Source organism: Pleomorphovibrio marinus (assembly GCF_003347495.1).
GTDB lineage: Bacteria > Bacteroidota > Bacteroidia > Cytophagales > Cyclobacteriaceae > Pleomorphovibrio > Pleomorphovibrio marinus.
The window spans coordinates 807,401-865,071 of sequence record NZ_QCXY01000001.1; the positions used below are offsets into that span (position 1 = coordinate 807,401).

Sequence of the window (57,671 nt, forward strand, 5' to 3'; positions counted from 1 at the left end):
AATAATATTTACAGAAACTTGCGCTAGTCGGAATACATTAGCCTCCCTAGAGCGGTAATCACCACCTTTTATGGTGTCATAAAACAACCTGAAGACGGAGTCTCCATCATTTTGGTAGTTTTTTGCGGCGTTAATTCCGCCTTGGGCAGCAATAGAGTGAGCTCTTCTTGGGCTATCCTGGAAACAAAAGGCTTTCACCTTATACCCTAGCTCTGCCAGGGAGGCTGCCGCAGAAGCCCCTGCCAAACCAGTACCCACAACTATTATTTCGTATTTACGCTTATTGGCTGGGTTAACCAATTTAACGTTAAATTTATGGCTGGTCCATTTTTCGGCCAGTTGGCCTGAGGGTGATTTTGAATCCAGTATCATCGGTCTTCGAATTTTAATTCAAAATTATTTTACTTCCTATAAGCTCTGTATGTACATTACTATAGGAATCATTGCAAATAAGGTGGGTATAAGAATGGCAAATCCTAACCCCACTTTTTGAATGAGGGGTGTATATTTCTTATGGTTAATCCCCAAGGTTTGAAACGCACTTGCAAACCCATGGGAAAGGTGAAATGCCAGAAAAACCATACTTATCACATAAAACCCAACATAGATGGGATTTTTAAAGGCTTCCACTACAATGATAAAGGCGTTATCCACTTCAGTATCTCCCAACAACACCTTGTCTGGAGACCCAAACTTAAGCCTATACCAAAAACCCCTTAAATGAACTAGGAGAAAGATCAGTATCAAAGTACCAAGAATCCCCATGTTTCTGGAGGCCCAGGTACTGTTTGTGGATGCGTCTGTTTCAGCGTAGCCCACTGGCCTGGCTTTTTTATTATGCTTCGTGAGAATTACAGAATAAACAACATGAAGCAAAATTAAACCAAAATTGATGATGGATACAGATCGGATAAAATTATTTATCGCCATGTTATGGGCATATAGATTGAAAGATTCTCCATTATCAGGGATCAACAACTGTAAATTACCTGCTAAATGGACAACAAGGAACAAAATCAGGAAAAATCCTGTCAATGCCATCAATAATTTTTGGCCAAGTGTACTATTTAAGGTTTTGGTTACCCAACTCATATCTCAAACTTTATTCTTAGATTGTTCGTTTTTTTCCTAACCGCCAAATTTACATTTGGAATGATTAGCAAACAATCAATAGTCCCTTTGCTCTCCTTATTTTAATTGGTTCTAAATAAATTCTGATTAGTTTTGATTACCCACCATTTGTAAGTCCTTTAACCAGTTGTTTGTGCTTATTGTTTCCGTCTAGGGATAGGAGGGCAAGAATTGTAAACAACTATTTCTATCTCCCACACAATATTCTGTTATTCATATTGTTAAATAGTAGAAAATGAAATTGCTTCCCATTTAGCATAAATGATTGCAAGCTTGGAATATCTTAAGATATGATATTTAATGATCCGAAGGTTTTTTCGATAAATGACTTCCGGTAATTAAAATATCGGGTACAATGCTTTAATTTAGGGTAACATTATGAACGGAAAACCGTTTTTAACTGAAGTCGTTTCAAATAATTTGCTTAATTACCAAGGTAAGAATAGCTTTATGGTTTACCTGAATGAAACCTTCAAGAAAGTGGCCGATACTAACTATGTCCCATGAATAAAAAACTTTTACTTTTAGCATCCTTCTTTTACTTTGGTTTGTGTTTGCAGCATACATTTGCCACCCATATCAGGGCAGGAGAAATTATTGCTGAGCGGGTTTCTGTTCAAACCCTGACCTACAGAATTACTGTAGTAGGTTATACCGATACTCGTTCCACCGTAATATTTGGACCAGGAAGGATTGAATTCGGGGATGGTAGGGAGGAAGTACTTAATACGGAAGCCGATTTTAACGTTACCGAAATGATAGGGGAACATATACAAAAAAACACCTTTGTAATCACCCACACCTATCAAGGTCCCGGTCAATATACCATTCGCTTTATGGAATTCAACCGGAATGCCAACACCCTGAATATGGATCAGTCGGTGGATACCCCGTTTTACATTGAGACCATGATCCGAATTGACCCTTTTTTGGGGGTAAATAACTCGCCCGTCCTCACCATACCACCTGTGGATAATGGCGCGGTAAATCAGACCTATATCCATAATCCCGGCGCTTACGATCCCGATGGGGATAGCCTAGCTTACGTAATGGACGTTCCTAAACAGGCTTTTCAAAGAGAGGTTAACAATTACCGTAGCCCTGCTTCCGGCGAATTCAGTTTCTCACGGCAGGATGGATCCACGCCCCCCATATTGGAACTTGATCCTGTGACTGGGGACCTGATTTGGGATGCCCCGGGAATAGCAGGACAATACAATGTGGCGTTTAGGATAGAAGAATGGAGAAGAGTGGATGGAGAGTGGAGAAGGATTGGGTATGTGCTGCGAGACATGCAGATCATCATTGAGAACACCGACAACCGAAGGCCGGAACTGATTATGCCCGATGATATCTGTGTGGTAGCAGGAACAAGAATTGAAGAGATTTTCCAGGGTGTGGATCCGGATGGGGACCCTATCAAAATAGACGTATTTGGAGACCCCATAGAAATTACTAGTTCTCCCGCCTCCTATAGTCCAGAAGACACTTTCCAACCCTCACCTGGAGTAATAAATTTTGAATGGCAAACCGTTTGTGCGCACGTAAGGGCCAGGACCTACCAAGTCCGGGTTCGGATAGAGGATCAGCCGTCCTCGGGGCCGGCTCTAGTCGACATAAAGACCTGGAATATCACGGTCGTCGGCCCTCCTCCTGTAATCGACGACATCGAACAGGACGAGGGCCGGTCAGCCAACCTTTCGTGGGACCCTTATTCTTGCGGGTCTTCCGCCCAAACCATGCAGGTTTGGAGGAGGATAAACTCAGATCCTTACGAACCCGATAGTTGCGAAACTGGGGTAAGGCCGGGGTACGAAATGGTGGGCACCACCGATATGGATACTTTCAACTTCCTGGACGACAATGAAAGTATGGGCCTGAGCCCTGGCAATACCTATTGCTACAGGCTGGTAGCCATTTATCCTTCTCCCAGAAGTGGGGAAAGTATAGTTTCCGAAGAAATCTGTATTACCATGGAAGTGGATGTTCCATTAATCACCAATGTCAGCGTAGAAAATACAGACACAGATGAGGGTGAAATATTGGTCAGATGGACCCCGCCCTACGATATAGATCAGGAGCTTTATCCCGGCCCCTACGAATATGGACTGGTACGTAGTCAGGGTTTTATGAGCGATCAAAATCAAAGTTCAGTAACTATAACCTCCGACACTGTCTTTACTGACACTGGGCTAAATACCGAAAACCTGGTGTATAACTACGAGGTAGTGTTATATTCCCAAGGAGAAGAAATTGATGTGTCCAACAAAGCTTCTTCAGTAAGGCTGGAACCCACTATTATCAACGAGGCCATAGAGCTCAACTGGGAATTTTCGGTGCCTTGGAATAACAACACCTCCGAATTTCCCCATCAAGTCTATAGAAACAGGACTGACCCCGAGGCTCAGGATTCGGAAACCTTTACCCTGATTGCCGAAGTGGATGTCACAGAGGATGGGTTTTATTATTTCGATGATGGTAGCCATAATGGGGTTCCCTTGGACACGGAGATTGAGTACTGCTATTATGTGGTTACCAATGGCTCCTACAACGTGGACATTCTGGAATATCCATTAGTCAACAATTCACAAATCGTGTGTGCCAGGCCCGACGATGACAGATTGCCTTGTCCTCCGGTATTGGCATTCGAAGGACCGGACTGCACCGAATTCTTAGCAGAACAGCCCTGTAGCTTCAGTGATTTTTTCCACGATCTGAGTTGGGAACCTGATTTTTCAGGCAACTGTGATACAGAGCTTAATGGATACCGACTCTATTTCTCGGAGACAGGAGACGAGGGCACTTTCAATCAGATAAGCAGCCTATCCGTAATCAACACCAGCACTCGGATTACTGATTTGCTGGATTTCAAAGGATGTTACTATATCACAGCCGTTGACAGATCTGGCAATGAGAGTGACCCAAGCAATGTAGTTTGTGTGGATAACTGCCCCAATTACGAACTTCCCAATGTATTTACCCCAAATGGAGATGGTGTGAATGACACCTTCATGGCTTTTGACAATCCCTTTGCAAAATGTCCAAGGTTTGTGGATGCCGTGGAGATAAAAATCTATAACCGATGGGGAGCATTGGTGCATAGCTACAATAGCATGTCCTCCACCGAGAACAATATCTATATCCACTGGGACGGTAGGGACCTCAATGGCAGAGACCTGCCAGCAGGCACCTATTTCTATTCGGCAAATGTGCTTTTCAACATGCTCGATCCTTCCGAAAGGGAGCGCAAGATTAAAGGTACCATTCAAATTATTCGGTAAACCAGTCAATGATATCATCTAAAAACCGCAGGAAAGTTTTGCTATCCTGCGGTTTTTAGTTTTGGGGCCACAAATGGCTTTATATTTGTTCCCTCCTAGTTAACCTAAAATTTTCTAATTATTTTTACTCAAACAAACTGTCAACCATGATGCGAGCAATAAATAAGGAAGTTCAAGACAAAATCACCCCAAAAGAAGCACTAAAAATGCTTAAAGAAGGGAATATACGTTTTGTGAAAAACCAAAAGGCAGAGAGAGACCTATTACAAATGGTAAAGGAAACCGCTGAGGGGCAATGGCCTTTTGCAGTGGTGCTAAGTTGTATAGACAGCCGGACCTCCTCGGAGTTGATTTTTGACCAAGGGATAGGCGATATCTTCAACGCAAGGGTTGCGGGGAATATAGTAAACGAAGATATTTTGGGAAGTATCGAGTACGCTGTGAAATATGCCCGCTCCAAAATAGTGGTGGTGCTCGGCCATACTAAATGTGGGGCAGTTACCAGTGCTTGCCAAGGGGTAGAAGATGGAAACATCACCAAATTGCTTGAAAAAATAAAGCCCGCTATTTCCAAAGAGAAAACTGAAAAATCTGACAGATCAGGAGGGAATCCAGAATTTGTCGAGAAAGTATCCAAATTAAACGTACAACATGCCATAGACGAGATAAGGAACAAAAGCACCATCATTTCCGAAATCGAAAAAAACGGTGGCGTTTTGGTAATAGGCGGGATGTATAATGTGGGGACAGGTAAAGTGGAATTCTACGATGGTTTGGAAACGGAAAGCCAGGCATAAGCTTAGCGGATTTAGGAAGACTTGATAGTAAGCAAGCTATTTTTGTTGAATCATAAACCAAACCAATCTCGATGAAAGCGTATATTTTCCCCGGTCAAGGGGCTCAATTTCCAGGAATGGGCAAAGAACTTTATGAATCCAGGGCCAATGCCAAAGCACTTTTTGAGCAAGCCAACGATATTTTGGGATTTAGGATTACAGATATCATGTTTGAGGGTTCCGCAGATGAACTCAAACAAACCAACGTGACCCAACCTGCCATTTTCTTGCACTCAGTAATTTTGGCCCTTAGTTCAGATAAGCTTGTGCCCGACATGGTAGCCGGACATTCCCTGGGTGAATTTTCTGCATTGGTTGCCAATGGTGTACTTGCCTTTGAAGATGGACTGCGCTTGGTTCACCAAAGGGCTTTGGCCATGCAGGAAGCATGTGAAATCAATCCTTCCACCATGGCAGCCATCTTGGGTCTCCCCGACGAAAAGGTGGAAGAAATCTGCCAAAGTATTACCGATGAAATTGTGGTTCCGGCAAACTATAATTGTCCGGGACAACTTGTCATATCCGGTAGCAACCGAGGGATACAAATAGCCTGCGAGAAAATGAAAGAAGCAGGAGCAAAGCGGGCATTGCCCTTACCAGTAGGAGGTGCATTCCATTCGCCATTAATGGAGCCAGCGCGACTAAAATTACAGAAAGCCATAGACGAAACCACTTTCAAAAGTGGATCTTGCCCCGTTTACCAAAATGTAAGTACCACTGGAGTTTCCGAAGTGCAAAGCATCAAGGAAAACTTGGCTGCGCAACTTACCGCACCTGTAAAGTGGACACAATCCATACAGCAAATGCTAAGCGACGGAGCCCAAACCTTTATAGAATGTGGCCCCGGAAAAGTCCTTCAGGGATTGGTGAAAAAAATACACCAGGAAGCGGAAGTAGAAAGTCTCTAAAACAAGCTATTCTTTACCTGTGGGGTCTGGCAACTTCCAAACCTCACAGGTGTCTTTGCAAACCCTGTACATATCTTGAATGGTCAATCCAGATTTTGGGTCTTTCCACCCTGGCATTAGGTCCATTAATGGTTCCAAGACGAATTTTCTGTTTTGAAGCTCAGGATGGGGAATGACCAAACGGTCCGAGTTCACTATTAAATCCCCAAAATAAATAATGTCTATATCCATGGTTCTGTTTCCCCAACGACGACCCCTCAACCTTTCCAGCTTTTCTTCTATTTGCAGTGACCAATCCAGGACTTTCTCCGGATTTTGGTTTGTTTGCATCAGCAATGCTTTGTTGAGGAAATTCCCTTCCGAGTTTCCACCCCAAGCCTCAGTTTCATATAGTTTGGAGCTTTTTATCAATTTCATTTTTTCCGCAAGCAGGGATTCCGCTCTTTGGAGGTTTTCCAGTCTATCTCCCAAATTACCCCCAATTAAAAAAACCACATCATACACTTTATCGTTTGTAAAGAGTTCCATGTCGTAATGTGGAAAAAAAGAAGTAATTTTACACATCCTCAACCCCTTAAAATTTAACAAACTCATGAAATTTTTAAGTAATGTATTAGCCGTAATTGTGGGCCTACTGGTGTTTTGGGTTTTAGGTTTCTTTATTCTTGGAGGCATCATTGCCGTTATTTCGGCAGATGAGCAAGTGAAGGTAAAGGAAAACAGCGTACTTCTACTCGATTTAGATAGGAAGGCCTTGGTGGAAAGAACCGTTGAAGACGATTTTGACCTTGCCTTTTTAGGGCCATTTTCCGGAGTGGAAAGTGTAGGTTTGCTACAAGCCAAAAGGGCCATTGAAACTGCCAAAGAAAATGAAAATGTAAAAGGTATTTTTCTCAAAGCAGGGATTTTTACCGGTGGGGGGTCTGCCATGTACAAGGAGCTTCGGGAAGCATTAGAGGATTTTAAGGAAAGTGGGAAATTTGTCATTGCCTATTCTGAGATTTATTCCGAGAGTGGGTATTATCTGAGCTCAGTGGCCGACGAAGTCTACATGAATCCTATGGGGGGGCTTGAATTTAATGGTTTGGCTTATTCCATGGTATTTTTAAAACGGATGTTTGAAAAAATTGAAGTCGAGCCCGTGGTTTTTAGGGCAGGGGATTTTAAAGATGCTGTGGAACCCTTTATCAACGAAAGTATGAGTGAGGAAAGCAAACAACAGACGCAACAGTACCTCAATGACCTCAACATGGTCATGGTAAGTGCCGTGTCCGAAAGCCGTCAGATCCCTTTGGAAAGGGTGCAGGAAATCAATGACAATATGCTTGTAAGGACGAATCAGGATGCTGTTGACCTTGGCTTGGTAGATGGGTTGTGGTATGATGACCAGGTAGTAGACCTTATCCGAGAGAAATTGGGATTGGAAGAAGACGAAGATATCAACTCCATTAACATCACCCGTATAAACAAAACAGCTCCCAGTAAGAATCGATTGTCAAAAAACCGCATTGCAGTGGTCTTTGCGGATGGGGAAATCACAAGTGGAAGCAGTGGAGATGGAATTACTTCAGAGAAATTCATGAAGGAAATCCGCAAACTCAGAAAAAATAAGGACATCAAAGCCATCGTACTGAGGGTGAACTCCCCTGGAGGTTCAGCCCTTGCCTCCGAAGTAATCTGGAGAGAGCTGAACGAGGCAAAAAAAGAGAAGCCACTGATTGCCTCCATGGCCAACTATGCTGCTTCCGGCGGCTACTATTTGGCTGCTCCAGCCGACACCATTCTGGCCCAACCCAATACCATAACTGGTTCTATTGGTGTTTTTTCCCTTTGGTTCAATGCAGAAGGTCTGCTCAATAACAAGCTAGGGATCAACTCCGATGTAGTAAAAACAGGGGAATTTTCGGACTTTGTATCCTTCGACAGAGCCCCCACTCCAAGGGAAAAGGAAATTTTTCAAAAACAAACCGATGAGGTATATGAGATTTTTCTGAGAAGAGTGACAGAAGGCAGGAATATGGAGAAGGAGAGCTTGCTTCCCCTAGCCTCTGGCAGGGTATGGAGCGGAAAAGAGGCCAAAGCAAATGGACTGGTGGATGTTTTGGGAGGACTGGAAGATGCCGTTTCCATAGCCGCGGAAAAAGCTGGTGTCGCAGAGGATTATCGGGTGGTGTATTACCCGGAGCAAAAGGGATTTTTGGAGACCCTGATAAGTGAATTTTCGAAAGAAGTGAAAATCGCCCAGTTACGCTGGAGATATGGTATCAGTGGGGAACTGATGCTTCAAATGGAAAAGGTCAAAAACCTGAAAGGAATAATGGCCCGGCTGCCCTTTGAATTTGAGGTGAGGTAATACGCTGCCAAATGGCCGTTCTGATCAAAAATAAAGCCCTGCTCCGAGGAAAATCCGACGGGCAGGGCTTTATTTGTTAGTGACAGTTATACCTGTTTAATACAACATTCTAAACCTGATGGTGCCTTTGATGTTTTTGAGCTCATCTATCACCTTGCTGGAGTAGGCCTTGTCGATATCGGTAATCACATATCCAATTTTCTCATTGGTCTTCAAGTATTGTCCGACAATATTTATTTTATGTCCAGCCAATACCTGGTTGATTTCAGCCATAACCCCTGGTTCGTTGGAGTGTATATGAATTAACCTGTGGGCATCCTGTAAAAAGGGGAGCTGGATATTCGGGAAATTCACACTGTTATAGGTGTTTCCAGTATTGATGTATTCAATGATTTTCCCTGGCACAAAATGAGCGATGTTTTGTTGCGCCTCCAGGGTACTACCCCCGATATGAGGGGTAAGGATAGTATTTGGCATCCCAATAAGTTCGGACTCAAAGGGTTCCTCATTGTTCTTTGGTTCGGATGGAAACACATCTATGGCCGCTCCAGCCAGGTGCCCATCCATCAGCGCATCCCTTAAAGCAGGGATATCCACAATATGTCCCCTGCTAAGATTGATCAGCAAGGCACCTTTCTTCATCATACGAATATGGGTTTCATCCATGATGTTATGGTTTTCTTTCCTACCATCCACATGCATACTTATGACATCGCAAGTTTGAAGAAGAGTTTCCAGAGAATTGAGTTTGGTAGCATTACCCAGAGCCAATTTCTCAATGACATCATAATAATATACATCCATTCCCATATTTTCTGCCAACACCGAAAGCTGAGCACCTATATTACCGTATCCCAGGATTCCCAGTTTTTTCCCACGGATCTCAAAACTACCCTTTGCAGACTTGTCCCATTTGCCCTCATGCATGGCCCTACTCTTGTCGAAGAGGTTCCGCATCAGGAAGATGATCTCACTTATGGCCATTTCTACCACTGACCGGGTATTACTGTATGGAGCGTTAAATACTGCAATGCCTTTCTCCTGGCAGGTTTCCAAGTCAATCTGGTTGGTACCTATACAAAATGCCCCAATGGACAAAAGCCGATTGGCATTTTCCAAAACCTTTGCTGTAACCTGCGTTTTAGAACGAATGCCTAAGATAGAGACGTTCTTTATTTTTTCAGCCAGCTCTTCTTCTGAGAGTGCGGAGGGAACTACCTCTATGTTATAGCCTTCCTGCTTCATCAAATCCACACCGATAGGATGTACATTCTCCAAAAGCAGCACGTTGATTCTACTCTTTGGGTAGCTGAATTTCTTGTTCATTTTGTTTACGTAAAGTATTTCGTCCAAACTAGGGGCGACGTGGTCTGCTTTGGCCAGCACTTTGGGCCTGTTTACATTTTCAGTAAAAGCGTAAAATTTGTTCGCTACCCCTGAGGCCTTGATTTCATAGTCGGTATAGCCATCCCCAATCACATAGATGTCCCCTTCCAGGTTCAGCCGTTTGATCGTCTCCGGTTTGCCATTGTTTTTGGAAAGGAGATTATCCCGGTTAAAGCCGATAATGTTGCCCTCATCGTCATATAGGAACTCATTGGCATATACATTTTCTTCTTTTATACCATATTCTGCCACGATGGGAATAATAAAGTCCTTAAACCCATTAGATATAATATAGATGTCGTCCGCATTCTCCTGCAAAAACTCCCTGTTCCTTTGAAATGACTTAGAGACTTTAGACCTTAAGGCATTTACGAGGTCCGCTATTTGGGAGCGGTTGGCGTTCAACAACTCTACCCTTTGTTCCAAACTTTCCCTGAAAGTGAGGTTTCCCTCCATTCCCAAGTCAGTGATATCCTTGATGGCTTTTAACTTTTTATCCCTCTCAGGATCCAAATTGAGGCTGATTTCTCCCAGGATATCCAATGCCTCTACCTGGGTGAAGGTACTGTCAAAATCAATGATGAACTTTTTAGTTACGGTCATTTGCTGGTACGGATTTTTTAATGAACCGCAAAATTAACAGATTATAATATAATTCTAAGGGTATTACCTAAAATTACTTTCTTCCTCCATTTGCTGGAGAATACACTTTCCCTTCTTACCTTTGTAAAAGACATTCAACAACTTACCACAACCATGAAAAAGCTAGTTCCCTTTATGCTAGGTGTGCTTATGATGGCATCTTGCGGTAGCCCTTCCTCCGTTGGGGAGGATAAGGCCATTGCTGAAAATGAAGAAAGCCCACAGGTTCCTGGAAATTACGGAGATAAAATCACTGAAGAAAAGGCAGTTTCCGTTGCCGAAATGTATCAAAAGGTCAATAATGAGGGGGCTTTTAAGGGCAAAGTAAGGGGAGAAATCAAAGAGGTTTGCACCCATAAAGGTTGTTGGTTGGGCCTCAGCCTTCCAGATGGTTCGGTGATGCGAGTCACGTTTAAGGATTATGGCTTTTTTGTGCCCACAGAATCTACAGGGTTTCCGGTGGTTATTGAAGGAGAGGCCACCAAAACCGTGACGGACGTCGCTACTTTAAGGCATTATGCAGAGGATGCCGGAAAATCAAAGGAGGAAATTGAAGCTATTGATTCCCCGGAGGAAAACGTTACTTTTGTTGCCGATGGGGTAATTATTTTAAACAAAAGTTAGCCAAACCTTATTTTTATTATACCTCCAAAAAATTGATTGCATTTGTAATATGCCATTAGCCATTGATAACATAAGAGTAGGAAGGATATATAGGTTTGTCAATCTAGGGGAAACCCGGATGCTCCAAATAATGGAGAGGACCGGTAGGGAGAATTTTCAGGTAAAAGATTTGGATACCCTGGAATTTTACACTCTTGAGGAACTTTTAAGGTACGGTAGGGGTAAAGATTATGATATAGAAGAAATACGCTAATTTTCCAAAAAGGCTAAATTTATTTCACCATCTACTTTAAAAATGCAACACTCACTTATAAAGGCAATGCTAGAAGCCAAGTGTCCCAAATGCAGAAAGGGAGATTTGTTTTCGGTTCCCGTTTTTAGCTTTAAACGTTTAACCCATATCCATTCCACTTGTCCCCATTGTGGGGAGGACCTTATGCCGGAACCTGATTTTTATTATGGGGCGATGTATATCAGCTATGCATTGTCAGTGGCCCTTTTTCTGACCGTAATTGTTGCCATAAACATACTTTTCGGGGATCTGGCCATCTGGATATACATCGTGACAGTTATCGCCCTCAATCTTTTGTTGCTTCCATTGATGTTGCGGTATTCCAAGGTACTCTACTTATACATGTTGGGAAAGATCCATTATGAGCCAAACAGGGGTTAAAAACTTTTTAACGGATATTTGGTATAATTAAATTGTTTACAAGTATTTTCCGCTCAAATAATTTATCGTCAGCAACAGGTAAAAATAATTTGTTTTTTTTCATTAGTGAGTAAACCTTACTATTTTCGCAGGCGTATAAACAACCCGTATGTTTTATTTTATTTTCTGGGATGGATCAAATTTTAAACAGCATAGTCGTTCAGGTGCATGATGAGATTTACCTCAAAAACCCATTGAGTTCTGAACTGGGAAAAAAGATAATCAACCAGAGTCTGGAGTTGATCGCCGAATTAGGAATGGAGGGCTTTACCTTTCGGAAACTGGCCGAAAAGATAGGGAGTACAGAAGGAGCCATCTATCGGTATTTTGAAAACAAACATAAGTTGCTCCTATACCTCACGGCATGGTACTGGGGCTGGATGGAACACCATTTGGTATTTGCTATTTCAAACTTAAACGACCCTTTTGAAAAAATGAAGGTAGCCATAAGGCTATTGGTGGAGGGGCCTGAAAACAAGGAAAATCAATACTTGGATCCGGTAATCCTTACGCAAGTCGTTACCGAGGAATCCTACAAATCTTTTCTTACTAAAGAAGTGGATACGGAAAACAAGAACGGCTATTTTAAGTTTTTTCACCGTATCAGCAAACGTTTAGCGGATATAGTAATAGAGATCAACCCAACCTATCCCTATCCAAAAACCTTGGTTTCTACATTAATGGAATCTACCTTACTTCAGGCCTTTTTTCTCAAACACATGCCTGCCATGACAGAACTGTCGGTAAAGGGCAATGAGAAAATCGACTTTTACTATGAATTAGTATTTAAAACGCTAAAGGATGAAAACTGAAATCGTAGACACCCCCTTAAAAAGGTTTTATGAACTGCTAAAGGAGGAAAAAAAAGAAGTATATGCCATTTATTTTTATGCAGTACTAAATGGTGTTGTTTCTTTGATTTTGCCGCTTGGTATTCAGGCCATCCTAAACTTTATCCTTGGTGGACGAATGACCACTTCTTGGATTTTACTTGTAGTTATAGTGGCCCTAGGCACGGCGTTTGGCGGTTATCTACAAATTAGTCAGCTCTACCTAACGGAGAAATTACAACAGCGGGTCTTCAGCAAATCCGCCCTTGAATTTGCCTACAGATTACCCCGGATCAAAACAGAAGCCTTGGTGGGGAAATTTGCCCCTGAGCTGGTTAACCGCTTCTTTGATACCATAAACTTGCAGAAAGGACTGGCGAAATTACTTATTGACTTCAGCACAGCTTCCCTTCAGGTATTTTTCGGGTTAATTCTGTTGGCTGTTTACCACCAATTCTTTATCATTTTTGCCGTCATATTGGTGTTTCTCCTTTATTTGATTTTCAAGCTCACCAGCCCAAGAGGAATGGCCACCAGCCTTAAGGAATCATCTGCAAAATACGAGGTTGCTTACTGGCTTGAGGAGATAGGAAGAACTCTTGGAACCTTCAAACTGGCAGGATTTTCACCACTGCCGTTTATGCGTATAGATACATTAGTAAAGAAATACGTGGAGTATAGAAACAACCACTTTGCCGTGCTGATTTTGCAATACAAGGTGATGATTGCCTTCAAGGTACTGATCATTGTTTCCCTTTTGATTGCAGGTAGTATTTTATTGATGGAGGATGAAATCAGTATAGGTCAATTTGTGGCGGCCGAAATTATCATCGTCTTGATCGTGGGTTCGGTTGAGAAATTGATCCTTAGCTTAGAAACCGTCTATGATACCCTTACCGCTACTCAAAAGATCGGCTTGATCATGGACATGGAATTGGAAAGAAATGAGGGGGTGGACAAATCCATCAAGACGGATGAAGCGGGTTTCTCCTATGATTTGAGAAACCTAACCTATAGGCCTCCAAATGGGGACCGGGTAATCATCGACAATCTAAGCCTCCAAATAGGTAGTGGGGAGAAAGTAGTGCTCACCGGAAAAAGCGGCTCGGGGAAAAGCACCCTTCTTTACCTCATGGCTGGATTAATCGAATCCTATTCGGGAAAAATCATCATTAACAAACTTCCTCTGGAAACCATCGCCCTGGACAAGCTCAGGGCCATGATAGGGGACAGTCTTTCCCATCAGTCCATCTTCCATGGCACTATTAGGGACAACATCACCGTTGGTAAACAAGAAATAGATGAGCAGCAATTAAGGGATATAATTCAACTTGTGGGTATGGACGACTACATTTTCAGCCTTAAAGATGATTTGGAGACCGTCGTGCTTCCAGAGGGGCGTCAGCTAAGCCATGAGGTTATCAGTAAGATTATCCTCGCCAGGAGCCTTTCTGCTCATCCCAAGCTACTCTTGCTGGAAGAGGAATTCAACCACCTCAACCAAAAGGACTCACAGCGGTTGTTGGACTATATATTTGAAGGGCCATGGACTATGGTCGCCGTTTCCAATCAGAAAGAAACCATGGAGCGCGCTGATACCATCGTGGAATTGGATCAGGGCGAGATCGCCTTTAAAGGTAATTATCAAGAATATACAGAGTACTTAAGTAGAAACAACTCCTAAAGCCATGTTGAACGTTTCAAAGAATTCGATCAAAGGTTTGGTCAATCCGTTTGCCTTCGACAGTTACAAGATGACCATCCCCAAGAACGAAAGCAGGAAAAGAATACGCGTCCTGCTATATATTCTTTTGGTAGCCTTCGTAACCTTGTTTTTGCCTTGGACGCAAAATTTCCGGACAAGGGGAATGATGACGGCACTCAAGCCTGAACATCGACCCCAGACTGTCCACTCTATCATCCCAGGAAGGATAGAAAAATGGTATGTACAAGAAGGTGATTTTGTAAACAAGGGCGACACCATACTTTTCATCTCCGAAATCAAGGATGAATATATGGATCCGGAGCTGCTAGATAGAACCCGCTTACAGATAGATGCCAAGTTTCTTTCTGTTAGGTCCTACGAAGAGAAGGTAAGGGCCCAGGAAAATCAATTGGAAGCCCTTGCCCAAAACAACCGACTCAGAAGGGAACAGGCGCAAAACCGACTACAGCAAGCCCAGTTGAGTCTAGAATCTGACAGCATTATGGTGGAGGCCGCTAGGGTAAACCTTACTGTTGCCGAAAGACAGTTTGAGCGTATGGAAAAGCTCTATGACGAGGGGCTAAAATCCCTAACCGATTTGGAGGTCAGAACCATTAGTCTCCAAGAGGCCCAAGCCAGAAAAATCAGCGCAGAAAACCAGCTGCTTAGCAGCAGGAATGACCTTATCACCGCCCAGATTGAGCTCAACGCCATAGACAATGACTTTAGGGATAGGCTGGCTAAGGTAAATGCCGATAGGTATTCAGCCCTCTCTGACCAGTATGATGCAGAAGCCACACTCACCAGGTTGGAAAACCAACTCTCCAACTACACCGTCCGGTCTGGAATGTATTATGTGCTTGCTCCCCAATCAGGGTATGTGACTCAGGCCATACAGGTGGGTATTGGGGAAACCATCAAAGAAGGGGCAGAAATAGTCAGTATCCTTCCACAGGATTATTCCTTAGCGGTGGAAATGTACGTACAACCCATCGATTTCCCCTTGATAAAAACCGGGAACAAGGTTAGGTTTATCTTTGACGGATGGCCTGCCATCGTATTCTCCGGATGGCCACAGTTGTCAAATGGGACCTTTGGAGGCAGAATATATGCCATAGACAATTTCACCAGCCAAAACAACATGTATCGCGTCTTGGTAGTACCCGATCCGGATGAGGAGCCTTGGCCGGATGCCTTGAGGATTGGTTCTGGTGCGGAGGGGATTACGCTTTTGAACGACGTGCCCATATGGTATGAAATATGGCGACAAATGAACGGATTCCCTGCGGATTTTTACACCCTCAAGGAGTCAAAAGAAATGGCCAAGGACAAAAAATAAGCCTCATAACGGAAAATAGCGCACAACACTAAGTTAGGCATGATCAAAATCTCATCACTATCCCTGTATTACCTAAACTTCAAACGAACCTTCCTTTTGCTGATTGGTTTGGTTTATGGAAATATGCTTCTGGCCCAAGAAGTGCTCCACTTTGATGAGTTTTTAGACTGGGTAAGGATGAATCATCCGGTTGCCAAGCAGGGAGATCTTAATTTGGAGCTAGGTAGGCAAGAGCTTAGGATGGCCAGGGGAGGCTTTGACCCCATCCTTTATGGGACACAAAATGAAAAAAACTTTAACGAAACCGAATACTACAACAAACGAGAGGGAGGGGTGATTGTCCCCACCATGGCAGGAGTGGAGCTAAAGGGCCTATATGAACAAAATCGCGGGGTCTATTTAAATTCCGAAAACAATGTACCTCAGGGGGGGCTCATGGCAGTGGGTGCTTCCGTAAATGTAGGACAAGGCTTATTTATTGACCCCAGAAGATTGGCCCTCAGGCAGGCAGAAATTTTTTCCAAATCCACGGAAGAAGAAAGAAGGCTGATATTAAATGACCTTTATTTGGAAGCCACCCAGGCATATTGGGATTGGGCCGGAGCATATGCCAACCTGGCCGTATACGAAGAAGGGGTAAGGCTGGCCCAAATCAGGTTTGAGGGCATAAAATCCAGCTTTGAACAGGGGGATCTACCTGCCATTGACACAGTGGAGGCATATACACAGGTCTTGAACCGGGTAATCAACTTTCAAGAGGCCCAAAACACCTTTTTTGCCCGCACCCAAGACCTCAACGTATTTCTATGGGATTCGGATGAAGCCCCAATATTCTTGAACCCAGGAACGGTACCTATGCCAATAGATGAAGAAAGGATCTATCCTTTGGACATGGAGGAGTACAGGGTTATCCTGGCCCAGCATCCCGAGCTGAGGCTGTTGGACTATGACCTGGATTACCTGGAGGTAGATAGGAGATGGAGATCAGAACAGCTCAAACCCATCGTGAAGATCAACTACAATTTTCTCTCCGAAACCTTCAATCAATTGGAACAAGCCCCCTTTTTTGAAAATAACTACAAATGGGGACTAACCATCAGCTCCCCACTGTTTTTGAGAAGGGAAAGAGGAGCCCTGGGAGTAACAAAGGCAAAAATTAATATTACCGCGTACAAAAGGGACCTGAGATTTCAAAAACTAGTGGCCGACCTAGAGAAACAGTTCAACAACTACCAGGTGCTCGGACGGCAATTGGTAACTTTTGAGGAGAATATAATAGGTTTGGAACGACTATTGGAGGGTGAAAAGGTGAAATTTGACATGGGTGAAAGTTCCCTTTTCCTGATCAATGCCCGAGAGGTGAGCCTATTTGATGCCATGGTGGTAATGAACTCCATTTATGTGCGAAGGAATATTGCAGTATCGCGGGTAAGGACAGCGGCAGGATTGGGGTTTGATGAACTCTAAAGGTCACTTAGCTAATCGTTAGCATGTTACGGATTTTATCCCTACCTATTCGTGTACTCTGGGCCAAAGTAAAAAAACGGTTCGGAAAACTCGAAAAAGCCAAGTTGGAAGTTTTTCTGGCCTTTGGCAATGAAAATGAACTCTACATTAAAGGAAGAGTGGTAGAAGCCTATAAGCAGAGCATACCCTCCCCCAAGAAAACCTCCTTACAAAACATCCTGGCGGCAATGAGAAGGTATGCAGGCAGCAGCATTCCCGAGGTAGAAGTGATGATGGAGGTAGGAAGTATCCGAAAAACCCTAACAACAAATGAGGAAGGCATATTTGATGCTCACCTTTTGGTGGAAAACGAAAACGTCAAAACGGCCTATTTTAAGATCCTCCCCGATGAAGGGATACTGCCAGAAAAGGAAGAGGTTTCGGCCTCCTTGTCCTGTTATCCATCCCAAACGGAAAGTGGAATAATCTCTGACATCGACGACACGATTTTGATATCGCATGCCACCAAAATCGGAAAGAAATTTTGGCTATCGGTATCCAAAAACTCCTATACCAGAAGGCCTTTTCCCGGAGTCAGCGAGTTTTACAAATTCTTGAATATGGGAGGTAAGGTTCCCGTATTTTATGTTTCAAGCAGCGATTGGAACCTGTTTGACTTGATCTACGACTTTTTGGTCTTTCGAAATATCCCAAATGGCCCCCTCCTGCTCAAAGACCTGCATGTGAACCTGAAAAACATCTGGAAATCCGGAGGTGGGGACCATAGCCACAAAATGGAAAAAATAGATCTGCTCATGGGACTTTATCCAAAGATGACCTTTATCCTAGTGGGTGACAGCGGACAGCATGATCCCGAGCTATATGCCCAGGTAATCGAAAAGCACCCGGGTAGGGTAAAGGCAGTATATATCAGGCGGATCGGCAAACTATCTCCAGAAAGAGAGCAAATCCTTGGTAAATATGAACCTGAGATCGATGTGGCTTGGGTAAAGGACACCAAGGAGGCCTTGGAACATGCAAGGGAAAACATGCCGCTTTCTAAATAAGGACAGCATCTGTTTTGCCTCTAAAAAGCTCCCAGGCAGATTATTGTCCCATCATTCTTATGCAACCATACCAAACTTTTTGACCATTCGGCGTTAGAAGCTATCTGCTAGTGATACATTCCCAATATGGGCAAAAAATGGGAAGGAGTTTTGGAAATCGACTAAATAAAACTAGTTTATTTATAACTATTTTGTGAACAATTTCTTCCCTGTCTTGTCTTTCTTTAGAGGATTTATGGTTAAATATGATTTATATTTTTAGCCTTTGGTTATATTTATAATCCAATCCTGAGTAGGTAGGTAGATTGCATGTAAACCCAAATGCCGGACAATATGAAAAAACCTGGACTAAAAGCAATAGACCCATTGTTTATTAACAAAATCCGAAAGGGTGATGAAAAAGCCTTTGAGGAATTGTTTGACCAATTTGGGCAAAAAATTTATGGACTGTCCATAAAAATGGGAAACTCTCATGAAGATGCAGAAGGGATTGTTCAGGATGTGTTTTTAAAGATTTGGCAAAAGAGAAACTCCATCAACCCCAATTTATCCCTTCCTGCCTACCTGTTTAAAATTGCTAAATCCATGATAATCCGTAAAAAAAGGAGACAACTTTTGGAACTCTCCTACCTGAGGATGAAAGCCCTACAAGATGCTAGGTTTGGGTTTCAGAATGACGAGGACATTGTGATCTTTGAAGACTTAAAATCGCATGCGGAGAAGTTGGTAGAATCACTACCAAAGGGACAAAGGCAGGTGTTTTTGATGAAAAATAAAGAAAACCTTTCCCTTGATCAAATAGCAGAGGCGCTAAATGTGCCCAAAAGGAGAGTTGAGAACCAAATTTCCAGAGCCAATAAAACCTTAAAAACCAAACTTTTAGCCAAAGAATGGGGTATTGCAAGCTTAATTTGGATAACAAATGCTTATCTTTTTTTTTATTGAATCCATTTTTTTTCATTTTTTCAAAAAACTGATGAGCGTTTACCAGCACTTATGTCTATATATAAGTAGAGGAAAGCAAACATCATGGATAAGAATAGTCTGTATAAAAGGTTTTTAAAAAACGAACTTAGTGAAAAGGAGCTGTTCATTTTTTCCCAATGGCTTCAAACCAAAGAGGCAGAGGAATTTTTAAATGAGAAAATGGATTTTCCTGAAAACCTTGAACATCAGGAAGCTTTTTCTTGGAACGGTCAAAACTTGAAGGACAAAATTCTTGGGGAAATCCAGGCTTCAAAATATTCGGAAGAAAGAAAGAATCGCCAACTTTGGACAACTAGGATAGGAATTGCAGCCTCGATTTCCCTTATCATAGGATTTGTTTTTTTGATGGAAACAAATCCCGAAGAACCCCAAGAAATCACTCCCACAATAATTACCAAATCCAACGAGCCTGGGAAAAAGACCAAACTTCAACTTAAGGATGGATCTACGGTGTACCTAAATGCCGATAGCGAGATTTCCTACCAAGAGGAATTTTTGTCGGATAGAAAAGTGGTGTTGAAAGGAGAAGCTTATTTTGAGGTAGCTAAACATCCGGAAAGTCCCTTCAGGGTTTTTTGTGAGGACCTTGAGACCAAAGCCTTGGGCACCTCCTTTAACATTAGGTCTTTCGAGCCAGGGGTCATCGACATAGTTTTAGCCAGTGGTAGTATATCCGTAACCGGAAGTGGGGGAGAGGAACTGGAATTACAGCCAGGTGAGGGCGTACGCAAAACCTCCTCCATTGCCCCACTCTCAAGGTATAAGGCCGACGTGGAAAAGGCATTGCTTTGGAAATCGGGAATACTCCATCTCGATAAATTGGGCATTGAAGAAACCTTCAAACGGCTGGAAAGATGGTATGGAATCGAAATAATTGTCACTGGCAATACACCGAAAAATGGAAAATTCTCAGGGACATTTACGAATAGTGAAACTTTGCCAAACGTATTAAAAGTCCTTCAGTACTCAACGGATTTTGACTTCAGTATTGACGGAAAAAAAGTGAATATCTCATTTTAAAACCAAAACCCAAATTGCCTATGGAACAACCCATTTAATCCTAAAAAATCCCGGAGAGGTACTGGTACTACCGCTCCGGGGTGAAGATCAAACCCACTAGCTGATTCATTCACCCAAGGGTGTGTTAATCAGCAATGTAACTGTACGTTCAATCTAACATTCTAAATTATGAAAAATTTATTACGCATTATAGTAATGTCAGTCAAATTCATCCTATATGGATTCTCTTTTGCGGTTTTGACGATGGCCACCACTTGGGCAGGATCAGCTAATGGCCAGGTAAAGAGCATAGAAGAAATTTCTGTACGTCTAAACCATGATGAGTTTCGTGTAGTTGAAGTTTTCAAGCAAATTGAAAACAGTACGGAATTGACGTTTTTTTATTTCGATAGAAATGTGAATGTCAACAAAAAAGTAAAACTTAACCTTATAGAAGGTTCGGTAGCTGATATTTTAGCAGATATCGCACAGCAAACCCGATTAAAATTCAAACAAGTAAACAATACTATCTCGGTCAATAATGCCGGGGGTACGTCCAGAAATTCTATCCCCATTGCGGTAGAAGAAATGGAGATCTCAGGCACCGTGAGAGATGAGGGTGGTGAGCCACTTCCGGGAGTAACCGTATTTGTGGAAGGCACGTCTTCTGGCACCGTTACGGATTTGGACGGGTATTATTCCATTTCCACTCCTGATGAAGGTTACTTGGTATTCTCATTTATTGGATACAAGCGCCAGCGGGTAGCCATCGGATCTTCTACCACCATCGATGTCAATCTGCAACCCGACGACAGCTATTTGGATGAAGTGGTGGTAACTGGCTACGGAACGCAGGTAAAAAGAGAAGTTACTGGAAACATTTCCTCTGTAAAGGGAGACGATATTGCTAGGGTACAAGTTCCTTCTTTCGATGCGGCACTTCAAGGCAGGGCTGCAGGTGTCCAGGTCAATCAGGGAAGCGGAGTCCCTGGAGCCCCGTCCCGAATTTTGATCAGAGGAACTTCTTCCATTTCAGCCGGTTCAGAACCACTGATCGTAGTGGATGGCTTTCCTCTGACCCAGGAATTATCCGGGCAAGGCGGCATCAACTCCTTCATGTCCATTAATCCTTCAGACATTGAAGACATCCAAATTTTGAAAGACGCCGCCGCAACTGCCATCTATGGTTCCAGAGGCGCTAACGGCGTAATTCTGGTCACAACGAAATCGGGTAAATCTGGGCAAAGCAGTGTGAATTTCAACTATAGCTACGGTGTCCAGGACCCTGTAAATATGGTGGAGTTGGCAAATGGCAGACAATGGTTAGGCATGGTAGATGGAGCATTTGCCAATGATGGATTTGATAGGCCTTGGGATCCTGTAGTGGATAGTGGGCTGGTCAGTGCTTTTGTGGATAATCCAAATGCCTATTTTACAAGGGACATGGCTCAAAATGTTGCAAATGCAGGTGGCACCGATTGGCTTTCACCGATTTGGAGGCAGGGAACCTTGGAAGATGTGAACATTTCAGCGACTAAGGGTACCGATAGAGCCTCTTATTATGTTTCCTTGAGGTATCAGGACCATAAGGGTTTGATGAATACCCAAAGGTTAAGGACATATGGTCTACGAACAAATCTGGATTTCAATATTCTGGATAATGTCAAAATTGGGATAAACAACAACTTCAACTACTTTGCCAATAACCAAGGGCAATTGGGCGGTAGCAACCAAGCTTTTCAGGGAGGTGGTAGGCCTGACCGAGGAAACAGGGGTGGGTATGGTTCAGCAATCGGAGGCGCAGTTCCGGTCATCCCCATTACTTTAGATGATGGCTCCTATTTTGACCCGCTTGGGGGTAGAAACCCTGTGGTGGCTAATCTTCCCAACAATTATGAAAATAGCACGGAAAACTATAGAAATATTGCTAACCTATTTCTAGAATACCAGCCCTTGGAAGGATTGACTTTGAGGGCTGAGGGATCGGCAGATATTTGGTTTACCCGCTCTAGGATTTACGCCAGTGATGTAATCCGTGAATCCAGGTACGGAGAAGTGGGCAACACACAGCGAAACAACCTCAACCTAAATGCATATGCCACCTATAATACTTCTTTTAATGACCATTCCTTTAATATAGTGGCTGGGGCAGAACGGCAAAGGAGAAATTTTTTCCGTACGGATGCACGTGCAGAAAACCTGGTTTCCTCCGATTTTAATATAGGGGAAACTGCCGGGAACAATGTGATTACCCTTGTTCATGGCACATTTCCCGAGTTTCGTATTCAAAGTTATTTTGGAAGGGTTAACTATAACTATAAGGAAAAGTATTATGCCATGGCCAGCTTTAGGCGAGATGGTGCTTCAGTATTTGGAAGGGATAATCGCTATGGCTATTTCCCGGCACTTTCTGCTGGTTGGATTCTATCTGAGGAGGATATTTTCTCTAATCTCGGCCCTATAAATTTTCTGAAGTTAAGGGGTAGCTACGGGAGAACAGGAAATGCTGATATCCCGAATGTACTCGAAAACCAATATGTCACTTGGCCGGCGTATTCCTTTGGTTCTGGTATCGTTCAAAGCGTAATTGGCGTTCCCGATATCCAGTGGGAAGAAATCAACACCATCGATTTTTCTTTGGATTTTGAGGCCTTTGAATCCAGGATTAGTGGTTCCGCAGGGTTTTATCAACAGGATGTTAATAACATGTTACTCCTAAACCCCATCCCTGCATCGCAAGGAATATTACTGGGTTCCTCTTCCATCTGGACCAATATTGGAGACTTGCGAAATACAGGCTGGGAATTTTCTCTCAACACCGTAAATATCGACAAAGGAGGGTTTCAGTGGAGGTCTGAATTCAACCTCACTTTGGTAAGGGATGAGGTTCGAAGGCTGATCCCTCAGCTGGATGAAAACAACCTCGGTATAGTTCAGGGAGCAACCATTACAAGGCAAGGCAACAGGTTAGGTACCTATTTTATGGCTGAAACTGCGTTTATTGATTCCCAAACTGGATATGAATACATCTATGAAATAGATCAGGACCTATTCAATGAATCCGGAATCATCAGAAAAACAGGAGAAACCGTCTTGGCCACTCCAGCCAACGCACAGCAAAATAGAGTGGAGCTGGAGGGAAAAAGCGGACTGCCTACCTATTTTGGGGGCTTCCAAAACACCTTCTCCTATAAGGGCCTTGAATTGATTGTTTTCTTTTCTTTTCAGGGAGGAAACTATGTTTATGATGGAAATAGATATAGGGTGACTGGGGGTAATAATTTCAGAGCGGACTTGGAACAACGCTCATGGACACCTGAAAATCCAGATGCCGATTTTCCAAGACAAAGTCTGATGTACAGAACCAGAGAAAATGAACCATTGGCTCAGCCCGGAAGTACTTCCTTGTATCTTCAGGATGGATCATTCCTACGGCTTAGAAACGTTCAACTGAGCTACAATATTCCACCAGAGCTTTTAAGCAGAGCAAAGATAAAAGGTGCCCGGGTATTCTTAAATGGCACGAACCTGCTCACCTTCACCAATTTTGACGGGTATGATCCAGAAATCGCCAATTTTGACTCAAATCGGCAAAACAGGAATCTTTTACAAGGTTTCTTGGGTGGAAACCCCTTTCCGCAATTAAGGACCTTTACTGGTGGCGTTTCTTTGACCTTTTAACAACCTAAACTCCAAGAAAATGAAAGCAATAAAAAATATAACTATATGGATAGGTTTGGCCGCATGTACCCTTATAAGCTATTCCTGCAATGATACGGTGTGGTTAGAGGATGTTGGTACTGTCTCTAATGGTTTTGTAGAACCTAGAAACACCATGGATTTGGAACAATTGGTTAATGGCGCCCTATGGGTAGCAGGTGGAGAGGGTGGTTTTCGAGGCATCCACGGAAACCAGGCCATCTATTCTGCTACCATTGCCGATGCAGGGAAATTAATGGATGGGCTAGGCGTAGTAGGGCAAGATGCCATTGATTGGTATAACCGTGACTTTTCAAACAATGCCCATGCACAGCCTACCAGAAATTGGCAAGCGGGGTATGCCGTACTCCTTGCAGCCAATGCTGTAATCGATTGGGTAGAGGAAAATGGTCCTTTCGAGGATGCAAATACACACTGGACACCAAGAATACTCGGGGAGGCACACTGGTTGAGGGCCTGGGTAAATTTCGCCATGGTTCGCATTTTTGCACCTCCTTATGGGGCAAATAATGAATTTCCAGCCATTATCCTCAAAGACAGAATGCCATCTGGGGCATTTGACAATCCAGGGTTGAGTTCCGTTGAAGAGATTTATCAACAAATCCTGTTTGATCTAGACCGAGCTCTGGAATTGCTACCCGAACAATATTCCCCGGATAGGGATCCCCCCGCTTTCGTAGACCGACAAGACCGGATGGCTGCTCACTTCTTAGCCATGCGGGTGTACTTTCAGATGAGAGACTGGCAAAGAGCCGAGGAGCATGCGGACGTGGTACTTAACTCAGGGAGGTTTCCACTGGATCAAGACCCCATTGAGGCATGGAACAAAGATCAGTTTGGGGATAAGGGAAATGAAGTGGTATTCCAATACGTGACATCAGGACCACAGACCAATTGGAAACCACCTGTGATCTCCAGGTGGTTAGGATATGCGGATCCCAATGGCAGGTGGAATTTTTCCAATTTCTTTAATAACAACCAGATCATGTCCCTTAGCGAGCATTTCAAAACCATAACCGGCTGGAACGACCATGAAGAGGCCATGAATGACAAAAGGTACAGCCAGCTCTTCTTAAGTTTCGAAGCAGGAGAAGACCCCAGGCCAGTGTACCAAGCACTAAACCAAAGGGAGGTATGGGCCCACAAATGGTACAGGGCTGGAGAAGCCGAAGCCAGCAACCGGGTAGCCAGCCTTCCATTAATGAGGTCCGCAGAAGCTTACCTTACAAGGGCCTTCCTTAGGTTTATGGGTGGCAATGATGGAGGAGCAAGAGAAGATCTTAATGTGGTGCGAAGAAGGGCGGGACTGGAGGATTATACTGGTGCCCTATCTGCTGAAGTGATTGAAGTGGAAAGAATGAAGGAATTGGTTTTTGAGGACGACAGGCTTTATTATCTTCAAGCTACCCAACAGGAAATTCCAAATGGGGATCGTGGCTCAGGGGGTATTTCTTGGAGTGATAGAACCTGGCAACCTATTCCACAGTTAGAAATCGACCTAAACCCAAATATCAGTCGAGAATAAAATTGATCCGACAAAGGCTGCTTCAATTTTTTCTTGCAATAAAGGTGGTTCGCATTTTATGCCTCTACTTCTTACCTTGCAAGAGAGAGATGAAGCAGCCTTTTTACTTGAATTTAAAAAGAATAAACCCAAACAAAAATGTCATTTGTAGGTAGGATAGTAGCTTTCCTTTTCTTTATTGGCCTGTTTTCAGAGGCCTTTCCCCAATCAGGTTCTCTGGATTGGCTGATCAATACCCAGGACATAGAAGGAAAAAACGCCATGGGAGAGCATCCAAGAGGCTTGGTAAAAGCATGGGAAGTGGAAGAAATCAGAAAGAGAGTAGCCTACGGTCATTTTCTGGAAATACTGGAAAATTTGGAAAGGGACACACAAAAGCTTGCAGAAGAAATAAGCAAAGCCGATGAATTTGAGGCCCAAAAGGTCACTGAACTAGCAGCCCACTACAGTTACTTGTATTTGCTTAAAGGGGATAAGGAATTTGCTGATTCGGCCTATTCCCATTTGGAAACCGTATTTGAAGATAAAGTGATTTTTGACAATCCAGTTTCCAGGGGACTTACCCGTGCAGCTGTTTTGTTGAAAATGGCCTTTACCTATGATTTTTGTTATCAGGCATGGACTCAAAAGCAAAGGAATGAGGTAAATCGACAACTCTACAAAGTTATTTATGCCACCAGTGCAAATATGGGATATGATGCCAATTATAGCCTTGTAAGCAACTGGATGGGGGTAAGGTGGGGTAGCGTGGTTTTTGCCTCACTGGTTTGGGACCATCCAGACCAGGAAACCCCGTCTCTGGTAAACCCCCTTCTCTGGGATGCTTCGAAAAGACTCTCAGATCACCTTGCCCTAAACGTGCATCCCCAAGGCTGGCCGGCGGAAAGCTTGGGCTACCATGTGTATAACTGGTCTTTTGTAGGACCTGCATTTATCGCCTGGCAAAACAATAGAGAAAATTCCCCCTTGGAAGATTTGGCCCCCCAGTTGATAAACATAGTTCATGCCACATCATCGGGTACGGTGGCCATACCCACAATGAATGAGATGGTGGGCATCAAACCGGACCTTTCCGACGATGGGCTGAACTTGGGATCGGGTTTGTTCAGCATGGCCTTGAGGGTATATCCCGATAGCCAAAAACCCTATATTAAGTGGATGCACGATTATGTGAAGGAAGCAAATCTTTACAGTGTCCTGTACTACCCTGAAAAATTGGAAGCCCTTTCACCTGAAAAGGCGAAATGGAATACTTATGCAGACACCACACATGGCGTAGTGGTGCATAGAAACGGTTTTAATGGCAAAAACGACATCGTAACTCTTATTAACGCCTCTCAGAAAAGGGTGGCCGGTCACAAAGGTCCCGATGTAAATACCTTTAGGGTAATTGGTATGGGAGTACCCTTTATTATTGGCGGGGGTCGTACAAACCTTATTGCGGGGCAGTCCAACCTTTTCCCAGGCAAGGTCTCTCCCGACCAAAAAGGGGACCTGAATGAGGCAGGAGAACTTCTCGAGTTTGAAATCAATCCTGAGGGCACCTCCACGGCCCTCGTGAAAGGAAGTAGTACCGGAGTAGATAACCATATCCGAAAATGGATGGTAGATTACTCTGATAAAAGTGGTGCCGAGGCCGTCATCGTCATTAGTGACCATTCCAACAATGGAAAAGTCTGGAGGATCAACACCCCTTCTTTTAACGAGGTAAATATTTCAGAAAATTCATTTATACTCACTACCCCTGAAGGCCATACCCTTAAGGCTGTAATACTGAGCAATTCAAAAAATCCACACTCCATTACCACTGGCCTGCTCCGTTATGGTGGGCAAACCGTCCGCCATAATACAGGTATCCAATATGATAACAAACGCTATCCTGAAAGCCGCTTTGTGGATGTGGAAATCGACAAAGAGGTGACCGTTGTTATGACGATTCAGCCAAAGGGAAAACCCCATCCCCCCATTGATTTACCCCACAAAGATAAAATCACAATTGGCAACCTCTCATTAACCATTGACAATTAATCCATTAATAATTATATTATTAACCATTACCAATTATCCCAAGATGCAAAAAATGCCCATAAATTTCCAGCTGACAGCCCAACTACTTTTTCTGTTCCTACTTAGCAGCACATTACAGGCCCAGGAGGCTCACGATTACCTGCATGAACTTTATGATGCCCGGCATGACAGTCCCTTTCAGCAAAAAATAAAGGAGCTTGCCCCCGTTCCTGCTGGAGTGGTGTATATTCAGCGTCCAGGGGAAGATGAAGAAATCATTAGGCAACATTTTAGAAGCATGAAAGAACTGGGGTTTACGAATCTTAAACAGATTATGACCTTGCCCGATTGGGATCACGAGGAGATTCAGTTGATGGCCCTGGAAGAAGGACTGATTCCCTGGTGGTATGGGGAGGGAGGATGGGAAGCCATCACCCCCGAGCTGATCCAACAATTGGGTTTGCCTGGCAGCATGGAAAGCAAAGAGGTGAGGAGGCACCCCAAAATGCTGGACTATCAGCAAGGGGTGTTGGAAAAGCGGGTGAAGCGGCTACAGGCTTTAAGGAAAGAAAATCCCGAAGCCCAAGCCTTAAAAGGATCCAGTACCGCCTATGACCCAACTGTGGGACAAAGAGGCCTAGATCTAACGGATACCGGAGAGGCCCTATTTGTGGAATGGGCGAAGGAGACTTATAAAGATATTTCTGCAGTGAATCATGCCTATAACCAACATCACCATGGTTTGCAGGCAGCAGGTGGCCCTTTTACTTCCTGGGAAGATTTCGAAGAAAGGTGGAAAGCTTTCAACCACCGGGAAATGCGGGTTATCCGGGACATCCTACGCTTTAAGGCCGATCACGGTGTAGCCGAATTGGCTAAAAAAGTACAGGAATTCAAGGAATTTGATCCCGAGGCACCTTACCGTGCCGGTGGGGAACTGGGGCTATTCCGTCCCCACGCCTACTTTGGGGTTAACTTTCCCGCCATTGCCAAAGTAATGCAGGATGCTGGCTCCTTTTATCCCTCTATACATTATACTTGGCACTTTGACCAGGTTTTGGATGAATTGGGTCCTACGGTATATATGCAGGCAAGCTATATCAATGATATGTTTAAAGGGGGCTGGAGTGGTGGCTGGGAAACCACCGGAGGTCCGCAACAGTTTGGTGGTGAAAAATTCGGACAAAACAACAAGGGATTTACAGTGGATGCACCAGAGATGCGTCAGTTTACCCTTAGCATGCTGGCTGCCGGGTTTAAGGGTTGGGGCCTGTGGAGCTGGAGTGTGAGAAGTGCAGGTGCAGAGGTGGGGGAATATTCCCTACTGGATCATCACAATGAAATCACAGACAGGGCACGAGCGGTGGGAGAAGTGGCTCAAGCCATGCAGAAGTACAGGGAAGAACTTTGGGAGGCCCACAAGGAACCTATGGTTGGGGTGTTTTTTGATTGGGACAATGATGCCATGTGGACAGCATTCTCCATTAAAGGCCAAGACAGCTTGAGGTTTAGACCCATGCAGGCTCGTGTGGGACTGACCAGAGCACTAATCAACGGAAATATCCCCTTTGAATATGTAAATGCTGAAGACCTGGAATTTGGATTGGCGCAGCGATATCCTATAATTTATTTACCTGGCATGCTGGCGTTGGATCCAGACCTATTGCCCTTGTTGGAAAACTACGTAAATAATGGTGGAAAACTAATCATGGACATGCCAGGAGCCTGGATGGACAGCTATTCCGCGCTTTTCCCGAGGGGCACGGGAAGTGCTTTTTCCAGTCTCTTCGGAACAGTACTTAGGGAATATCAGTACTCAGGCATTAACAGGGATTGGCACCTAGAGGGCGAAAAACTCGTGGGCTCCATAGGGAGTTTACGTCCCGAAGGAGCTTCTATCCTGGCCAGTTTTTCCAATGGTAAACCCGCCGTTACCTCCTTTAGCTTGGGAGAGGGTAAGGCCATGATTTTGGGCTATGAAGCCGCAAGAGCTTGTTTTCGCAGGGGAAATGAGGCCATGGAAGACTTGTTGAGAACCTTTATCTTAGAAGATAAGTCACCCGTCTTTGAATGTGAAGGAGCCCTGGTGTATAGGCTGGCAGGCCCTTCTGCGGACCATTATTTTCTACTTAACCAAGAAGAGGAGAAGGAAGTACAGATCAGCAGTAGCACCATCCACTATACCACAATGGAGGATGCCATCACTGGCGAAAAATTGACAATTGGCGAACCGCTTACCTTAGAAGGATTTGGAGCAAGGTGGATTAGGATGGGGAAATAACACCAATTTTCTTTTAGTTGCTCCCAGTACCTCCACGGACTTAGGTTTTAACTTCTTCAACTATTATTTTTACACCTGAAATAGGATAAACCTCAATTAAGCTTAAACCGTTAACATTAATGGCTTATGGGTTGAGGTTTACTATTATTTATTTTAGAATTTAAATGATGGCTTTCAGAATATTTTTTACTACAGTGCTGTTAGGTTTGCTTTATGGGGTACATGGGGTGGCTCACACACTGGTATTGCCAGAAGATAACTATAAAAACAACCTTGTTCAAGCAGACCTTGAAAAACCAAATTCCCCCAAATTTTCCCCTGAACCAGGTTGGTACAGTTCTTCTTTGGAAGTCATGATCAGCACATCCGATGAGGATGGCATGATTCTGTACACTTTGGATGGCTCGGAACCCTGCCTAGAAAATGTAAATGGTGGAGAATCCTACCTGGTAAACTATTATCACCACCACGAATGGGAAAATAGCCAAAACATCCCCAGAGCTAATGTGACTTATATATATAGTGGGCCCATAGCAGTCAGCGAAAGGACTTCAGCGGACAACGACTTGGCAGATATAATTACCACCTATGATACTTCCTTTGATATTTATTGGAAGAAGCCTGAAGAAAAAATTTTTAAGGGGCAGGTAATAAAAGCAAAAACAATACGGGAAGGCACCGGAAGTGAGACCGTTACTGCCACTTATCTGGTGAATGAGCAAAAGAACAACCGGTTCCACTTACCGGTACTTTCAGTAACCACCGACCCCGAAAACCTTTTTGGCTTTGAAAAGGGCATTTATGTTCAGGGTAAAACCTTTTTTGATTCAGGTGGCAGCGTAACCAACTATGTAAACCATGCCAATTTTGGCAATAGAGGCAGGGAGTGGGAGAGGCCTGTACACGTGGAGTTATTTGGGAATGACGGCAAATTAGAGTTTTCCCAGAACCTTGGCATGAGGATACATGGGGGAACCTCAAGGTCACGGCCCATGAAAGGGTTTAGGCTATACGCAAGGAATGACTATGACGACAATAATTCCATGCAACACCGCTTTTTACCGGAGGCCAAAGATATTTATGGAGCTATTATGGGTGACCATAAGCATATATTGGTGAGAATGGGAGGGGATTTAATGAATATCTTTACAGATGCTGCATCCCACCGCATTATGGCAGCAGCTAATCTCGATATTCAATGGTCTACCCCAATTGTCCACTTGTTCAACGGGGAGTATTGGGGCGTTGCCAATATCAGAAACAGGTTAAACGATCATTATTTAGCGCGGAAATACTATACGGATACCGATAACCTCATAATTTTGGATTCACCTTGGGGACAGGGTAGCAGTGAGAATGTAGAGGCTGGCAATCCAGGTGAAATATCCTTATACAGAGATATATATAACCATGTGGTCAACCAAGACATGAGTGACCCAAAGAATTATGCTGAATTTGAGGAAAAGGTAGATGTACTCAGCTATATCGACTATAATATCATGTTTATCTACCTCAATAATGTAGATTGGTATGGTGAAAAGCATTTTAAATATTGGCGGGTAAGGGAAGTTAGTAACAACCCCTATCAGGACGGGAAATGGCGTTTCATGGTATGGGATTTTGATACCGCCGCCAGATTTGGAGGTCCAGGTTTTGATATGTTGGTTAATTTCATTCATCCTGATGGTGGGGGAAATGAGTACGCTTCCGGGAATCCCCAAAAAACAGCCCTTCTAAGGAATTTGTTGGAAAGCAGCGAATTCAAGGAATTATTTATCAACAGATTTGCGGATCATATCAATACCACCTTCAAGCCTGAGCGAATGGAGCCAATATTGAGGGATACCTACGAAAGGGTAAGGCCCGCACTTGAAGAACATCGACTCCGATGGCGCTATCAATGGGCCACCGAAGAAATCTTGAATATTTATTTCGACTTTACCCACAAAAGGCCGGCTCATCAGTTTCAGCAACTGAGAGATCATTTCGGTCTTTCAGAAACCGTACAAGTCTCGATCGAAACAGCAAATAAGGAGGCTGGAACCCTACAGATAAATACTCTCCCTATTTCCCGGGACACTCCTGGAGTTGGGCAGGATCCTTATCCCTGGACAGGTACTTATTTTAAGGAAATTCCAATTAAATTACAGGCCCACCCCAATCCTGGTTTTGAGATTGATCATTGGCTGGTAAACGGTGCCAGAATGGACGAGGAGGTGTTGGAGGTTACACCAAAGGCTGATATGGCCATCCAAGCCGTCTTTAGGGAAGCTGAATTCAATGAGCCCCGCTTGATCCATTTTTGGCTATTTGATACCAATATCCCCAATAACACCCCTTTGACCCAGCTGTTTCCCCAGCATAATAGCTTACCGATTGTCCCGATGGCAGAACTCCTTTTCCATCCAGCAGCAACCCCACCCTCAGAAGGTGAAGGAACCGAAGGTATAATGGATAGGGTAAATGACCCAACCATAATCAACTACAGGGAACAGGTAATCCCAGGTGTTCCATTTGAGGATATAGACATGAGGGGAATACGGGTAAGGAACCCTCTTAGAACTTTGGAAAATGGAGAGGTTAAGAATGGAATGCTTGAATTGAGGATACCGACGAACCTGCATAGGTCAATTCAGGTAAGCATGGCCGTTTCCAGAACGAACAATGGCCCGGAGATGATGCGCTGGGAATACAGGACCACCGAGGATGGTGAATGGACCAAGGGGGATTTAAAGGAAAGTCAAATCAACCTGACTACCAGTTTTCAAATGGTAACCATAGATTTCAGTGAAATCGAAGAAGTGAATGACAACCTCCACTTTGCCTTGAGATTTATATTTGAAGGGAATACTGTGACGGGAGATAGTGGAAATGCAAGGTTTAATAATATCGCTGTAGAAGGAGTTGAATTCAAAGAGGAGGTGATCACCTCCCTTCCCCGTGCAGATAGAGAGCACCGTCGGATAGTATCCAAGCTCTATCCCAATCCAACCTATGGACAACTTCACTTGGATTTACACCAGGAACAATGGCCCATGATCAACGGTCTGGAAATTGTCAATTCGCAAGGAGTCATAATAAATAGCTTTGATAGCGTACCCGACCGTTCATTTTCGATTTCTTTGGAAAATGTCCCGGCGGGAGTTTATAGTATTAGGGTCACTTCCCCCCAGAATTCGGAGGTCTTACGCTTTATCAAAAAATAAGTTTAATAACCAAAATGGATTATTTTAGTCTACATACCTCTGCCGAATTCCCGGCCTTTTTCACTATTCTGTACACTGTCTTGTTTGCCTTCTCTTTGGCAGTGGTGATCGCTTTTACTTACTATTTGACCACACCGCTTTCCGGATATAGTGCCCCGTTTATTCAAGCCCTTGTGCTAAGTCCTATTGTGGCCATTATGGTAATACAAGCGATTGGGGACAGTGTAGCAATTGGACTGGGTATGCTTGGTGCATTGGCGATCATTCGTTTCAGGACTAATTTCCGAAATCCCAGAAACATTATTTTCTTATTTGCTTCCCTAGCGGTGGGAATCTCTTGTGGTGTGTATGGCTATTCTATTGCCATTGTGGGCACCCTGTTTTTCTGCCTCGTGGCCTTCGCTTTTCACTTCACCTATTTTGGCAAAAAATACATGCCATCTGCGATGATAAGAATAAACTTTATGGGGAATATGCTTCAGAAAGGGCTTGTGGAAGAAGTCCTTCATCATTGGTGTGAAGGCATTTCCCTAAAGAATATTAGGTATTCCAAACCATCCGAAAATGAGAAAAAGGTGTTTTTGGAATATCAAATTCGTATGAAAAATCAATCCGAGGAACTGGGCTTACTGGGGCAGCTTGAGGGCCTTGACCCTTCATTGATAGCGAGGATTGAATTTGAGGACACAACCGAAAACTTTAATTAGGAGATGAAAAAATTTCTATACTTGATATTACTCTGGCTGGGTGCAATTGGCTTCTTGCTTTACATTAATTTCCACTCCATCAAGTCCGATTCTGCATTCATGGGAGTGGCGGAAAATGACGAAAAAATCATAAGTTATGGGCAAATTGTGGAGGTACTGGATGTCCCTGTAGTAGTAGGGGAAAAGGTAACCAAGGGCCAAAAGATTCTTGAAGTAAAAAGTCCCGAATTGGATTTGAGAATAAGGGATTTCACAGATCGGTTGCTGGAACTTCAGGCAATGGAATTTCATAGAAAGCTGGAGATCAGCTCCCAGGTAGCCCAATTGAAAGCAGAGATCAAAGCCAAAGAAACCGAGTTGGCCTATGAAATTCGCCAACTTGAGACAGAGCACAGCCTTAACAATCGCTTGACAAGTGACCTGAGAAGCCTTGCCACGCTGGAGCCCGAATACCGCATCGCAGGCCCAAAGGCTATTCGTATCGAGGCGCTAAAAGAAGACCTAAGGCTATTTACCGACCCCCTTAAATTGCAGGTGTCGCAGCTAAACCAACATCTTGCCTCGCACAACGGCACCTTCAAGGTGCAAATCCTAAACGTGGAAACCGAACTCAACAAACTCAGAAAAGAAGAGGAAAAACTACAGTTATATGCATCCCAGGATGGTATCATTGGTTTCGTAGAGGCCAAACAAGGAGACATAATTGCTCCTCACATGCCGGTTTTATCCGTGAACTCAAATAGCCCGTCTTTTGTCAACGGTTTTATCCATGAAAATAGCAATGTAGAAATAAATGTGGGCGATCGCATTGAAGTGTCCGGCGATTGGAATAAAGGAAAAATTGTGGAAGGAAAAGTGGTTGGTGTGGGCTCCAAGATCACTGAATATCCAGAAAGGTTGAGAAAGAACGTAGATGTGGCCTTGTGGGGAAGGGAAGTACAAATTAAAATACCGGGAAACAACCTATTTTTGCATGGGGAGAAGGTTTCATTGAAAAAAATCCCTGGGTCATGACAATCGGTTTTTTATTGGGGCTTTTTAGCATCTTCCTCTCTGATACCATTCCGACTAGCACTGATGCAATCTTGGAAACTGCTTTTTCAGACCTAGCCTATACATCCCTGGAAGAAAGAAACAGCTTTTATCAGCAAAACAGCAATCACGTAAGCTACCTGGATCATATGGAGCTGAGAACCAGGTCCCGGAATTTTGACCCGAGAGAACAGATGTTCAGGTTCAGGACCTATACCAATTCCCCATCCGAAAGGAAATATAGCAGGGAGTACCTTAGTGCTACCTACACCGAACAAAACCTTGACAAAAAAGCCCAGTTGAATACGCTTTTAAAACAGAGGTATAGGCTCATTGCTGCTAGCTTCATTGATAAAAAAAAGATGATGGCAATGGAGGAGTTGGGCATCTTGCTTGGGGAACGCAGAAATGTTCTCGAAAAGAGCATCGACAATATAGACTTTGACTTTCAGGATTTACTGAAGGCAGAGGAGGATTACGACCACTTTTTACTGGAGTCCATAGATGTGGAAAGAAAGTTTCAGCAACATGAAGAAGAAATAAGGAATTTGCTGGGTACGGAACAAACAGTGGGAGTTTCCCAAAACGACTTCGTGTCTGTCTCAGACATTAGGGTATTTTTAAGCCAGTTTGAATACGATCTGGAACAAAACAACTTCTATTATGAAAGGCAGAAACTGGACAAACAGCTTGCTGAACTTGATTATTTGGGAAGTAGGGCCTCCAAAAGAAACCCGGTGAAATTTTTTGAAGCCAGCTACAGGGATGTTCCCGGTGAGGGATTTAGGCGCGATCTGGCTATCGGCATTGGGTTTAGGATACCCTTGGGTTCGGCGGGAAAAGGAGGCCTTCTGGATAGGCAGTTTAAGTTGATGAAGGAAGAAAACATGCTAAGTCAGCTTTCGGTTGAGCTTAAAGAGGAAATCAGGCAAACCATCATCAACCTTCAAACCCTATTAAAAAAGCACCAAGCCTTATCCGGGATGATCGATAATGACCTTCAACAGCGCTCCCTGGAGAAGTACCGGGAGATAGATGGGATATCCCCCCTAATTTTGCTGAAAATAAGAGAAAACATATTATCCAAACATCTGCTGGCGACCGACCTCGAACTGGACATCCTGTATGAATATATAGAATTATTGGATATTAGCGGAATGCTGGTGAGAGAACCTTTTATCAATTATTTTAATTCCTCCGAGGATTTTTATTGACCCTGTTATTTTACCCACATTTTCTCCCTGACGGGACAGCTAATGCCGGTTCTTATGAATATTCGGCTTAGGTACGGAATACAAATGGGAAATCAATTTCAGATGGTGCCGTTAGGCATCCAATGTGGGTAGAAAATCGAATGACATCAAAAATCCCGTCCCGTACGGGACGGAACTTCGCCGTGTCCTGTTGCTACCCATATTTTGTCCCTAACGGGACATATCTGTAAAGGCTTTCCACAGGTTATTCCACCAACCACACTTAATAAAAACCTAACTCCAATTAACCATTAACCATTAACCATTAAAAAAATTACATTCCATCACGCTTAAATCAAAAAAATAAGAGCACCTTGATATTCCCCTTTCAATGTATACTTTTATCCAGAATTGTTTCTCCCATTACCACATTCGCAGATGAACCGAATTACTCCTAAAGGAATACTCCTTCTATTGACCTTAGTGGCCCAATGGGGAGCGAACCAAGCAGAAGATATTGACCAGTTCTCCACCTTTCCCTTTCCCAGTGGACTTACGGGTTCCCCAAGCGGAGATGTTTTGGCCTGGGCAATGGCCGAAGAGGGGAAAAGGAACATTTATATGGCCAAAGCCCCTGAATTTTCACCCCTTAGGCTGACTTCCTTTGAAGATGATGATGGACAAGAAATTTCTAGTCTTCAATTTACTCCGGATGGGGACTGGCTGGTATTTGTAAGAGGGGGTGAGGATGGGGGAAGAAATGCCTCCAATCCCGTAAACCCATGTAAAAGCCGCTGGGGAATATCTTCAAAAGCTGCCTCAGGTAAATAGAGACAAAATAGGCATTTATGGGGGTTCATATGGAGGGTACCTTGCTGCCATGGCACTGGCCAAAGACTCTAAGCTATTTGCCGTAGGAGTGGATATACACGGGGTGCATAACATGGATGGAAGGATTCCGGTTTCACCAAATTTCGAAAGAGCTAAGGACGAAGATCAGGCCAGGGAATTGGCATGGCTTTCCTCTCCCGTTGCCCATTTGGAGGGATTAATATCCCCTATTTTGCTTATCCACGCAACAGATGATAGAAATGTGGACTTCAGCCAAAGCCTGGACTTTGCGAGAAGGCTTCAGAAAGGGGGAATCCCTTTTGAGCAATTGGTCATACCTGACGATACCCACCACTGGATGAAATTTTCCAATCTATTGAAAGTCCATCAGGCCACGGTGGAGTTTTTGGAACGCCACCTGAAGTAAGAAAAAGAGTGGTGAAGCCATCAGCTTCACCACTCCATAACCAAATGGAAGGCCATCCCTTCTCTAATACAGTTTACCCATTTTCTCCAATATGGAAGGAAAACAATCAGGCAAAAACCAACTCTGGCTTTGCTTCTCCCTTAATAATGGCCTCAAAAGCACCTTTCTCCAATAACTCCTCTATACTCTGGATCACATAATCGGGTTGATAGGCAAAGTCTTCCAAATCCCCTATATCGGTGGAACCGGTCAGGGTCAGCACTGTTTTGAAGCCCATCTGAACGCCACCAAGAATATCCGTCTCCATGGTATCCCCCAACATGATGGTTTGGAAAGACCTGGTGCCTAGTTCTGCCTTCGCCAACCTCATCATCACGGGACTGGGTTTACCTGCACTAAAGGCCTTCCGCTCGGTGGCCAATTCAATCATGGATACAAAGGCTCCGCACCCGGAACGTATGGTCCCATTGCTACTGGGACAATAGGGGTCCAAGTTGGTGGCGATCAGCTTAGCACCCCTCATGACCATGTTTATCGCTTTATCGACTGATTCTAGTAATATAGTCCTCCCTTCTCCGATCACCACGTAGTCCGGGTCATCGTCCACAATGGAGTAGCCGTTTTGATGAAGGGCTGTAAGAAGACCGCCTTCCCCGATCACAAAGGCAGTACCATTGGGTTTCTGTGAAGCCAGGTACCGGGCCGTAGCAATGGCACAAGTGAATATATGTTTTTCCTGCACATGGATACCCATGCGGTGAAGTTTCGCTACCACATCCCTGCAGTTCCTTTGGCTGTTGTTTGTCAAAAACAGGAATGGGTAATCCTCCCGGATCAGTTTTTCAATGAATTCCTTCGCCCCCGGGATCAGCTCACCTCCTCGGTAAATGACCCCGTCCATATCGATCAAAAATCCTGTGTCTTTTTTCATTGTCATAGTGGTTAATGTTTTCAATTTCAAATTTACTAAAAACATATCAAAATCAAGTGATTATCGATTTTAATTTAATAGATTCTATCTATCATTAATGAATAATCAATAAAATATAAATTTTATTGATAATTAAGTAATATCAATTTTGCTTAATGGAATGTTAGCAAGATTAGCCAACAGTCTAACAATAACCTGAAAACCAGCCCCCAATTATTAATTAACACAGGCAACAAACCCTAAGCCAGCCTACAGCTTATCCGCAGGATATTCCTCCAGTAAATGCCGCTTGAAATCTCGTAGGCGATAGTTGAAATTGATCCATAACACAAACCCATGCAGGGCACGGACTTCCCCGGTCTGCGTCGACTGAATGCGCAGGTGGTAACCAGGGGATATGGTCGCGGTTCTTCTTTGGGCTCCCAACAAAAAAAACACCCGGTGCTCTATAGGAATATCCACCCTACCCGGGCCAGCAGAGAATAAGGTCTCATTTACCAAACTAAGGGATAGGTTGGATTTGATGGCCTCCATTTGGCCGAAATTATAGCGTATGCTGCTATTGAACCGGTAGCGCTGTATAAAACCATAGCCCTCCGTCAAGGCAAACTCATCATGGTTGGCACGGAAGCGGGCATCATAGCGGAATCGGAAACTTACCCCATATTGCCCACTGCTGGGCAACCGAAAAATCACCTGCCCCCAGGGCCTTCGTTCCGGTCGGATCAGTCTGCCTTCCGAAAATGGAGTGGTAAGATAGAGTCCTGCGTATCCAAAGGTATAATTGAACGTTTCGTCCTTGGTATGGTAGGTGACCCCACCTCGCCCGATCCAAAACAACTCCGGCACATAATGGGTGTCCATCCATAACGACCAGCGATTCCCAATTTGTCCGGAAGTCATCAGTCCCCACCAACTTTCGGTTCGCAACTGGGCCTGCGCCTCTGCCCTGCCAGGGCAAAAGAAGCCTAGACTAACTAGCACCAAAAGAAAAAACCTAGCCATCCCGAAAGTTACTAAATTCATGTTATGTTACCCCAAATATCAAAAACACCTTGACCTAAGCAGTACCAAAAAAAGCCCTAAAACCTTCCATAGCCAATTAAATTGTACTTAATCTTCCAAACACCACAGGATAGGACTGCTTATAGCAAGAACCATTGAAAAAAATCCTATAATTAGTTACATTTAAAGGTTCATGAAAAAAGGTATATTCATAGGTGGAGCCGCGTTAATTGGGCTGTTTTTCCTGTTCTGGGGAATGTGGGGGGCTCAGTTGTTTCAGGATCCCATCAGTTACAACCAGCATATCAGGCCCATCGTCAATAACAAGTGTATCGCCTGCCATGGAGGTGTAAAGCAGTCGGGTGGGTTCAGCCTGCTCTTTGAAGAGGAAGCCAAGGCACCCACCGAATCTGGAAAACCAGCCATTATCCCCGGCAAGGCCAAGGACAGTGAAATGGTGAGTCGGCTTACCCATCATGACGCCGAACTCCGAATGCCCTATGGGCGGGAACCCCTGAGTGAAGATGAAATAGAACTGATCACCAAATGGATAGACCAAGGGGCAAAATGGGAAGAACACTGGGCCTATTCGCCTCCAAAAAAGGACATACCCGTGCCAAAGCTTTCTGCTGACTGGGAACCCAAAAATCAACTGGACCACTTTATTTTTACCCAACTAGAAGCCATGGGGCTGCCCCAGAGTCCTGAGGCAGAAAAAGAAGTGCTGTTGCGAAGGCTTTATCTGGACCTTGTGGGATTGCCTCCTACTTTGGAGGACTATGAACGGTTTAGTAAGTCAGCCATGGAAACTGCCTATGAAGAGGAAGTGGACAGGTTGTTAGATTTGCCTCAGTTTGGGGAAAAATGGGCTTCCTTTTGGCTGGATCTGGCCAGATATGCCGACTCCAAGGGATATGAAAAGGACCTGCACCGCAGCATCTGGAAATACAGGGACTGGGTGATCGATGCCTTCAATGCAGATATGGGATTTGATGCGTTCACCATTGCGCAATTGGCGGGTGATCTACTGCCTAATCCCAGTGAAGCGGATTTAATCGCCACTGCCTTTCACCGCAACACCATGGCCAACGATGAGGGGGGAACCAATGACGAGGAGTTCAGGGTAGCTGCGGTAATGGAAAGGGTAGGTACCACCTATGAGGTGTGGCAGAGCACCACCATGGCCTGCGTGCAATGCCACAGCCATCCCTATGACCCTATCCGACACGAGGATTTCTTCCGCTCCATGGCCATCTTCAACAATACTGCGGATAAGGACTTGTACAATGAACAGCCCAAATTGCTCACCTACGAGGATGAGGACAAGGAAAAAGTACGTAATGCCCTTACCTGGATAAACCGCCAGGTAAACTCTGATCACCAATTGGAAAACATTGAAAATTCCTTCCTTCACCAACAAAAGGAAAAGCTGCTGTATCAGGTGGGCTACAGGAAGGTAGAGGCCGAGGAGTTTCAGGACAAAAGCAGGTTTATCGAATTAGTGGGGCATGACCAAAAATCCATTTGGCAGGTACAAGACAGTTCTTGGGTCATGTATGAAAACGTGGAACTTACGGATATTTCCTCCATCAGCCTGGGTTATGCCTCCCTGACCGGCGCTAAAGTAGAGATACGTTTAGATGAGCCCTTGGGAGAAAAAATAGGGGAAGGCACTTTTGGCATCACTGCCAAGAATTTTCCGGCCAATCGCCCTCAAAATTGGGAGGGATTAACCATCCCCGTGAAAAAAGTAACAGGGCATCGGGATGTTTATCTCTATTTCCAAAAAGACAAAACCTTTGCCCAAGACCTGGTACGGGTGGACTGGCTATTTTTCCACCTTGATGATGCCCCCTATAAAAAGCTATCCTCGGATATTCAGGACGCTATTGAGGACCTTTATGAAATAGAGGCCGTTCATACTCCTATTTTCCAAGAATTAGAGGGAGAAAAGCAAAGGCAGTCCTTTGTGTTTGCCAGGGGAGACTGGAGAAGTCCCGATGAGGAAGTGGAGCCAGGCCTTCCTGCTATTTTAGGGGACTTGGCGGACTCCGTGCCTCCACGGCTGGCCTTTGCTCATTGGCTGGTGCACCCCAACAACCCACTCACCGCTAGAGTAATGGTGAATAGAATCTGGGAACAGATTTTCGGTTTTGGTCTTATTGAAACCATGGAGGATTTTGGTAGCCAGGGCTTTGAACCCACTCATCCGGAGTTATTGGACTGGCTGGCCATACGCTTTATCCACACGCACAACTGGTCCATGAAAAGCCTGATCAAGGAGATCTTGATGTCTGCTACCTATAGACAATCCTCCCATGTGACTGACGAAGCCCTGGAAAAAGACCCGTATAACAAATACCTCTCCAGGGGTTCCAGGACAAGGCTCCCTTCAGAGACTTTGAGGGACAAGGCTTTAGCCATAAGCGGTCTTTTAGTGCCTGAAAGGGGCGGCCCCAGCGTAATGCCCTACCAGCCCGAAGGGTTGAGGGACTTCAGCGGGGTGTTTTGGCACCAAAGTGAGGGAAAGGACAAATACCGTAGGGCCATCTATACCTATTGGAAACGTACAAACCCCTATCCTTCCATGGCCACCTTTGACAACCCCTCCAGGGAGGTATGCACTTCCAGGCGCATCAGGACCAATACTCCGCTCCAATCCCTGGTTTTGCTCAACGATCCTGCGTATATTGAAATGGCAGAGGCCTTTGCCAGCAAAATTCACCGTGAACACCCCGAGGATATTGAAAAGGGAATTGCCACTCATTTGCAGTTGATCACTGCAGTGCCACCCGCAAAGGAAAAGGTGAAGGTGTTAACCTCGCTGTACCAAGAGGCCCTGGATGACTATCAAACTCAGGAACTGGCAGAGGAAGAAGCCCGGCATCTGGCACTCACCCTGGTCTGCAATGCCATGTTTAATTTAGACGAATTCATTAACCGAAGATAATCCCATGGACTTACTGCAAGAAGCCTTATACCGAAAGGCGGCCTATAACAGCCGCAGACATTTCTTGAAACAGTGCAGTTCAGGTATGGGAGCCATGGCCCTGGGTATGCTAATGGGCTGTGACAAGCTGCTTCCCCAAACCTCAAGGCCTAGCAAAAACGCCTTCAATGGACTCTCCCATTTTGCACCTAAGGCCAAACAGGTAATTTTTTTACATATGGCCGGTGGCCCATCTCACCTGGAGCTCTTTGACTTCAAACCGGAATTGAAAAAACTCGATGGGCAGCATACTCCCAAGTCCCTGATGGAGGGCAAGGAGTTTGCCTTTCTCAAAGGCACCCCAAAGCTTCTGGGGCCTCAGGCCAGCTTTGCGCAACACGGCGGTTCTGGGGCTTTTGTCTCTGACTATATGCCAGAATTTGCCAAAATGGTGGATGAGGTGAGTTTTTTGAAAGCCATGCATACCGATGAGTTTAACCATGCCCCTGCCCAGCTCCTTATGCATACGGGCAGTGCCAGGCTTGGCAAGCCCAGCATGGGAAGCTGGACCGTATATGGCTTGGGTTCCGAAAACCAAAACCTCCCCGGCTTCGTGGTGCTGACCTCCGGGGGTGGGGGTTCCATCAGTGCCGGGAAAAGTGCCTGGGGAAGCGGCTTCCTGCCTACCATTCACCAGGGAGTGCATTGCAGGTCCAAAGGAGACCCTGTCCTATTTCTCTCCAATCCCGGATATATGGACAGTAGGCTGAGAAAAAAATCCATCGATGCCATCAATGAGATCAACCGGCTAGAACACGAACAAGTAGGCGACCCGGAAATCCTTTCCAGAATTTCCCAATACGAATTGGCATTTCGCATGCAAAGTGCGGTACCCGAGGTAATGGACATCAGCAATGAACCTGCCTATATCCATGACATGTACGGCACTGAGCCCGGAGAGGGTTCCTTTGCCAACAATTGCCTACTGGCCAGAAGGCTGGTGGAACAGGGGGTGCGCTTTATACAGCTTTTTGACAACCGCTGGGATACCCATGGCGTGGGTGCCGGAAATGGAGTAGGCGAAGGCATGAGAAGATCCTGTAAGGCAATAGACCAACCCATAGCGGCACTATTACAAGACTTGAAGCAGCGGGGTCTATTGGAAGAGACCCTGGTGGTTTGGGGGGGAGAATTTGGCCGGACACCCATGATGGAAGCCAGGACCGGAGAAGGGTTTGATGGCAGGGATCACCATTTGGAGGCATTCACCATGTGGATGGCAGGTGCCGGTGTGAAGAAGGGCTATGTATATGGGGAGACCGATGAAATCGGCTATTATGGCACCTCGGGCCGTACCCACGTGCATGATTTGCAGGCCACCATCCTGCACCAACTAGGATTCGACCACGAACGGTTAACGTATGAATTTCAGGGTAGGAATTTCCGGCTTACCGATGTACATGGCAGGGTGATTCATGAGGTGTTGGGGTGATGGCATTCTTCTGATTGATCAAAATATAACATTAGGTATTTACATATCGCCAACCAGTAATTGTGAAAATACGTTGTATTTATTGAAGTTAATGTCTAATTTAGATCTATGGGCTTGATAAAAACTTTACTTAGTATTCCAAGAAGGAAGAAAGAAACTGATTATGATAAAATCAAGGTTACTTCCAATGGTACTTTCTACATGGAAAGTAAAGATTTGTTTGGCAATAAAGAAGAAGCACTGGAATTACTTAAAAAATTAGAAGAGGCAGTTAATGTTTACAAGGAAAGACAGGTCAAAATAAAAGACAAATAAATGCCTCGCTTAGATTTGCTTCTGTTTCCTCTACTTGGTGGGTATTTATTTTTAATTAGCTTCAAGATAACTAAGTTTTACCATCAAAGGATAGAAAGGCAGAGATTGATTTTTAATGCACTAATAGCAGCAATTTTTTTAACAATTTTGGCTTTAGCTTTTGATAGATTGATTTTACAAATACCTTATATTCAACCAATTAGAAATTGGTTTATAAGTTTAAATCCTTATACAACTTTGCCTGGATTAAACTTTTCCTTGCTGATTTTTTTTCTTGCTCTTCCACTTGCTTGGGGACTAAATATTTTATTGCCCAATAAAGCCTCAATGCTTTATGTAGTAGAAAGGTGGGGCAATCAAATTGAGTTATTGTTCTGGAAATCATTAAATGCAAAAAAAGATTCAGAAAAACTATTGATGCTTACGACAAAGTCCAACAAAGTTTACATAGCATACATCAATAGAATATCTGATCCCATTGGTGATCCATTTGTTACACTAATACCAAATCTTAGTGGTTTCAGAGAAAAAAATACCCTCGAATTGATCATTACAACAAATTATATTGAAGTTCTTAAACATTTTATAGATGAAAACAAGGTTCAACTAATTGATGAAAAGTTAGGAGTTACGATTCCCATTGCCGAAATATCTATGGTTTCAAAATTTGATTTTGATATTTTTAAAGGGTATTTTAACAAAAGTGAACCTAATTCATCAGTCTGATTGAAATTAAATAAACCCAAAATTATGAACCACAGAAGAAACTTCCTGAAAAAATCTCTACTTGGCACCGCCGGCATCAGCATAGGTGCCATGGGGTTCAGTGCCAAGTCCTACGCTAATATCATGGGGGCCAATGACCGCCTACGGGTGGCCATATGCGGAGTAAATGGAAGAGGAAAAAACCACATCAGTGGATTCACCTCACTGGAGGATGTGGAAATAGCCTGTCTGGTGGAACCCGATAAGGATGTACTTGCTGCCCGAATCGCCGACCTCAAGGACAAAGGCGGGGTACATAGCCGTGCCAAGGGGGAAGCGGATGTGCGAAGGGTTTTGGAAGACAAAAACATAGACGCCATCAGCGTAGCCACACCCAATCACTGGCACTCCCTTATGGTGATCTGGGCGGCTCAAGCGGGGAAACACTGCTATGTGGAAAAACCCGCCAGCCACGACGTGTACGAGGGCAGGGTGGCACTGGCCGCCGCAGAAAAATACGGAGTCGTCATCCAACACGGGGCACAGCGCCGCAGCAGTGACAACTGGGCCGGACAAATCAGTGACATACGATCCGGAAAATACGGTAAACTGCTGGTATCCCACGGCTTTGCCTGCAAACCCCGGGAAGGCATTGGCTTTAAACCCAATACCTCCCCTCCCAAAAATCTGGACTGGAACCTCTGGAAAGGGCCGGCAGTCATCGATCAATTCAATGAAAATTTGGTCCATTATAACTGGCATTGGAACTGGCTGGTGGGCAATGGGGAGCTCAATAACCAGGGAACCCACCAACTGGACGTGGCCTATTGGGCATTGGACCCCGAGGTGGCCAATACCCATCCGAAAAGGGTTATGGCCATCGGAGGTCGCTTTGTCTGGGACGATCAGGGAGAAACTCCAAATACCATGTTTGCGGTGGCAGAATTCGCCAATGGGCAACAGGTGTTCTTCAATGTGAGAAATGTAAACCACGAAGGATACGAACACCAGGTGACCAACCATTTCTATTTTGAGGACGGGGGAAAGCTTATCGACGGGGAATACCATTCGCACAATGGCAGTCAACCCAGGGATGTAAAGGTTGAGCAGGTGAAGATCACCCCGGGAGGGCCTTATGGGAGTTTTGTGGCGGCATGCAAGGCCAATGACCCCATGATGGCCAATGGCAATATGTATGATGCCCATTTTAGCTGCACCTTGGGACACTTGATGAACATATCCTACCGCTTAGGGGAAAAGGTACCTTTCAATGGCAAGGCGGGACGCTTCGGTGACAATCAACTGGCCTATGAAGAGTTTATGAAAATCCATGAAATCGCCAGGGACGGTATGGGCGTGCCCGTAAACCAAGAAAATTACATCGTAGGGCCTTGGCTGGAGTTTGATGGTGAAACGGAGCTGTTTGTTGGGGAGCATTCCCGTGAAGCAAACAGGTTGCTCTTTGACCCCCGCAACCCGGGTTACGATATCCCCTCCCCACAGTCGGTGTAAGACTATTGGTTAATAATTGAGATGATTCGAAATCTAGTGGTATTATCATTCCTTTTTCTAATGGTGAACCAAGGGGTAAAAGGACAACAAATTGACATCGATTTTCCAGGTGGGAATATCATTGTCGATCAGCCTGGTAGCACAAGCACGCTTTATTATACCCTAGATGCAGATACCGTTGGCATAAGACCTGACTTGAGGGACACCAGTGAAGAATGGTTTTATTGGATGTTCAGAGTAAATGGAATGGAAGGAAAGAGGGTGTACTTCCAATTTCCTAAACGTCAGGTAGGCACTATGGGTCCAGCGATCAGTATGGACGGGGGGCAATCTTGGTCTTGGCAAGAGGAAAAAATCGGAGAGGGGAAGGATTACTTTGTTTATGGTTTCGACAATAGTGGAAAAGAAGTCTGCTTCAGTGTGGGATACCCGTACTTGGAAAAGGATTTTACACAATTTATACAAAACTATATCGATCATCCCCAATTATCCCTTTCCACCTTGACCAAATCCGAGAAAGGAAGAAGTGCGGAGTTATTGGAAATCAAAGCTAAGGAAGCAACTTCCAAAGCCAAGGTAGTCATTGCCGCCCGTCATCATGCCAATGAGGCCATGGTGAGCTTTGTATTGGAAGGTTTTATCCGATCCATGCTTGAAGATAATGAGCCGGCCATGGCATGGTTAAGACAACATGTGGACTTTCTCATCCTGCCTTTTATGGACAAGGACGGCGTGCAGGATGGGGATCAAGGGAAACTCAGGAAGCCCTGGGACCACGATGTGGATTATGCTGAAAACCCTATTTACCAGAGCACCCAAGCCTTGAAAAACACCATGCTAAATTGGGGGGAAGGGAAAATCACTACAGTATTTGATCTCCATTGTCCATGGCTTTTTGGCGAGTGGAACGAGCACATCTATTTTGTGGGAGATGAAGATCCAGCTATTGCCCAAGAACAGCAGCGGTTTATTTCCATTCTCAATGAGCATCAAAGCGGTGAACTGGTCTTGGATGCGGAAAAGGCATGGTTACCTTATGGTGAGGGATGGAACGTGTGGGAAGAGGACGGAAATTTACAGGTGCCATTTTTGGACTGGGCGAAAACCCTCACAGGGGTCAAGCTTACCAGCATTCTTGAATTCCCCTTTGCCAACCATGGAAAGCAAGTCATCCACCCTGAGAATGCCCGGCAATTTGGGCGGGACATGGCTAGGGCCTTGGGAATCTACTTAAAAATTGAATCATCGAAATAGAATGATTATTTGGAACGCAGATCACACGGATCTAGCAGATTAACTCAGATTATTTTTTATTGGCTAAAACCCTTCTGCGTGCATCTGCAGTATCTGTGGGAGATAATCTCCTGAAGCAAAAGGAACGCTGATGAAACGGATCTGGCGGATTGCCGCTGATTGCTTTTTGACTGACTAGAAACCCTTCTGCGTGCATTTGCACAATTTGGGAGATCAATGTGCCTGTTCTCACGTTAAAAATTTACTTTCCAAAACAAGGATAAATCAACTAAACTTTTTATATTAAGGGATTAGTTGAATAACATGAAGTATTTTACCTTTTTCCTTATATCTCTACTAATCAGTGCCTGTGGAGATCCATCTGATAGTGAGACCACCGAGGTTAGCCTGAAAAAAGCGGGAACCTTGGAGCTTCCATTGGATGATAGAACTTCATATAAGACCCTCCACTTATCCTACCATGTGGATAGTTTCTCAACTGATAAGATTCCCTATTTGGTGTTTTTGGAAAATAATGTGCCTATCATTCATTTTTTTGATCTAGAAAATAGAATACTCTCCTTTTCTGTTCCTCTTAAGGAGGAAGGCCCTGAGAGTGTGGGAAGGCCCAGTGGATTAAAAGTTTTAAATTTGGATTCAATTTTTGTGGTTTCAGGCTCTGATAGAAAAATTTCTATTATAAACCACAGGGGTAGCCTTCTTTATTCTTGTAGCCTTATCAAAGACGGACGGTTACCTGGCTCACATTCTGGCATGCCGGCTTCCTATACCATTAATCCGCTTAATGTTTATGGAGACAAATTAATCCTAAATGTAGCCCCTGACAGAAGCCCATGGATTCCCGAATATTATGAGGCACCTAGTATGATAACATTTGATGTGGAAACTTGCACAATTGACTACTTTAATAATTATCCTAATGCCATGAGGGGAAAGGTTTGGGGGTCTAGGGGAATGAGTTATTCCACAACCAGAAATAACAAAGATCAACTGGTTAGTTCCTTTTCATCAGACCATTTTGTCCAGGTGATGGAATTGTCTGATTTTTCTCAAAATGAATACCTGGCAAAGAGCAATTATTTCGATGAATTGGAACCCCACGAAAACCCCGGGGTAGATACCGATAGGGAATATGTATTCACTACTCCTAGTTACGGTGCTATTATTTTTGATCCTTATCGTTCTGTTTATTATAGATTGGCTCGGCATGGGGTATCAGAATTCAATCAGGAACTAGAGTTCCACGATCAAAGCTTTTCCATCATCATTCTGGATCAGGACTTTAACACTTTGGGAGAGACTTTATTCCCAGGGGAGCGGTATGTTTCCAGCCAATACTTTCTCACCGAAGAAGGGCTTTACCTTTCCACCAACAACGACAGCAACCCAGAGCTAAGGGAAGATATTTTGTCCTTCGACCTTTTTACCGTGGAGGGGCTATAGACGGAATGGGAATAGAAAACCCCAGACTAACTCTTTTTGAAAAACACAAAAGGGAAAGTCGATTGTAAGGATTAAGGGGAACGATGCTGATATCTTGAACTGAGCTAAAATCCTTCTGCGTTCATCTGCGGTATCACCGGGAGATCATTTAAGGGAACAAAAGGAACGCTGATGGCACGGATCCGGCGGATTAACGCTAATTATTTTTTATTGGCTAAAAACCCTTCTGCGTGCATCTGCAATATCTGCGGGGGATTATTTCCGGAAGCAAAAGGAACGCTGATAATACGGATCTGGCGGATTGACGCTGATTATTTTTTATTGGCTAAACATCCCTCTGCGATATCTGCGGGAGATTATATCCGGAAGCAAATGGAACGCTGATGACGTGGATTAAGCGGATTGACGCTGTTTTTTATGACTGACTAGAAACCATTCAGCATGCATCTGCAATATCTGCGGGAGATAATCTTAGGAAAGGAAAGGAATGCTGGTTTAAGGGATAGTTGTGGATCTATTTAGGAAATAATAATAACATCAGTGATCATCCGCACAATCAGCGTCATCGGCGTTCCAAAAGACGTTTTGCACCTTACTTACTGAATCCTTAGATTCTTTACTTTGTACAAAATGCTTACATTGACAGTGTAAATTAGTTTACGTTGACAATGTAAACTTTTTGGTTTGCAAGTTAAAACCGGTATATTTCTTACCAGTAATGCTTATAATGGTAGTTAAGGAAAACATTAAGGCAGCATTTGAGTCGCAACTTCCAATGCTGTACAAAAATTCTGGATTTTTGAGAAAATGAATTATATCGTAGATTCTAACGCCTCACTTTTAAGTGGAATCGAGATGGATAGAAGGATCTAACCAAAGGGAATTTCACCTATGACCTATTATATTTCTTCCTCTAAGATCTTCGCATTACTGCTCTACTTTGCGATTTCCTGTACCCCTTCTACCGATAAGTCCCCCGAATCAATCACCCCTCCGGAGTTCAAGAAAACAGACAGCCTTACCATTCATCATAAAGGTGACTTGCAACTGTTGAACTGGACGCAAGGCATGGAATACTTTGTCCTTTATGAATCCGAAGAAAAAAGGGTACTTCTGGCAGATAGGCAGGGGGAAATCCTTCAAAAAAAAAGTCTAAGCAATACAGATACAGCAGGTTCGCTTCCCAGTAAGTTTTATTCCATTCATTTTTTGGACGAAAACCAATTGTTGATGGTTGGTGCCACACACCTCTACTGGTTGAACGATTCTCTGCAAGGGATAAAGGAAAAGGATATTCCTATCAACCAATTCTCGCTCTACTTCAACCCCGGGCATTTAAACCTCCTCCACCAAAATCACCTCTTCACCTTTGGCTATCCAAAGCATGTGATGGATTGGCAGAAAGATGCCCCGGACTTTTATTCCAGATACCCTTTTCTTTGGGTGTATGACATGGAGGAAGATGACTTTGTTGCTCAGGCAGAATTGCCCTTTACCATCAAGCAAAGGCAAGCACAGGGGCACTTTTTGGACATAGCCCCATATGCACAAATTCAAGAAGACAAACTTTACCTGCTATTTCCCCACAGCCCGTATATCTTCAGTTACTCCTTTCCTGCGCTAGAGTTGGAGGATAGTTTAAAGCTGGAGCCGGGGAAGGATTTCACAGCCTGGGAACCAATTCCTAAGGATGAGCTTGCTCCTGGACTTGCCTATGAGCGCATGATCACCTCTTCTGCCTGGATAGGCTTTCATATTTCCGGGGATAGGATATTAGCTAGCTACCGCATGGCAGCCAGCCAAAATGCCTATTATTCCTACCTTCATGACCCTTCCCCGGAAGGATTTAAAGAATTTATAGGAACGCACAAAGGTGCGTTATCCTTGATATATGAAAAGGACGAAAAAAGATGGGAGGGGAAATTAGACCCTATCTTTGAGTTTCGGAATGGTCTTATCATCCGAAGGGAAAAGGCCAAAATGCAACCAACCACGACTTTTTACTTTCTTTCTCTGGCCACATTCACCGAATAAGGGTGTCAATTCTTTATAAAGTCTAATGACGAGGGAAACTTCTTGCAAAATCATTATTATGTCACTTAGGCAGGTAAGATGGTGGAACTGGAGAGTGGCAATTTGTTCTACTCCTCAGGTACGCATAAGTTTGAAGTTACCTACCAAAAGAACAGAATCGGCAACAATCTTCCCACGGAAATGACCCCTTTTTCGATGCTGAATTGGAATCAGACCGAGCAAGAATAGTCACGATTTTTCGCCATATTTGATCCGGATGACTCGCCTGAACTGTGGGAAAAAAGGAGGCAATTTCTGACAAATCCGCCTGTCCACAGGTATAATAACACTTAGTGTTGATGGAAATGATATAATTTTATCCAAAATTTAGATAATGAAACTCGGTTCTTCTTCAAGTAATTTTATTTTAAATTGAAAAATATACTTTACTTATTACCAACCTTCTTTTCAAGGCCATCATCCAAAACTCACCCGGCATCGTATTTCTCCTCAAACTTACCTCCCTTATGAAAAGTCCATTGCTAATTAAACTAAGAAAAAAATTCCTTTCCAAAATGGAATTAAACAGAGCCTTCAGCAAAAAAATAAGGAATAGGAGACAGAAATTCTGGCAAGATGGACTTAAGGACATTTATATCTTACCCGATCCACTTTCAATACCTAAACTTATAGAAATCGCCCATTGGCAGAGATTTATGAGTGATAAATACAATAGTAGAAGGTTTGTAGAAGAGCTTAACATAAAAACGCCGGCATTATATTGGGTCGGAACCAATATCAAAGACTTACCATGGAAAAGTTTACCTGAAAACTATGTGATAAGAACAAGTAGAGACTGGGATTCCAAAGGGGTATTTGTTATAAGAAATGGTATGAATCTGCTGAAAAGTGAGCAAGCTAGTATTCAGGACATAAATAAATATCTGGAAAAATCCCTGGAGAAAAGGCCTTGCTCTTGTGTATTGGTAGAAGAATTCCTTCCCACCGAAAATAATGAATTTCGACTTCATATTGACTATAAAGTATACATATTTAATGGCAAAGTTGCTTGCATCCAAGAAATTCAACGTAATACAAAACAAAACACGCACGTCTTTTATGATAGCGACTGGAACAAACTACCCCAACTGAATTACAATTTCCCCAACGGAAAAGACAACTTACCTCCTAAATGCTTGGATGAAATGCTAAAGGATGCAAGAACCATCAGCAAGATATTTAAGAGTTTTGTCCGTCTGGATTTTTACTCGACCCCAAGAGGCTCCGTGTTTGGGGAGTTTACAGGTACCCCAGCTACAGGCTTGTATTTCAATGGTAGAGGCAGCAAATTATTAAATTCCTATTGGGAAAAATATTGCCCAGGAATGATTTAATCAAAAAATCGTATGTTTATATCGGTTTGCGGTGAACTATTACTATTTAAATGCCTGAAACACCATACGGATGAATCGGAAAATTGGCCCTTTAATTTTCGGAATATTGCTAAGTATCCCTTTAACGGCAATTGGTCAGCAAGTTAGTTTCACCCGTGCGGATACCCTTAGGGGAAGCATTACCCCCGAACGGGCATGGTGGGACCTTACCTATTATCATCTCAATGTAGAAGTTTTTCCCGAAACAAAATCCATTAAAGGTGAAAACAAGGTTCATTACAAGGTGGATAAACCTCACCAATTGCTTCAAATTGATCTTCAGGAACCCCTTAAAATAACAGCCGTCACTCAAGACAGCAAAGCCTTGGAATTTAAAAGAGAAGGAGCCGCCCACTTCATTACTTTAATCAAGAATCAGGAGCCTGGAAAAGTTGAAGAGTTAATCATCCAATATGAGGGCACTCCGAAGGAGGCGGAACGTCCACCCTGGGATGGGGGTATCACCTGGACTAAAGACCAAAACGGGAAACATTTTATCGCCTCCTCTAATCAGGGTATAGGTTCCAGCATTTGGTGGCCCAGCAAAGACCACCCCGCAGACGAAGTGGACAGTATGCTCATCAGTGTGAAGGTACCCAAAGGGCTGATGAATATCTCCAATGGTCGATTAAGGAAAGTAGAGGAACAAGAAGACAGCAACACCTACCATTGGTTTGTAAGTAATCCCATCAATGATTATGGGGTCAATATCAATATTGGGGATTATGTACACTTTGGTGAAAAATACAAGGGGGAAAAGGGTTTTCTGGACATGGACTACTATGTATTGCGCTATAACCTGGAAAAGGCCAAAGATCAATTTAAAGATGCGATACGCATGATGGAAGCATTTGAACATTGGTTTGGGCCATATCCCTTTTATGAGGACAGCTACAAACTGGTGGAAGCTCCCTACCTTGGCATGGAACATCAAAGCTCCATTACCTATGGCAACAATTTTGAAAACGGCTACCGTGGCACTGATCTAAGCGAAACAGGTTGGGGGATGAAGTTCGACTTTATCATCATTCACGAATCCGGTCATGAGTGGTTTGCCAACAATATCACCTATAAGGACATTGCGGACATGTGGATCCATGAAAGCTTTACCAATTACTCGGAGAGCCTGTTTTTGGATTACCACTATGGAAAGGAGGCTGGACAGGAATACGTCCGGGGCACCCGTTCCAAAATTGAAAACAAACTCCCAATCATTGGGCGCTATTCCGTTCATTACCGGGGATCCGCAGATATGTATTACAAAGGAGGAAATATCCTGAACACCCTGCGAGAAATCATTCAAGACGATGAAAAGTGGCGAGGAATTTTACGAGGGTTGAACCAAAAGTTTTACCATCAAACCGTTAACAGTGCCCAAGTGGAAAACTACATATCCTCCCAGGCCGATATGGATTTATCTGCTTTCTTTGACCAATACCTAAGAAACCCATCCCTGCCCGTTTTGGAATATTACTTTTCGGACAATGAAACCCTTCGCTACCGTTGGACCAATTGTATCCCCTCTTTTGACATGCCTGTGGATATTCTGCTGGGTGGAAGCACCTTACGGATTAGTCCCTCTACGCAATGGATGGAACTTAAGGCCAACCAAGCGGAGGTTAAGGTAGCACAAAACTTTTATGTGGGTAGTTTTCAATTGAGGTAGTTGAGCTGGGTGAAACCTTCCTTTTCTGTAATTGAGAATTAAGCTTGCTGAAAGTTGTAAACTTCGGGAAAGGCAATTTTCAAAATTGTAAAGGAATTCATTAGCAAAACCCTGCCAGTATTTTCATCCTCAAAGTTTTTCATACAAGAAAGCCTAATTTAAAAAACTTTAAAATCCTATCGAATAAGTATACCCCTCTTTTCAATGAATCTTTATTAGATTTCAATTATTATTCTGTATAAATAGGCATTAAAAGAATTTAGAGGGTTTAATGGCTATTTTTATTCAACTATATTTTGTGTTACTTTTACTTTCTGACTATACGACACTTTTGTATATCGTTTTTCATTTCATTTATCAAACTTGTCTATTATGATACGTAAAAAACTGATAAACATATGTTTTATCGCATTGTTCTTGTTCCCATTTATCAGCGAGGTAAATGGACAGGCCTTTAAAGAAAAAGATTTTGTGCTTCATGGGGGAGTTGGCCTCGGTAGCACCTACTCCTTGGGAGTTTTTGGAGGATTTGGCCTACCCGTAGGTGTTGGTGCTGAATATGGCATCGCAGATTTGGAAAAGGGAGTCATAGGTGTAGGTGGTGAATTTGGATATGTAAGCTACAGCGGTTTCTCTATTTCCTTAATTGGAGCTAGGGGATCCTACCACTTTGCCGAACTTCTTGACATGGAAAAAGACAACCTTGACCTTTATGGTGGGCTTGGCTTGTATTACAGGAGTTTTAATTTTAATGGGGCTGCCTTTGCTACAAGTGGCATGTTGGTATCCTTCCATGCAGGTGCCCGCTACTATTTCACGGAGAAATTCGGTGCTTATGGCGAAATAGGAAACAACTGGGCATGGCTCAACCTTGGTGTGGTATTGAAGCTTAATTGAAGATTAGGCTTTTCTGATCAATTCTAAGGATTACCTTCCAAAAAAAATTGCCTATTGATTTCCTGGGTCAATAAATTAGGAGGAGGCATTTTTTAAACTGCATGTTTCTAGCCTGGACCTCACCTTCATCAGGACATATTAATTTCAATGACCTCCTAATTGCTATCGTGGACTGTCCCCCAAAACGGGAGGGCAGTCCACGATAGCAAGCTTAGGTTAATTCCCCAATTTGGGTAAAGCAATTAGGAAAAGCCCTGCACCCATGGAGCATTCAATCTATAACCTGCACACTGCCTAAGCACAATGGGTGGAATCTACCTAATATTAATAAAAGGGATTACCCAAACTTAGGATTGGTATTCGAAAAAAGTAACTCCAGTCTTATATCCTTTCCGCTTTATACCAAAACCAGAATATGCTTACAGGCAATAAATGCTTTATTTTCTTAGAAGGTAACGTCAATCTTTTCTTTACGCCCCGAGGCTACTGCCTTATAAATGGCATCTATGATAATTAGGTCCTTTGTCCCTTCCACTCCGTCAAGGGGAAGTTTTGGTTCTTTCCCTTTCAATATCATATCAGACATTTCATCCATCTGTACGGTTTGATGGGTAACATGGGGCTTCTCCAAAGGACCTTTGTGAGTTCTACCTTTAATCGGGCCGTATCCGGTAGCAGGTTGTAGTTCGGCAAAGCCTTTTTGACCGTTTAGGAAAAACCTGTCCAGATGACTCATATTATAAGTAGAAAGACAGGACGCCACAGCACCACTTGGAAATCCAAACTGAAACTGAATGGTTTCGTCCACTCCTTCCTTGAATTTCTCAGGATCCGTTTTGGTTTCCTGGGCAGTTACCCAAATGGGGTCTTCCCCTACCATATACCTGGCACCGTTTACAGAATAAATACCTATATCCATCATGGCTCCACCCCCTGCAAGGTCCTTATCCAGTCGCCATTGGTTGGGATCACCAATCCTAAAGCCACTCAACCCCTGGAAAAACATGATTTTCCCCAGTTCATCCTCTTCACGCATACGTACTATTTCCAATGTATTTGGCTCCAAACGCATCCTGTATCCTACCAGGAGTTTTACATTGTTTTTCTTGCAAGCCTGCACCATTTCCCTACCCTCTTTTTCATTAAGTGCCATGGGTTTTTCACAAATCACGTGTTTTCCCGCATTGGCCACACGGATGGCTTGGTCCTTATGGAGGGAGTTGGGTGTGATGATGTACACCGCATCTATATCTGGGTTGTCCTTTATTTGGTCAAAATTTTCGTAATTGTAGCAGTTCTTTTCCGGTATTCCGTATTTACCTTGCCAATCTTTAATTTTGGATGGAGTTCCGCTGATGACACCTACCAGCTTAGACCTTGTACTGTCTTGCATGGCCTCCGCTACACGGGTACCATAGCTTCCTAGGCCCATGATGGCCACTCTCAATACTTCTTCTCGATTAGCTCCTACCGTAATATTCTTACTTAACGATGATCCTTGAAGGTGGTGTGCGAATGGGAAAGCCATTGCCGAAAGGGTGATTTTTTGTAAAAAATCTCTTCTTGATTTCATTTTAAATGGGTTTAATGGGTTAAACGGTTTGGTCTTTTATTATTCCTAACTGCAATATATTGTAAAATGAGGTAGAACTAAAGACCTTTGCCCAATAAATGTGAATTGTAAGTCAGCATTATCCATACACCATGATTGAAACTATTTCTTATTCGCATACTGCCAAAATAAATGCAAACCTCTTCAAGGAGGTTCTTGTTCAGTCCACTTTGGGGGAGAGAAGGCCTATCAATGACCTAACAAGGTTACAGCAAATGTTGGATCATGCCCAAATCCTGGTAACCGCTTGGCAAGGGAAAAGACTGATTGGGGTTTCCAGAGCCATTAGTGATTTCAGCTATTGCACTTACTTATCGGATTTAGCAGTGGACAAGGAATTTCATGGATTGGGAATTGGAAAAACTTTGGTAAAAAAAACCATGGAGTTGGCTCCAGGGGCCAAGCTAATCCTATTGTCCGCCCCAAAGGCAGTGGAATATTATCCCAAAATTGGAATGGAAAAGCATCCAGCCTGTTACTATATGGAAGACTTGACTTCCTTACTTTAACCTCTCTCTTATTTAACATATTAGAAGGTTTCCTTTTTTCCTAAAAAGTACAGTCTAAATTCCTGATTTCCTAAGCAGTACATGGCCCAATAACAGACCAATCAAACTGAGGAATTTTCCGACAAAAATGAATGGAAACCTTAATTTTGCAGCATGCAAACAGTTACGCTTTCTAAAAACCCCTCTTTTTTAATCCTGGGAATCTTATTAGTGTCCTTTAACCTTAGGCCTTCTATTACCTCTGTGGGGCCTCTGATACCCATGATACGGACAGATCTGGCACTTAGCAATGCTTGGGCTGGCTTCCTGACCACCCTCCCCCTACTTACCTTCGCTACTTTTTCTCTGTTTTCTGCTCGGTTTGGTAATCGATTAGGACATGCAAAAGCCATATTTTTTGGATTAATCATCTTGCTTGCGGGAACGGTTATACGCGTTTCAGGCGGCACTTGGTTGCTATACCTAGGCACGGCCTTAACAGGAATCGGAATCGTAGTCTGCAATGTCCTATTAATCCCCTTGGTAAAAAACCGCATGCCAAGTAGAACCGGGCAGATCACAGGAATGTACACCACTGGAATGACACTTATGGCTGCCATCGCTTCGGCTGTAAGTGTACCACTTGCTCAAGGTCTGGCTTGGGGCTGGAGAGGGGCTTTGTTATTCTGGTCCATAACTTTAGTAATTACCCTCGTCCTTTGGTACCCACATATACGTCCAACCCCAGCATCCACAGGAAATATTGGACCGATACTAAAAGTGAATGTGTGGAAATCAAGG

At 43.8% G+C, this 57,671-nt stretch carries 44 protein-coding genes (2 of these 44 running past the window's edge); 37 read left to right on the forward strand and 7 right to left on the reverse strand.

The genetic code is table 11. The features are described 5' to 3' along the window. Positions 1 to 372, reverse strand: the beginning of a protein-coding gene (locus DB520_RS03365; protein WP_114748213.1) for a fumarate reductase/succinate dehydrogenase flavoprotein subunit. The gene continues 1,563 nt to the left of window position 1, outside the view; the window shows 372 of its 1,935 coding nt (coding positions 1-372); it begins with the start codon at positions 370 to 372; the stop codon falls past the left edge of the window. Positions 373 to 408: 36 nt separating this feature from the next. Beyond that, complete coding sequence (locus tag DB520_RS03370) at positions 409 to 1,092, reverse strand: succinate dehydrogenase cytochrome b subunit (RefSeq protein ID WP_114748214.1); 684 nt, start codon at positions 1,090 to 1,092, stop codon at positions 409 to 411. 542 nt (positions 1,093 to 1,634) lie between these two features. Between DB520_RS03370 and DB520_RS03375 the strand changes: the two genes are divergently transcribed. The 3 genes from DB520_RS03375 (at position 1,635) to fabD (ending at position 6,156) form a co-directional block, all read left to right on the forward strand. Then, positions 1,635 to 4,412, forward strand: a complete 2,778-nt coding sequence (locus DB520_RS03375; RefSeq protein WP_114748215.1) for a T9SS type B sorting domain-containing protein — start codon at positions 1,635 to 1,637, stop codon at positions 4,410 to 4,412. Between the two features lie 146 nt (positions 4,413 to 4,558). Next, the gene (locus tag DB520_RS03380) at positions 4,559 to 5,209 is read left to right on the forward strand and encodes a carbonic anhydrase family protein (protein WP_317047741.1); all 651 of its coding nucleotides are present in this window, start codon (positions 4,559 to 4,561) and stop codon (positions 5,207 to 5,209) included. Positions 5,210 to 5,280: 71 nt separating this feature from the next. Further along, positions 5,281 to 6,156 carry an ACP S-malonyltransferase gene (fabD, locus tag DB520_RS03385; RefSeq protein ID WP_114748216.1) on the forward strand — a complete coding sequence of 292 codons (876 nt, stop codon included), beginning with the start codon at positions 5,281 to 5,283 and terminating at the stop codon, positions 6,154 to 6,156. Positions 6,157 to 6,162: 6 nt separating this feature from the next. On the opposite strand, the gene folK is transcribed toward fabD, so the two are convergent. Beyond that, the gene (gene folK / locus DB520_RS03390) at positions 6,163 to 6,750 is read right to left on the reverse strand and encodes a 2-amino-4-hydroxy-6-hydroxymethyldihydropteridine diphosphokinase (protein WP_198675227.1); all 588 of its coding nucleotides are present in this window, start codon (positions 6,748 to 6,750) and stop codon (positions 6,163 to 6,165) included. On the opposite strand from folK, the gene sppA reads away from it, so the two are divergent. Continuing rightward, positions 6,749 to 8,509 carry a signal peptide peptidase SppA gene (gene sppA / locus DB520_RS03395; protein ID WP_114748218.1) on the forward strand — a complete coding sequence of 587 codons (1,761 nt, stop codon included), beginning with the start codon at positions 6,749 to 6,751 and terminating at the stop codon, positions 8,507 to 8,509. The two genes, folK and sppA, sit on opposite strands and share 2 nt — an antisense overlap. A 96-nt stretch (positions 8,510 to 8,605) precedes the next feature. On the opposite strand, the gene serA is transcribed toward sppA, so the two are convergent. After that, positions 8,606 to 10,498, reverse strand: a complete 1,893-nt coding sequence (gene serA / locus DB520_RS03400; RefSeq protein WP_114748219.1) for a phosphoglycerate dehydrogenase — start codon at positions 10,496 to 10,498, stop codon at positions 8,606 to 8,608. Between the two features lie 153 nt (positions 10,499 to 10,651). Between serA and DB520_RS03405 the strand changes: the two genes are divergently transcribed. The 20 genes from DB520_RS03405 (at position 10,652) to DB520_RS03500 (ending at position 37,175) form a co-directional block, all read left to right on the forward strand. Next, positions 10,652 to 11,161: a DUF4920 domain-containing protein gene (locus DB520_RS03405; protein ID WP_114748772.1), complete on the forward strand. Its 510-nt coding sequence runs from the start codon at positions 10,652 to 10,654 to the stop codon at positions 11,159 to 11,161. A 49-nt stretch (positions 11,162 to 11,210) separates the two neighbouring features. Further along, complete coding sequence (locus DB520_RS03410; RefSeq protein WP_114748220.1) at positions 11,211 to 11,414, forward strand: hypothetical protein; 204 nt, start codon at positions 11,211 to 11,213, stop codon at positions 11,412 to 11,414. A 42-nt stretch (positions 11,415 to 11,456) separates the two neighbouring features. Continuing rightward, positions 11,457 to 11,834 (forward strand): DUF983 domain-containing protein, encoded by a 378-nt coding sequence (locus tag DB520_RS03415; protein ID WP_114748221.1) that lies wholly within the window; start codon positions 11,457 to 11,459, stop codon positions 11,832 to 11,834. A 170-nt stretch (positions 11,835 to 12,004) separates the two neighbouring features. Beyond that, positions 12,005 to 12,685 (forward strand): TetR/AcrR family transcriptional regulator, encoded by a 681-nt coding sequence (locus DB520_RS03420; RefSeq protein ID WP_114748222.1) that lies wholly within the window; start codon positions 12,005 to 12,007, stop codon positions 12,683 to 12,685. Next, positions 12,675 to 14,387 (forward strand): peptidase domain-containing ABC transporter, encoded by a 1,713-nt coding sequence (locus tag DB520_RS03425; RefSeq protein ID WP_114748223.1) that lies wholly within the window; start codon positions 12,675 to 12,677, stop codon positions 14,385 to 14,387. Before DB520_RS03420 ends, DB520_RS03425 begins: the two co-directional genes overlap by 11 nt. 4 nt (positions 14,388 to 14,391) lie before the next feature. Beyond that, entirely contained in the window at positions 14,392 to 15,747 is a 1,356-nt protein-coding gene (locus tag DB520_RS03430) for an HlyD family secretion protein (protein ID WP_114748224.1), read from the forward strand. 39 nt (positions 15,748 to 15,786) lie between these two features. After that, on the forward strand, positions 15,787 to 17,214 hold the full coding sequence (locus DB520_RS03435) for a TolC family protein (protein WP_232834817.1): 1,428 nt from the start codon (positions 15,787 to 15,789) through the stop codon (positions 17,212 to 17,214). A gap of 23 nt (positions 17,215 to 17,237) precedes the next feature. Next, positions 17,238 to 18,260 carry an App1 family protein gene (locus DB520_RS03440; protein ID WP_114748226.1) on the forward strand — a complete coding sequence of 341 codons (1,023 nt, stop codon included), beginning with the start codon at positions 17,238 to 17,240 and terminating at the stop codon, positions 18,258 to 18,260. A gap of 333 nt (positions 18,261 to 18,593) precedes the next feature. After that, entirely contained in the window at positions 18,594 to 19,205 is a 612-nt protein-coding gene (locus DB520_RS03445; protein WP_157971916.1) for an RNA polymerase sigma factor, read from the forward strand. A gap of 84 nt (positions 19,206 to 19,289) precedes the next feature. Beyond that, the gene (locus DB520_RS03450; RefSeq protein ID WP_114748228.1) at positions 19,290 to 20,267 is read left to right on the forward strand and encodes a FecR family protein; all 978 of its coding nucleotides are present in this window, start codon (positions 19,290 to 19,292) and stop codon (positions 20,265 to 20,267) included. Between the two features lie 168 nt (positions 20,268 to 20,435). After that, complete coding sequence (locus DB520_RS03455) at positions 20,436 to 23,927, forward strand: SusC/RagA family TonB-linked outer membrane protein (protein WP_114748229.1); 3,492 nt, start codon at positions 20,436 to 20,438, stop codon at positions 23,925 to 23,927. Positions 23,928 to 23,946: 19 nt separating this feature from the next. Continuing rightward, positions 23,947 to 25,491, forward strand: a complete 1,545-nt coding sequence (locus DB520_RS03460; RefSeq protein WP_114748230.1) for a RagB/SusD family nutrient uptake outer membrane protein — start codon at positions 23,947 to 23,949, stop codon at positions 25,489 to 25,491. 138 nt (positions 25,492 to 25,629) lie between these two features. Further along, positions 25,630 to 27,519, forward strand: coding sequence for a hypothetical protein (locus DB520_RS03465; protein WP_114748231.1), 1,890 nt, complete (start codon positions 25,630 to 25,632; stop codon positions 27,517 to 27,519). A gap of 52 nt (positions 27,520 to 27,571) precedes the next feature. Next, positions 27,572 to 29,779 carry a beta-galactosidase trimerization domain-containing protein gene (locus DB520_RS03470; RefSeq protein ID WP_157971917.1) on the forward strand — a complete coding sequence of 736 codons (2,208 nt, stop codon included), beginning with the start codon at positions 27,572 to 27,574 and terminating at the stop codon, positions 29,777 to 29,779. A 167-nt stretch (positions 29,780 to 29,946) separates the two neighbouring features. Next, positions 29,947 to 32,985 carry a CotH kinase family protein gene (locus tag DB520_RS03475; RefSeq protein WP_198675228.1) on the forward strand — a complete coding sequence of 1,013 codons (3,039 nt, stop codon included), beginning with the start codon at positions 29,947 to 29,949 and terminating at the stop codon, positions 32,983 to 32,985. Between the two features lie 14 nt (positions 32,986 to 32,999). Next, entirely contained in the window at positions 33,000 to 33,692 is a 693-nt protein-coding gene (locus DB520_RS03480) for a DUF4956 domain-containing protein (protein WP_114748234.1), read from the forward strand. A gap of 3 nt (positions 33,693 to 33,695) precedes the next feature. Beyond that, positions 33,696 to 34,706: an efflux RND transporter periplasmic adaptor subunit gene (locus DB520_RS03485; protein WP_114748235.1), complete on the forward strand. Its 1,011-nt coding sequence runs from the start codon at positions 33,696 to 33,698 to the stop codon at positions 34,704 to 34,706. After that, the gene (locus DB520_RS03490) at positions 34,703 to 35,938 is read left to right on the forward strand and encodes a TolC family protein (protein WP_114748236.1); all 1,236 of its coding nucleotides are present in this window, start codon (positions 34,703 to 34,705) and stop codon (positions 35,936 to 35,938) included. The genes DB520_RS03485 and DB520_RS03490 overlap by 4 nt, the downstream gene beginning before the upstream one ends. A gap of 417 nt (positions 35,939 to 36,355) precedes the next feature. Then, entirely contained in the window at positions 36,356 to 36,748 is a 393-nt protein-coding gene (locus DB520_RS03495) for a TolB-like translocation protein (protein WP_114748237.1), read from the forward strand. A gap of 13 nt (positions 36,749 to 36,761) precedes the next feature. Next, positions 36,762 to 37,175, forward strand: coding sequence for an alpha/beta hydrolase family protein (locus tag DB520_RS03500; protein WP_232834865.1), 414 nt, complete (start codon positions 36,762 to 36,764; stop codon positions 37,173 to 37,175). A gap of 106 nt (positions 37,176 to 37,281) precedes the next feature. Here DB520_RS03500 and DB520_RS03505 read toward each other — a convergent pair whose 3' ends face one another. Both DB520_RS03505 and DB520_RS03510 read right to left on the reverse strand, forming a co-directional pair. Then, positions 37,282 to 38,106 (reverse strand): HAD-IIA family hydrolase, encoded by an 825-nt coding sequence (locus DB520_RS03505; RefSeq protein ID WP_114748239.1) that lies wholly within the window; start codon positions 38,104 to 38,106, stop codon positions 37,282 to 37,284. A 249-nt stretch (positions 38,107 to 38,355) separates the two neighbouring features. Beyond that, complete coding sequence (locus DB520_RS03510; RefSeq protein WP_232834818.1) at positions 38,356 to 39,132, reverse strand: DUF2490 domain-containing protein; 777 nt, start codon at positions 39,130 to 39,132, stop codon at positions 38,356 to 38,358. A gap of 172 nt (positions 39,133 to 39,304) precedes the next feature. Here DB520_RS03510 and DB520_RS03515 point away from each other — a divergent pair, with 172 nt between their 5' ends. From DB520_RS03515 to DB520_RS03565, 11 genes are all read left to right on the forward strand, one after another. After that, positions 39,305 to 42,061, forward strand: a complete 2,757-nt coding sequence (locus DB520_RS03515; protein WP_114748241.1) for a DUF1553 domain-containing protein — start codon at positions 39,305 to 39,307, stop codon at positions 42,059 to 42,061. 4 nt (positions 42,062 to 42,065) lie between these two features. Beyond that, entirely contained in the window at positions 42,066 to 43,532 is a 1,467-nt protein-coding gene (locus DB520_RS03520) for a DUF1501 domain-containing protein (RefSeq protein ID WP_114748242.1), read from the forward strand. Positions 43,533 to 43,640: 108 nt separating this feature from the next. Then, complete coding sequence (locus DB520_RS03525) at positions 43,641 to 43,847, forward strand: hypothetical protein (protein ID WP_114748243.1); 207 nt, start codon at positions 43,641 to 43,643, stop codon at positions 43,845 to 43,847. After that, positions 43,848 to 44,573 (forward strand): hypothetical protein, encoded by a 726-nt coding sequence (locus DB520_RS03530; protein ID WP_114748244.1) that lies wholly within the window; start codon positions 43,848 to 43,850, stop codon positions 44,571 to 44,573. A gap of 24 nt (positions 44,574 to 44,597) precedes the next feature. Further along, positions 44,598 to 46,064 carry a Gfo/Idh/MocA family protein gene (locus DB520_RS03535; protein ID WP_114748773.1) on the forward strand — a complete coding sequence of 489 codons (1,467 nt, stop codon included), beginning with the start codon at positions 44,598 to 44,600 and terminating at the stop codon, positions 46,062 to 46,064. 21 nt (positions 46,065 to 46,085) lie between these two features. Further along, the gene (locus tag DB520_RS03540; protein ID WP_114748245.1) at positions 46,086 to 47,318 is read left to right on the forward strand and encodes a M14 family zinc carboxypeptidase; all 1,233 of its coding nucleotides are present in this window, start codon (positions 46,086 to 46,088) and stop codon (positions 47,316 to 47,318) included. A gap of 303 nt (positions 47,319 to 47,621) precedes the next feature. Next, complete coding sequence (locus tag DB520_RS03545; protein WP_114748246.1) at positions 47,622 to 48,761, forward strand: DUF4221 family protein; 1,140 nt, start codon at positions 47,622 to 47,624, stop codon at positions 48,759 to 48,761. An 891-nt stretch (positions 48,762 to 49,652) separates the two neighbouring features. Then, entirely contained in the window at positions 49,653 to 50,795 is a 1,143-nt protein-coding gene (locus DB520_RS03550; RefSeq protein WP_114748247.1) for a hypothetical protein, read from the forward strand. Positions 50,796 to 51,349: 554 nt separating this feature from the next. Continuing rightward, positions 51,350 to 52,168 carry an ATP-grasp fold amidoligase family protein gene (locus DB520_RS03555; RefSeq protein WP_157971919.1) on the forward strand — a complete coding sequence of 273 codons (819 nt, stop codon included), beginning with the start codon at positions 51,350 to 51,352 and terminating at the stop codon, positions 52,166 to 52,168. A 70-nt stretch (positions 52,169 to 52,238) separates the two neighbouring features. Beyond that, complete coding sequence (locus DB520_RS03560; RefSeq protein ID WP_114748249.1) at positions 52,239 to 53,873, forward strand: M1 family metallopeptidase; 1,635 nt, start codon at positions 52,239 to 52,241, stop codon at positions 53,871 to 53,873. 372 nt (positions 53,874 to 54,245) lie between these two features. After that, entirely contained in the window at positions 54,246 to 54,770 is a 525-nt protein-coding gene (locus tag DB520_RS03565; protein ID WP_114748250.1) for a hypothetical protein, read from the forward strand. Between the two features lie 445 nt (positions 54,771 to 55,215). Here DB520_RS03565 and DB520_RS03570 read toward each other — a convergent pair whose 3' ends face one another. After that, positions 55,216 to 56,343, reverse strand: a complete 1,128-nt coding sequence (locus DB520_RS03570; protein WP_114748251.1) for a Gfo/Idh/MocA family protein — start codon at positions 56,341 to 56,343, stop codon at positions 55,216 to 55,218. Positions 56,344 to 56,474: 131 nt separating this feature from the next. On the opposite strand from DB520_RS03570, the gene DB520_RS03575 reads away from it, so the two are divergent. After that, positions 56,475 to 56,891: a GNAT family N-acetyltransferase gene (locus DB520_RS03575; protein ID WP_114748252.1), complete on the forward strand. Its 417-nt coding sequence runs from the start codon at positions 56,475 to 56,477 to the stop codon at positions 56,889 to 56,891. Between the two features lie 153 nt (positions 56,892 to 57,044). After that, a protein-coding gene (locus DB520_RS03580; protein ID WP_114748253.1) for a CynX/NimT family MFS transporter crosses the window boundary here: on the forward strand, positions 57,045 to 57,671 show its 5' portion. The gene runs 549 nt beyond the window's last position; only the first 627 of its 1,176 coding nucleotides appear in the window; its start codon is at positions 57,045 to 57,047; the stop codon falls past the right edge of the window.

Excerpts from the sequence above, each read along its gene's own strand:
- DB520_RS03370 (WP_114748214.1), bottom strand. The coding sequence starts at position 1,092 with ATGAGTTGGGTAACCAAAACCTTAAATAGTACACTTGGCCAAAAATTA.
- DB520_RS03375 (WP_114748215.1), top strand. The coding sequence starts at position 1,635 with ATGAATAAAAAACTTTTACTTTTAGCATCCTTCTTTTACTTTGGTTTG.
- DB520_RS03380 (WP_317047741.1), top strand. The coding sequence starts at position 4,559 with ATGATGCGAGCAATAAATAAGGAAGTTCAAGACAAAATCACCCCAAAA.
- fabD (WP_114748216.1), top strand. The coding sequence starts at position 5,281 with ATGAAAGCGTATATTTTCCCCGGTCAAGGGGCTCAATTTCCAGGAATG.
- sppA (WP_114748218.1), top strand. The coding sequence starts at position 6,749 with ATGAAATTTTTAAGTAATGTATTAGCCGTAATTGTGGGCCTACTGGTG.
- folK (WP_198675227.1), bottom strand. The coding sequence starts at position 6,750 with ATGAGTTTGTTAAATTTTAAGGGGTTGAGGATGTGTAAAATTACTTCT.
- serA (WP_114748219.1), bottom strand. The coding sequence starts at position 10,498 with ATGACCGTAACTAAAAAGTTCATCATTGATTTTGACAGTACCTTCACC.
- DB520_RS03405 (WP_114748772.1), top strand. The coding sequence starts at position 10,652 with ATGAAAAAGCTAGTTCCCTTTATGCTAGGTGTGCTTATGATGGCATCT.
- DB520_RS03410 (WP_114748220.1), top strand. The coding sequence starts at position 11,211 with ATGCCATTAGCCATTGATAACATAAGAGTAGGAAGGATATATAGGTTT.
- DB520_RS03415 (WP_114748221.1), top strand. The coding sequence starts at position 11,457 with ATGCAACACTCACTTATAAAGGCAATGCTAGAAGCCAAGTGTCCCAAA.
- DB520_RS03420 (WP_114748222.1), top strand. The coding sequence starts at position 12,005 with ATGGATCAAATTTTAAACAGCATAGTCGTTCAGGTGCATGATGAGATT.
- DB520_RS03425 (WP_114748223.1), top strand. The coding sequence starts at position 12,675 with ATGAAAACTGAAATCGTAGACACCCCCTTAAAAAGGTTTTATGAACTG.
- DB520_RS03430 (WP_114748224.1), top strand. The coding sequence starts at position 14,392 with ATGTTGAACGTTTCAAAGAATTCGATCAAAGGTTTGGTCAATCCGTTT.
- DB520_RS03435 (WP_232834817.1), top strand. The coding sequence starts at position 15,787 with ATGATCAAAATCTCATCACTATCCCTGTATTACCTAAACTTCAAACGA.
- DB520_RS03440 (WP_114748226.1), top strand. The coding sequence starts at position 17,238 with ATGTTACGGATTTTATCCCTACCTATTCGTGTACTCTGGGCCAAAGTA.
- DB520_RS03445 (WP_157971916.1), top strand. The coding sequence starts at position 18,594 with ATGAAAAAACCTGGACTAAAAGCAATAGACCCATTGTTTATTAACAAA.
- DB520_RS03450 (WP_114748228.1), top strand. The coding sequence starts at position 19,290 with ATGGATAAGAATAGTCTGTATAAAAGGTTTTTAAAAAACGAACTTAGT.
- DB520_RS03455 (WP_114748229.1), top strand. The coding sequence starts at position 20,436 with ATGAAAAATTTATTACGCATTATAGTAATGTCAGTCAAATTCATCCTA.
- DB520_RS03460 (WP_114748230.1), top strand. The coding sequence starts at position 23,947 with ATGAAAGCAATAAAAAATATAACTATATGGATAGGTTTGGCCGCATGT.
- DB520_RS03465 (WP_114748231.1), top strand. The coding sequence starts at position 25,630 with ATGTCATTTGTAGGTAGGATAGTAGCTTTCCTTTTCTTTATTGGCCTG.
- DB520_RS03470 (WP_157971917.1), top strand. The coding sequence starts at position 27,572 with ATGCCCATAAATTTCCAGCTGACAGCCCAACTACTTTTTCTGTTCCTA.
- DB520_RS03475 (WP_198675228.1), top strand. The coding sequence starts at position 29,947 with ATGGCTTTCAGAATATTTTTTACTACAGTGCTGTTAGGTTTGCTTTAT.
- DB520_RS03480 (WP_114748234.1), top strand. The coding sequence starts at position 33,000 with ATGGATTATTTTAGTCTACATACCTCTGCCGAATTCCCGGCCTTTTTC.
- DB520_RS03485 (WP_114748235.1), top strand. The coding sequence starts at position 33,696 with ATGAAAAAATTTCTATACTTGATATTACTCTGGCTGGGTGCAATTGGC.
- DB520_RS03490 (WP_114748236.1), top strand. The coding sequence starts at position 34,703 with ATGACAATCGGTTTTTTATTGGGGCTTTTTAGCATCTTCCTCTCTGAT.
- DB520_RS03495 (WP_114748237.1), top strand. The coding sequence starts at position 36,356 with ATGAACCGAATTACTCCTAAAGGAATACTCCTTCTATTGACCTTAGTG.
- DB520_RS03505 (WP_114748239.1), bottom strand. The coding sequence starts at position 38,106 with ATGAAAAAAGACACAGGATTTTTGATCGATATGGACGGGGTCATTTAC.
- DB520_RS03510 (WP_232834818.1), bottom strand. The coding sequence starts at position 39,132 with ATGAATTTAGTAACTTTCGGGATGGCTAGGTTTTTTCTTTTGGTGCTA.
- DB520_RS03515 (WP_114748241.1), top strand. The coding sequence starts at position 39,305 with ATGAAAAAAGGTATATTCATAGGTGGAGCCGCGTTAATTGGGCTGTTT.
- DB520_RS03520 (WP_114748242.1), top strand. The coding sequence starts at position 42,066 with ATGGACTTACTGCAAGAAGCCTTATACCGAAAGGCGGCCTATAACAGC.
- DB520_RS03525 (WP_114748243.1), top strand. The coding sequence starts at position 43,641 with ATGGGCTTGATAAAAACTTTACTTAGTATTCCAAGAAGGAAGAAAGAA.
- DB520_RS03530 (WP_114748244.1), top strand. The coding sequence starts at position 43,848 with ATGCCTCGCTTAGATTTGCTTCTGTTTCCTCTACTTGGTGGGTATTTA.
- DB520_RS03535 (WP_114748773.1), top strand. The coding sequence starts at position 44,598 with ATGAACCACAGAAGAAACTTCCTGAAAAAATCTCTACTTGGCACCGCC.
- DB520_RS03540 (WP_114748245.1), top strand. The coding sequence starts at position 46,086 with ATGATTCGAAATCTAGTGGTATTATCATTCCTTTTTCTAATGGTGAAC.
- DB520_RS03545 (WP_114748246.1), top strand. The coding sequence starts at position 47,622 with ATGAAGTATTTTACCTTTTTCCTTATATCTCTACTAATCAGTGCCTGT.
- DB520_RS03550 (WP_114748247.1), top strand. The coding sequence starts at position 49,653 with ATGACCTATTATATTTCTTCCTCTAAGATCTTCGCATTACTGCTCTAC.
- DB520_RS03555 (WP_157971919.1), top strand. The coding sequence starts at position 51,350 with ATGGAATTAAACAGAGCCTTCAGCAAAAAAATAAGGAATAGGAGACAG.
- DB520_RS03560 (WP_114748249.1), top strand. The coding sequence starts at position 52,239 with ATGAATCGGAAAATTGGCCCTTTAATTTTCGGAATATTGCTAAGTATC.
- DB520_RS03565 (WP_114748250.1), top strand. The coding sequence starts at position 54,246 with ATGATACGTAAAAAACTGATAAACATATGTTTTATCGCATTGTTCTTG.
- DB520_RS03570 (WP_114748251.1), bottom strand. The coding sequence starts at position 56,343 with ATGAAATCAAGAAGAGATTTTTTACAAAAAATCACCCTTTCGGCAATG.
- DB520_RS03575 (WP_114748252.1), top strand. The coding sequence starts at position 56,475 with ATGATTGAAACTATTTCTTATTCGCATACTGCCAAAATAAATGCAAAC.